The sequence below is a fragment of the Yersinia vastinensis genome, assembly GCF_902726565.1.
GTDB classification, from domain to species: domain Bacteria; phylum Pseudomonadota; class Gammaproteobacteria; order Enterobacterales; family Enterobacteriaceae; genus Yersinia; species Yersinia vastinensis.
This window is the reverse complement of record NZ_CACVAF010000004.1, coordinates 230687-288357: the sequence shown is the minus strand read 5'-3', so window position 1 is coordinate 288357 and position 57671 is coordinate 230687. Positions and strand designations below refer to the sequence as shown.

The following is a 57671-nucleotide window of genomic DNA, read 5'->3' as shown; positions in this document are numbered from 1 at the left end:
ACTCTGCATGCGATTGGCTCTATCATTATGCAGTTGATGGTGCCATTTATTGTCGGCCACTTATCTCGTCCATTGATTGCAAAATGGGTTGAACGTCATAAGAAATTGGTCAATATCACTGACCGGTCATCAATTCTTTTGGTGGTTTATGTTGCGTTTAGCGAAGCTGTAGTTCAGGGCATTTGGCATCAAATTGATGGCTGGTCACTGTTGGCGATATTGGTGTGTTCAATGGTATTACTCACCGTGGTGTTGGTCGTCAATACTTATGCTGCTCGTTGGCTAGGGTTTAATACTGCTGACGAAATTACCATTGTGTTCTGTGGCTCGAAGAAAAGCCTAGCGAATGGTATCCCAATGGCTAACGTATTGTTCCCCGCGTCTGTAGTGGGGGTTATGGTATTGCCGTTGATGATATTCCACCAAGTTCAATTGATGGTCTGTGCGGTATTGGCGCAGCGATATGCCAAACGAGTTGCGGGAGAGAACGCAGCTAAAGAGTTGGTTGCTGCACAATCAGTTTCAGGTGATCGTGGCGAAACGAAGTAATTAGATACCATCAAAATTAAAATGCCCGGACTTTACGCAAGTACGGGCATTTTTTTGTCACGTCGGAAGCAGTTTAGCCACGAACTTTATCGCGTAATGCCTGCTTTTCTTGTTCATTGATAAAGGCCATTGTCAGGCCATTTTCCTGAGCTTGGCGGATCTCTTGTTGAGTCAAGCCTGCCGCTGGTGCGGCAACATAATATTCATTGGCGATTTCAATCCCCTGTACGGCGGGGTCATCAGTATTAATTGAGGCTATCACTCCGTGACGCAGGAAAGTTGCTAAGGGGTGTGCTGCCAAAGAAGCGACCGTGCTGGTTTGGATATTAGAAGTCAGACAGGATTCTATCCCAATCTTATGTTCAGCCAAATAATCCATTAACTTAATATCTTCGACTGCCTTGACACCATGCCCGATACGCTCTGCTCCTAATTCGCGGATAGCTTGCCATATACTTTCAGGGCCGGCAGCTTCGCCTGCATGGATGGTAATATGTAAACCGGCATCGCGCGCCCGATTGAAGTGGCTGCGAAAGAGGCCACCGGGGAAACCCAACTCGTCACCAGCCAGATCCAACGCAGTGATACCATCACGGTGAGCCAGTAAACCATTGAGTTCTTCTAAGCAGGCTTGCTCACCAAAAGTACGGCTGAGAATGCCAATGAGGCGAATATCAATATCAAAATCGCGGCAACCGGACTTTATGCCGTCAATCACGGCCTCGACAACACCGGCAACAGGGAGTTGATGTTTCATCGCCATATAGAAGGGGGAAAAGCGCAACTCTGCATAATGTAAACCTGCTTTTACAGCGTCTTCGACGTTCTCATAAGCGACACGGCGGCAAGCATCCAGTGACCCCAAAACCGCCACACCCCAATCCAACTTTTGCAGGAAACTAACCAGATCCGGCTCATTTTTCGTGATTTGTACATGCGGACGGAGGGCATCTAATTCATTTGCAGGTAGCGATAAATTGAACTGCCGACCCAATTCTAAAATAGTTTGCGCACGGATATTACCGTCAAGGTGGCGATGGATGTCAGTCAGAGGAAGGCGGGAGTCGATCATATTGTGCACTCACTTAGATGATTGTTAGGTAAAGTGCAGAGTATTATAAAAACAAATCGATGAAAATATCCATATTGTTGCATAAAAAAGTGATTGGCATCATAAATGAATGATGAGTGAACGATATAGTCCACTCATCATCTCAATTCAGATCTGAATTATCCTTCAAGACTCAATCGCCACGAGTTTCTTGTCAGATCTGATTACCATTATGTAAGTGAGGATAAATGACAACCCGAGCGCCAGAGTCACCCCCATCAGGATATAGATAAAATAAGGACCAATATAGGCGGGTAGGCTAAAGATACTTGACAAAATATAGCCATAAAGTCGGACGCCGAAAAAGGCAATAAATGCAGAAGCAATGGAGCTGCTTATGGTGGTAGCAATAAAGGCCTTTTTGTATTTGGTGAGCACACCAAACAGTGCAGGCTCGGTTATCCCCAGCAACCCAGAAACGGCTGCAGACAACACCACGGTTCTTTCTTCCCGCGTTTTAACATGGAAATAGATAGCAAAAGTTGAGCCGGCAATTGCCATATTTGCCATAAACATCATCGGCATCAACATATCAAAACCTTTGTCGGTAAAGTTTTGCAATGCAATGGGCGTCATGGCGTGATGCATACCGGTAAGGATGGCTATCGGGCGGATAGCCCCAACAATAAAACCAGCAAATACGGATGAGATATCAAACAATCCCTGAATACAGAATGCGAGCAGTTTGCCTAAATAAATTCCCGCAGGGCCAATTAACGTTAGCGAAACGAGGGCGGTGATAAACAGGGTTAAGGTTGGGGTAAAGACGGTTTTCAATACGTCTGGCATAATTTTATCAACCCAGCGATGAATGTAACTTAGAGCCAGAATTGAGAAAATAACCGGTATCACGCTAGCGGAATAGTTAAATACCGACACCGGGACAACGTCCATAAAATAAATGACATTAACTGCTCCCGGTGTATGCGCTGCGAGTGCTTTGGCTGCATCAATCAGCGTGGGGTACATCAGACAGGCGGCAACTGCGGCAGCAAGATATTCGTTGGTTTTAAATATCTTGGCGGCAGAGACGGCAAGAAAGAATGGCAGAAAATAGAATACGCCACTGGCAATTAGGTCAATAATCATGACCGTATCGCTTTTGGCCGAGATGATTTTCAGTGCGATTAATCCCGCCAGTAAACCTTTAATCATCCCCGCACCGGCAATCGCTGGCACGATAGGGCCGAATACTCCAGAAACGGTATCCATAAAGAGTGATATTAGGCTTTTCCGTGCGTTCGGTGCGACTGAGGATTTATTTTCTTCAGGGGCTAGATTAGCAACAATATCTTGATACCAATCATTAACCTTAGGCCCGATAATAATTTGTACTTGATCGCTCTGGTTTTGTGCCCCTAATACACTGGGTAATGCTTTTATTTTTTCCCAATCGACTTGACTATCATCAATTAAATCAAAACGCAGGCGCGTCATACAGTGCCAGACTTTATTTATGTTTTTCTGCCCACCAACCAATTTTATTATTAATTGACATGCCTCAGTCCTGCCCATAAAACCCTCGCACCGGAATAATTATTTTTATTAACTGCGAAAGATAATAGTTTTACTCAATGTTAAAAACAAACCAATAAATCATGCCCTAGGTCACATTATTCGGTGTATTGAGCTTGATTAAGGGGGTTTTTAGTAAATTGGTATGGTTTTTTATGACAAATAGCTTGAATTACAGACCAAAAAAAACATTTAAATTTAAGGTTTACAACGCCCCGTGAAATAAGGTGAAATCAGCAAATACTTCATAAGAATTTATTTATTTTCGCATAGCTTGTAACCCGTTCGGATGAGTGGTTACTTGAGTGCTGTAAAGGAGCTTTGCATGCAACCCACATTAATCACAGGCATTGAATGTCAAATAACTCGCCCTGATCGCCATAATTTGGTGGTGGTTAAAATTGAAACTAATAAAGGGGTTGTTGGGTTGGGTTGTGCCACATTTCAGCAGCGTCCTTTGGCGGTTAAAGTGATGGTGGATGAATATCTGCGGCCATTATTACTGGGGCGTGATGCCAATAATATTGAAGATTTATGGCAGATGATGATGGTCAATGCTTATTGGCGCAATGGCCCGGTGATTAACAATGCTATCGCAGGCATTGATATGGCGCTGTGGGATATTAAAGGCAAGTTAGCTGACATGCCGCTGTATCAGCTTTTTGGTGGCAAATCGAAAGATGCTATTGCGGTGTATAGTCACGCCGCCAGCGATACGTTAGAAGGGCTTTACCATGAGGTGGATGAATTATTAGCGCAGGGATACCGGCATATTCGCTGTCAGTTGGGTTTCTATGGTGGAAATTCTGAGGATATACATACCACTCGTGAGCCAACGGCGGGGGCATATTATGACCAAGACCAATATATGGATAATACGCTGGCGATGTTTAAGGCTTTACGCGAAAAGTATGGTAATCAATTTCATATATTACATGACGTCCATGAGCGTCTATTCCCACAGCAAGCAGTACAATTTGCTAAACAGTTGGAAGCCTTCCGACCTTACTATATTGAAGACATTTTACCGCCAAATCAGAATGAGTGGCTGGAGCAAATACGCAATCAAACTGCAGTACCACTCGCGACGGGCGAGCTGTTTAATAACCCTGCAGAGTGGAAAGATCTGATTATTCACCGCCGGATCGATTTCCTGCGCTGCCATGTTTCGCAGATTGGTGGGATTACTCCGGCGCTGAAACTGGGCAGTTTCTGCCAAAGCTTCGGCGTCCGGCTTGCCTGGCATTGTCCTCCAGATATGACACCCATTGGTGCAGCGGTTAATACGCATCTGAATATTTACCTGCACAATGCGGCCATTCAGGAATTTGTTGCCTATCCGGCCAATACCACTCATGTTTTTCCCGGGGCTGTGGTTCCGGAGTCAGGGTATTTTTATCCAATAGAACAAGCAGGGATTGGTGTTGATTTTGATGCTAAATTAGCGACTGAATTCCCTGTTGTTTATCGACCTCATGAATGGACGCAAAGCCGGTTGCCAAATGGCACCATTCATACACCTTAAATGACCATGATATATTTTTAACTACGCCAAACTTAACTTTGTCGAAATTTCAGGTTGTCCTGATTGAAGGGAATAATATAGGTACAGGAATAGTCTATATCGACGATATCACTGAAGGTATATACACTGCCGTCCTGCAAAATCCCTCGATTAAGGATATGCATGGCGGCAATACCTTTCTTGCATCCGAGTAATTCTGCTTGCTCTTTATTGATGTTGATCGCCTGATAATGGGTTAATGAATGAGACAGGTGATAGCCTTTACTGAGAATATATTGCTGTATGGAGCTTTCGATGACCTTGGGGGTTAAATCAGGGAATGCTGACACCGGCATGCGGGAATTCTCAATTTGAACTCTGCGATTATCGATATAACGTAAGCGTGAAAATGCCCAAATAAAATCATCCACAGTAAGATTAAATATTTGTTGCTCTTCATTGTTTGGACGGCGTTTATGGAGGCTAATCAGGCGGAAGCTGATTTGGTTGAATTTTTTCTCTGTGATTGAGTTATACACTAATGGATTGCTGCCAACCCCGGGATTGATGAAGATCCCCGCACCTTGCACCATATGCACTGCACCAATCGCTGCCAGTTTTTCCAATGCCTTACGAATAGTAAAACGTGACACACCATACTCTTCAGCTAACTGGCGTTCTGGCGGTAATTTCTCCGGTAAATCTTCACCATATTGGTACATTTTGCTCAATAAGTCCTGAGCAATAAATTCTTTCTTTTTCATTTGCTGACCCACTGCATATAAACTGATTCAGTCCAAATTAGGTGATTCAGTAGTATATCTTTTATTTAAATTTTCAGCAGGGATGATTCAGAAAGGCGAATAAAACGCCACTCTGGGATTGAGTGGCGCGCAAGAATAGTCTTTGGGTTAAGTGCTGTTATTTCCCCTGTAAAAACTGGATACCGCTAATTAACTTATCCATACCCGACTCAACTTTACTGCGGGGGCAGCCGACATTGAGGCGTAGGAAGCCACGGCCTTCTTCGCCATAAGTGAATCCGGGCATAATGGCGACTTTTTCTTGCTCGATCAGAACATCTTGTAATTGATGATCGTCAATATTTAATGGTCGTAAATCTATCCATGCCAAATAGGTCGCTTGCGGCGGTTGCCAGTTCAATACTGGAAAGGCTTCATTTAACCGTTGAGCGACATAAGCCAGATTGGCTTGCAGATAACTGCGCAATTCATCCAACCAAGGTTCTGCCTGTTGGTAAGCGGCGATATGTGCGACGATCGCCAGCACCGCCGGAGAAGAGAGGCCGTCGCGACCCTTTAACATCTGGGTATAGATGTCTCGGGTCTCAGTGTCACTGATAAAACCGTAAGCCCCTGTTAGCGCCGGAATATTAAATGTCTTGGATCCCGAGGTCAGTAAAGCCCAAGGTGTTTGGCCAACCTGACTCCACGGTGTATGGACTTGATCATTCCATGTCATGTCCATATGAATCTCATCACTAATAACTTTGACCTGATGGCGTTCGCATAACTCTGCCATATGTGTCAATTCTTCAGGGGTCCAGACTTTTCCTGTGGGGTTATGCGGGCTACACAGCAGCAAGATTTTGGTCTGTGGGCGTGCCAGCAAGGCTTCTAGATGGGCCATATCACATTGCCACTGGTTATCGACTTTATGCAGTGGGCAGCTCAATAATTGACGTTGATTACCCAAGATCACTTTGTAGAAGGCGTCATAAGCGGGGGTATGGGTAACGACGAAATCGCTGGGCGCTGACCAGCAGCGAATCAGTTGGGCCACCATATAGATAACCGATGGGCCATAAACCGCCATCGAGGTATCGATATGGCAATGAAAACGTTGCTGATACCAGTGACGGACCGATCCCAGAAAATCTTCATGCTGCCAACGACTATATCCGAGTACGCCGTGTTCAATACGCTTATTCAATGCATGTAAAATAACCGGTGCGGTAGGGAAATCCATATCTGAGATAGTAAACGGCAACAAATCTGCGGCACCAAATCGGTCAGCAATATAGTCCCACTGGGTACACCAAGTGCCGTGGCGATCGACAGGGGTGGAGAAATCAAACATCAGCATCTCGCTTATCAAATAGACCCGTTGTCCCTGATGTCGCCCGGTTGTCAGCGGCAATATCAAGGACTTGGGTCTCGATTTTTAAGTAGGTCGTAGCCTAGCGGGTTATCGATTTAGGACGTGGCAAATTGTCCATTTCCTATCAGTGAGTCTAATTCATCTTTCACCGATTGCACTTGCGGACCAATAACAACTTGAAGGTTGTGGTCATTGAGTTGAATAACGCCAATTGCCCGATTGGCTTTCAGCGCGTCTTTATTGACCAGACTCATATCTTTAACCGACATCCGCAAGCGAGTGATACAGTTATCGAGTGAGACAATATTATCAGCGCCCCCAAGTGCCGTTAAGATAGCAGGGGAGTTGTAGCCGGATTTACCCGTCACAGTACCACTGACCGTTTTTTCTGCATTGCTACTGGCGACAGTTTCATTCTCACGTCCCGGTGTCTTGATATTGAAGTGTTGAATAGCAAAACGGAAGATCATGTAATAAGCAACAAACCAGATCCCCGCCACCACTGGCACCCAGTACCATTTGGTTGCGGTGCCATGCAGAATACCAAACACCACGAAATCAATAATATTGCCATCGGTATTGCCGATGGTGACTCCCAGCAATGCCATGACGGTAAAGCCCAGACCGGTCAGGATGGCATGAATCAAATACAGGAATGGCGCCACAAACAGGAACAAGAACTCAATGGGTTCTGTGGTACCGCCGATAACACAAGCAACAACACCTGAAATTAATAACCCTTTAATTTTATGACGGTTTTCTGGTTTAGCACAGTGATACATAGCCAGTGCTGCACCCGGTAACCCTCCTAGGAATGCCGGCATTTTACCTTGTGACAGGAAGCGAGTAGCGCTTTCAGAAAAACCAGTGGTCGTTGGGCAAGAGAGTTGTGCTTGGAAGATGGTTAAAGCACCGCTGACACTGTGGCCGCAAACATCCATGGTGCCACCTGCTTCAGTAAAGCGAATCAGTGCTACCAATATGTGGTGTAAGCCGAATGGCAGTAATAAACGCTCGCCACTGCCGAAGATCATCGGACCAAACATTCCAGCACCATTAATCAGACGGCCCAGTCCATTAATACCGGCAGCAAACCATGGCCAGATCAGTGGGATCAATAAACCGACTAACCCGAGAACCACTGTCGTCACGATAGGAACAAAGCGCGTACCGCCGAAGAACGCTAATGCATCCGGTAGGCGAATGGTATTGAAACGCTCATGAAGCAGGTAAACAATAATCCCGACAATCACAGCCCCCAAAATACCGGTATCGATGGACTGAATACCCAAAATATTTTGAATATTATGGGTTTTCAGCACCAATGGATCGGTTGTAGGCAACACACCGCTGGTGGTGAGGTAAAAGTTGGTTGCCAGATTTAAGACCGCAAAACCAACAAAACCGGAGAAAGCGGCAACACCTTTATTTTCACGCGCCATCCCCAACGGGATAGCAATGGCAAACATAACCGGTAAGAAGCTAAAGGCAAACGAACCAACTTTACTCATCCAGGTAAATAATAGTTGGAAGGCAGGATGACCAATGAACGGCAATAGCGTGATGACGTCTCTGCTGCTGAGTGAACTGCCGATACCCAGCATGATCCCGCAAAAGGAGAGCAGGGCGACCGGTAGCATGAAGGTTTTACCCAAACTCTGGAAAAACTCCCACAGCGTAATTTTTTGTTTTTTTACCGCTGACATAGTGACTCCTGTACTTAAAATACCTGATGTATAAAACAGTGATGTTGAAAAACCGTTGGCGACAATTTGTTAATGATAATGGCGACGATCCCGCCTCCCTGTCTGGAGGTTAAACAAGATAAAACGTTTAACCCAGATAATATGAGCGGCAAGTCACAATTACTGATCCTATTTTTGTATTAGAGTAAATCATCAGATTAAACGTTTAACTTGGCTTGTTTTGTAGGATGAATTGAGTGCTGTGGGTGTAACATTTATCCAGATATATTGGGCTTTGTGCTGAAGCACGAAGATTTACCAGACTAAGTTAACAATGCTTATCAGCGGTTATGACAATTAAAAAAACGACAATTACCGATGTGGCCAAATTTGCTGGCGTCTCAGTCGCGACTGTTTCGCTTGCTATCAGTGGCAAAGGACGTATTTCGCCGGCGACGGCTGACCGAGTTAATCAGGCCATTGAGCAGTTAGGTTACGTCCGTAACCGTCAGGCAGCACAACTGCGAGGTGGGGAATCAGGGGTGATTGGCTTGATCGTCCGTGATATTGGCGATCCTTTTTATGCTGAAATGACGGCGGGATTGAGTCAGGCAATTGAGGCAGAGGGCAAAGTGTTGTTTCTGACCCAGAGTGGTCGCGAGGGCAAAGGGTTGCTAAGGTGTTTTGATACACTCATTGATCAAGGGGTTGATGGTTTGGTGCTCGGTGGTGGTGCTAAACGGGAAATGGGGCTACAAGAAAAAGCCGCCAAGCATGATATTCCATTAATTTGCGCCGCTCGATCAAATGTCTTGGATGGTGTGGATGTGGTACGCCCAGACAATATGCAAGCCGCCAAAATGGCGACCGAGTTTCTCATTGACCGTGGTCATCGACAAATTGCCTATTTGGGGGGGCATTCTCATTCGTTAACCCGAGCAGAGCGGCTGGGGGGCTTTTGCGCCACATTAGTGCAATATGGGTTGCCATTTCGGTCGGAATGGGTGGTGGAGTGTGATAGTTATCAACAAGCGGCGGCCGATGCAGCAGAAGATTTGTTGCGCCATCACCCTAATGTCAGCGCCATTGTTTGTCATCAGGCATCCGTCGCGCTAGGGGCTTATTTTGGTATTTTGCGCACCGGTCGGACAATTGGCAGCGCCGGGGTTGATACTTATCTCGATCAACAAGTCGCTTTGATTGGCTTTGGCGATGTGCCGGAAGCTGAACTCACTGAGCCGCCTTTAACCTTTATCACCAGCTCTGCCAGAGAGATTGGCTACAGTGCAGGCCAGCGGTTACTTCAGCGTATCGCGGGCGTCGATCTGCAACTGCAAAACGTTATATTACCGCCAGTGTTGATCCGTAGGGGCTCGGCGTGATCTCAATGATCGATGGTGTCGATGGTGAATAGCAGATGAGAAGCAGCCAAAAAAAACGGAGCCATCAGGCCCCGTTTTGCATTTGACTTTAGGCGGTTACTGTTTAGGCGCAACGGGCACTGCCGGGACATCTTCAGGTTCTGCCCCGGTATCTTCTTCAGCGGGTTCGCCACCAAACATACCAAACAAACCGACAAATTCTTGCAGCGACATTTTCTGACCATTCAAATTCACTTGATTATCAGCATATTGGATCGTGCTGCTGATAACATCATCTTTGGTTGTTGTCAGTTTAAACATCTGGCCCATGGCAGCAATGCCTTGCACTTGCTGTTGTGCCAACTTCTGGGCTTCTTCCGGGCTGTACCCTTGCAGGCGGGCTGCTTGGGTTGTCATTTCGGTTGCCATCGGCATCGGGATAGTCAGTGCGGCATCCACTTTTTTCACCGACTGCGCTAACAATGGCTCATCACTTGCCTTAGCTTGTGCTGGGTCAGTCAACGCGATATTCAGAGTGAAGGTACTTTCCCCTTTGGCATTTTTCCAACTCAGTGGTGCAATGCTCATCGTTGGGTTGCCTTTCAGCAAACTTGGGATATTAGCAATCAACATATCTGCCATTTGCTGTTGATAAACATCAGGATCTAGATTTTCACCGGCCTGGAATGCCTTCATCACTTGTTGATTATAAGCATTGGTGAATTGCTTCAGACCTTGACCATCCAAATGATCGAATGTGAAGACCAGCTTGCCGGAACCAAAGTCATTATCCTGAATTTTTAAGGCGTCCAGTGTGTAAGTCAGCTTACCGTTTAAATCTTTATCGGTTTCGCCTAACTGGGTATTTAGGTTAAAGCCCGCCAGTGTTGCCGTTTCTTTGCCATCAATACTGAAACTCATTTGCTTGATGCCAAGCTGCTGATCACCAATGCTTAAATCGAATTTACCTACATTGCTGTCACTTTTCAGTGCCAGACCTTGCAGCGTAAATTGCTCCAATTGATCCCACTGATTTTTGCTAGTGAAAACGAGGCTGTCACTGGTCCCACTCATTTTCACATCGCGCATATCGCGGGAAACATCTGCATCAATTTGCGCACCAGAGAATTTCATGGTGGTGGTATTTTGCTGATAATCAATAGGAATGAAGGTAATCGCGGACGAGGTGTCGCCGCCGTATGAAATACGGGAATCCGCAGTAAACGGTGATTTGCCCTTAGTCACTTCAAACAGTTTCTTCAATGCTGGGGTATTGGCAAGTTCAGTATGAACCGATGCCATGCTTGGGATCAGATTGAATTTCTTTAACTGCGCGAGCGGGAATGGGCCGTGATCAATAGTTTCGATGAAAGCCACTTCATCACCGTCTTTTAACGCTTTTTCGCCCGCCACACTGCTATCTGCTTGTAACACATAACGAACCTGACTACGGAACAGACCACGCTGGTAATCGGTGTAAGCGAGTTTGACTCCAGCTTTTGGTAACAAGGTTCTGATCTGACCATTTGCATTGTTAACCAATTCGCCCATACGTTGTTCAATCAGTTTGCCGGTATACCACGAGGCTCCAGTCCATGCTGCGCCAAGTACGACAATGACGCTGACAGCCACTAACGATTTTTTCATTGTTCTGTTCATCCTTTTCTAATACACCAAATTCACTATGTTGAACGCGGTAACGAGTCACTTATTTAATAACACCAAAGAGAGCGCCTAAAAACAGCACTCCCCAAAATAATATAGGCTTAGATTAAACTTACACAAATATTATTGCGATGAATAACTATTTGGCCTACGACAACAGCGATCCTGAACTCAAAAATCGATTCTGGTGCGCAACATTTCTGTTGCGGCACCGAAATCTATCTATCAAGGCAACAAAATGCCAGCAATAGACAACAAAATGAATGACTTCGTTCAGTCTGCGTTATAGACACGTGCAATCGAACCCGTGCCTTGCACCGTGACAGGGGATTCATTGGCTGGAATAAAACAGGATTCACCCGGTAGTAACGTGATTTCCTGTTGTTGTTTTTTCAATACGGCCTGACCTTGAACACAAAATACAATCGCGGCACTGTGTTGTGCCAAAACTTGTGGCTCCGGCGTTAAGGTATGTAGGGAAAAAGCAAAATCCTCCACGGGGATCGGGAAAACTAACTCGTTACCTCGTTGTTGCGGCGTAGTAAGCAGAGTATTCGCAGGTTTAGGAATAAATTGCAGATTTGCCATTAGCTCAGGGATGTCGATAAATTTAGGTGTCAAGCCAGCGCGTAAGACATTATCTGAGTTCGCCATCACTTCCAACGCTACCCCGTCCAAATAGGCATGCGGTGTCTCGGCATATAAAAACATGGCTTCGCCAGGTTGCAGTGTCACCACGTTTAACAGCAGTGGGGAGAACAAACCACTATCATCTGGGTAGAAACGCGAAATGCTACGGATGGTATCCCAAGGCTCGCCCAATTGATTATTCAGTGCCGCTTTTAGGATGCCAAGGGCGCGCGTTTTGGGCTCACCCGCCATGCTCAACAAACTGGCAAACAGTGTCGCTAAATGTTCGGTATCTGGTTCACGTAGAAATGCTGCGATATCAGGGTGTGCGGATGCCAGTGGTTGTAGCAATGTTTCTATATCATCTAGTGTGCGGAAACCATTCATGGCCTGAAAAGGTGTCAGGGCATAAACCAGCTCGGGTTTATGGTTGGCATCCTTATAATTTCGTTCGGCGGCATCCAGCGGAATACCTGCCTGATTTTCTTTGGCAAAGCCAATTTCTGCAGCCGCTTTACTTGGATGAACTTGGATGGATAGGGGCTGGGCGGCACAAAGAACTTTGAACAGAAACGGTAACTCACCGAAACGTTTGTAGACATCGGGGCCTAAATTCGCATCGGGATTTTGTTCAATCACATCACGCAATGAATGCCATTGACCGCTTGCATCTGCAACTTCAGAACTGCTTTTTGGGTGTGCTCCCATCCACAATTCCGCCATAGGCTTCCCTTGCGGATTGGCTATGCCATAAAGCTCTGTAAGTGCATTGGTGCTGCCCCAAGCATAGTTTTGTACTGCATTTTTCATCTTTTGCATGGTTACTTTCTGCCGTTTGTCGTGGACTTAATGAGATTCGTGCACTCATCAGCGCAAACTCACTGCCTTGAAAAGGCAAGCGCCCTAATAAAATAGTCCCTTAGTAAACAATGGGGCCTGAGGGGTTGCAAGTGGTAATGCAATTAGCCAAGCTGGCAGTGAACACGAAATGATGGAAATACGAATCAATCGCATAAATGTCATGCTAAATATGCCATCATTATAGTGCCATGCTGCCAATGACGCAGACATGGCTTACCTCAATCTATTGTTCTAAGTGCTAAGGAGACAGTGATGGCAACCACCCGCAGTGAAAAAGACTCTATGGGGCCTATCGATGTGCCGGCAAAGCAATTATGGGGCGCGCAAACTCAGCGTTCACTAGAGCATTTCCGCATCTCGCAAGAAAAAATGCCGACTGCGCTGATTCATGCTCTGGCGCTGACTAAGAGGGCTGCAGCACAGGTTAATATGGATTTAGGATTGCTGCCTGCGGATCGGGCCAAAGCGATTATGCGAGCCGCTGATGAAGTATTGGATGACTGCCATCCTAACGAGTTTCCGCTGTCTATCTGGCAGACAGGGTCTGGCACTCAGACTAATATGAACATGAATGAGGTATTAGCAAACCGTGCCAGTGAACTGTTAGGCGGTGAGCGGGGCAATCATCGTTTGGTTCACCCCAATGATGATGTTAATAAAAGTCAAAGTTCAAATGATGTATTTCCAACAGCAATGCACGTTGCCGCTGTTATCGGGTTACGAGAAAATCTGCTGCCAGAACTAAAAATATTGCAGCAGACACTGACGGATAAAGCTGAAGCCTATCGCGATATTGTGAAAATTGGGCGGACGCATTTGCAAGACGCAACACCGCTGACGTTGGGGCAGGAGATTTCTGGTTGGGTCGCCATGCTATCCCATAGCGCGAAACATATTGAGGCAACAATTCCTCATCTCTGTGAGTTAGCTCTTGGCGGAACCGCTGTCGGGACTGGGTTGAATACACATCCTGAGTACGCAGTACGTGTGGCTAATGAAATTGCTGCATTAACTCATCAACCCTTTGTCACTGCGCCGAATAAATTTGAGTCATTAGCCACTTGTGATGCACTTGTTCATGGTCATGGGGCATTGAAAGGTTTAGCGGCATCACTGATGAAAATTGCTAATGATGTGCGTTGGCTATCCTCTGGCCCGCGTTGCGGTATTGGCGAGATTTCGATCCCTGAAAATGAACCTGGTAGCTCGATCATGCCGGGTAAAGTCAATCCGACACAATGCGAAGCTATGACCATGTTATGCGCTCAGGTTATGGGTAACGATGTGGCTGTTAATATTGGTGGGGCATCTGGCAACTTTGAATTGAACGTGTTCCGCCCGTTAGTCATTCATAACTTCCTACAATCAATTCGTTTACTAGCTGATGGTATGCGGGGCTTTAATGAACATTGTGCGGTAGGGATTGAGCCCAATCGTGACCGCATTACGCAACTGCTGAATGAGTCGTTGATGTTGGTCACTGCACTGAATACTCATATTGGTTATGACAAAGCAGCGGAGATAGCGAAGAAAGCTCATAAAGAGGGGCTGACATTGAAGGCCGCCGCGTTAAAGTTAGGCTATTTGACGAGCGAGCAGTTCGATGAATGGGTCAAGCCGGAAGACATGGTTGGTAGCATGAAGTAATTTTCTTACGCTCGTGAGATTGGCGCCGAGATTAATTCTCGGCGTTTATTTATCAGCTTCAACATATAAGTGCAATCGTGGAACTAACAGACGTAATGGTTTAGCGTCAGGTTTATATTTATGTTTAATATGGTTGGCATCATAGTCAGTCAACTCACCTAACTTAGGTAATTCCAACGCCGACTCAACCAGACAGAATGCTATTAATGGCATAGGGCAGGGGTGTTGTACTTGTTTCTGCTGCTCTTGATACCAGACTCGTGCTATGGGTTGTACTTTTACCGGCCGCTTGATCTTCAAGCGCGTATTCTCGGGCAGACGCTGCACATCATTAATTTCCAGACTGACTAATTCCATCCATTGTTCACGACTAAAAGGGGGAACTGCACGTCCAGCATTCAGGCTTTTATTTAACTGCACCAGTACTTCTTCGCGAGTGACATTCTTAATAATATGTTTATTGGCCCAACCAAAGCGCACCGAACTGGGGTTAATGAGCGGCGTAATAGTGCGATAAGTGTTTAGTGTTATTAGCCCATGTAAATGAGTGTGCACAAATTCAAAACGCTGCTCACTCGGCAGGCCTGATTCGACGGTAATGAGATGTTCTAATTCAGCTTTTAATTGATTAATTTTATATATGGTCTGTTGGCATTCACTTAATTGATCATCCGTAACAGAGAGACAGAGTACGCCGGGTAGACGGACGGCAGCTTTGCTACTGATATTCTGTCCTTGGTGATGAATAAACAGGCGTTGATAATGTTGCAGTGCTAAGTCTCTTGCCTTATTTCCTATCGTGGTGTCGACAGAGATTTTTTCAATAGGCTGATGTTCAGTGCCTTTTTCTATTTCGGGTAGAGAAAAAACGCGCGCTGCAAGCAAGGGTAATTCTGCAAGCTGCTGGTGGAGTTGCTGTAATTCTATCTCCAGAGAAGAGAATCGGTTATTTAGCCGGTCTATCAAATCATATTTATTCATCATTTTTTTTCATAAATCTTATTTTAGTTACAACATACAGTATTTATATCAATAAAAAAAGACATCTGAAAGCCTAACGTTGTCGTGAAATATTGGGAATATGCAAAAAGATAACAGTCATACAGGTGCTTAAGATAGCGGGTGTTAATACCCGCTAGGGTCATCAAGAAAGGTGAGACAAGACCATTTTAGTTGCCTCTGCCAACACATCGCGGCGCGGTTTCGCGTCTTTTTCTCGTTGCGTAAAATAAATGACTAAAATAATAGGGGCGCCTGTTGGTGGCCAGAGCACCGCAATATCATTAGTGGTGCCATAATCGCCACCACCAGTTTTATCACCAACAATCCAGTCAGCTGGCGCTCCAGCACGAATAGTTTCCCCTCCAGTGGTATTCCCTTTTAGCCATATGGCTAACTGCTCTCGTTGTGCGGCGGGCAGAGCATCTCCCAACACTAATTTATTCAGACTGGCGGCCATTGCTGCGGGAGTGGTTGTATCGCGAGGATCATTTGGCAGGGCCGTATTTAAATCAGGCTCGAGGCGATCCAATCTGAATGTGTGATCGCCGATACTACGGGCAAATTCATTCACCGCAGCTATTCCACCGAGTTCTTTGATTAATAAATTGGCGGCAGTGTTATCACTATATTGGATGGTTGCTGCACATAATTCTGAGACAGACATACCTTGAGCCAGATTTTTACGCGTGATGGGCGCATAGGACAATAAATCACTTTCATGATATTTGATGTGTTTATTGAGCAGATTAGGCTGAGATTGGCTTTGGCCCAATACAGCAGCAGCTAGCATAAATTTAAATGTGCTACAGAATGGGAAACGCTGAGTACCACGATACTGAATTTTCCGTCCATTGGCAGTATTAATCATCGCAATACCGAGAAGGCCATTTGATTTCCGTTCGAGTTCAGCCAACTGTTTGTCCAATGACTCGGGGGGCGTGGCCCAAGCAGGTAGGGCAAAATGAGTTAAGGGAAGGGTAATACCGGCTAATAATAGCGAACGCCGCAGCGGTGAGTGTTTCATTCCTGAATCTCGCAATTAAAGGAGGAAACGGCATTATAGATGTGATGACGGAAAAGCTGAAACCTGCTTTTTATGGCGTAGGGAAAATAATAAAAAAGACCAAATGGCAGGTTCACTGGCATTCAGCCTTTATATCTTTGAATAATGATAAATTAGGCCAAGGCTTTGGCTTTCAGTTGCTGGTACTCACTTTCAGTAATTGTGCCTTCGTCCAATAATTTTTTGGCGTCAGCAATCTGTTCAGCCGGTGATTTACCTGCAACATGGCGAATATACTCATTCGTGTCTGCGACCGACTTCTGGACCGATGCGCGATAACGCTGCGCCATGCCTTTTCCGCGAGTGATAAGATACACAAGGGAGGTAAGTAACGGTATAAACAGTAAAAATATAATCCATAAGGCTTTATAAAAACCACCTAGCTCATGGTCTCTGAAAAGGTCAGAAATAACCTGAAACAAGATCAGTAAGTAGGCAATAAAGAAGAAAATTGAAAATGTGGTTGCCAGAATATCCCAAAGCGTCAAAAAATGAGCTGTCATACGTTCTCCTGAAATCGAATAAATTAAGGAAGCATTTATCGTAAAAAAATTCCCTAAATACTTTACGCAGTCACTCGTGGTATTAAGTTTCCTATTAATAATAAGTACATAATTGAGAGAACGTCAAATTCTAGTTTGATGTCAAATAGATAATTAAAGTTTAAATTTTTGCCGCTTCGGGCAATTTGCGCAATCGTTGACCGACATACAAGGCCAGCAGTAACAAGATGGCGATAAACCCAACGACCCCAGTCCACCCTAAATTAAGCCAAAAAATACCGCCTAATGTTCCTGCAACACTCGAACCGGCATAATAACAAAATAAATATAGTGATGAGGCTTGCGCTTTCGCACGGCGGGCGCGTCGTCCAATCCAGCTACTGGCAACCGAGTGGGCGGCGAAAAAACCAGCAGTAAAGATCATCATACCAATTAAGATCGTAATGACGGGTGAGAACCCCGTCATTATCACCCCAATCAACATCATACCGATTGATGCCATTAATACTGGTCCACGACCATAGCGACTGGTTAACGCACCCGCTTTGGGTGAACTATAAGAACCTGTTAGATAAACAATCGATAATAAACCGACTACGGCTTGGCTGAGATAATACGGCGGTGACAGCAAACGATAACCAATGTAATTAAATAAAGTCACAAAGCTGCCCATGATCAAAAAACCTTCGGCAAACAGCAATGGCAAACCTGAATCGCGCCAGTGCAACTTGAAATTGATCACTAAAGTGCGAGGCCGTAATGATGTGGGCCTGAAATGTTTCGACGCGGGAAGAATGCGCCAAAACATACAAGCCGCAGCTAAGGCAAACAAGCCAATCACCGCCAGTGCGATACGCCACGAGAAGAAATCACTCAGAACCCCGGTGACCAAACGGCCACTCATACCACCAATGGAGTTACCGCTGATATACAACCCCATAGAAAGAGCCACAAAGCTTGGGTGAATTTCCTCACTGAGGTAGGTCATTGCCACGGCCGCCACGCCGCTGAGGGACAAGCCAATCAATGCCCGCATGAACAAAATGCCATGCCAACTCGTCATAAATGAACAAATTAACGTGCAGATAGCGGCCAACATCAATGCGACGACCATGACTGACTTTCGCCCAACGGCATCAGATAGAGGGCCAGTAAACATTAAGCCAAAAGCCAACATCCCGGTTGCGGTTGAAAGCGATAAACTGCTGCCCGCAGGTGAAATATTAAAATCCTGCGATAGCAGTGGCAAAATCGGTTGGACGCAATAGAGCAGGGCAAAAGTGGCAAGTCCGGCTGAAAAAAAAGCGAATGTGACGCGAATAAACTCTGGTGTACCGCGTTGAATATAAGGGCGTTTAGTTAAACGAGAGACTTTTGATTCAGCCACTAACGTAGTGGCATCATCATTTGCTGCAAGAGTCGGCCCTAAGGTATCCGTAGGGCGCAAAGAGGTGGTCACGGTATTTCCTTAATCAAAATCATAACGATCTGCTTCAATAGCAAGATCATAGAAATAGCTAAGTTTTTTGTCTAATATATTAATTATTAAAAATAAGACGTTTAAAGTATTAATGGGGTTGGATGAGCATAGAACTCAGGCACTTACGTTATTTCATTGCGGTAGCAGAAGAGTTGCACTTTGGAAGAGCTGCGGAGCGTTTGCGCATTTCACAACCCCCCCTAAGCCAACAGATTCAAATTCTGGAGGAGCAAATTGGCGCCCGGTTGTTCGCACGTAATAACCGTAACGTCAGTCTAACCCAAGCAGGCGAGCTGTTTTTGAAAGAGTCTTACCAAATTCTGGCTCAAGTGAATACCGCATCAGAAAAGGCCGCACGCCTACATCGTGGTGAATCCGGTGAATTGACCATCGGCTTTACGTCATCTGCTCCTTTTATCAGTACAGTGTCGAAAAATTTACGTGCTTTTCGCCAATTACATCCACAAGTGCATATTAAAATGCAGGAGGTTAACACCAAACAGCAAATTGAGCCGTTGTTGGATGGACGACTTGATCTTGGTGTAATGCGCAATACTCGCTTACCGGATGCTCTACAATACCGTTTGCTGCTGCGCGAACCTTTGGTTGCCGTTGTCCACAAAGAGCACCCGCTCGCTGCATTACCCAGCATCAAATACCACTCATTGGCCGAGCAGCCTTTTGTTTTTTTTGCTCGGGAAGTAGGCACGGCTTTATATGATGAAATTCTCACGTTGTTAGCGCGTGCCGGCATCACGCCTTATATTACTCAAGAGGTTGGGGAGGCGATGACAATTGTCGGCTTAGTCTCTTCAGGTCTAGGGGTTTCAATCTTGCCAGCATCATTTACTCGAGTAAAAGTGGATGGAGTGAAATATTTGCCTCTAGCCGAAGAAAGCGCCACCACCGAAGTATGGCTGGTTAACCATAAGCATCGGCCTGTGACCGCGCCGGCAGAAGCATTGATTCGCCTGATGGTTGCAGATCTCTCTGGCCTGACTTCGTATAAATAACCATCATCGCGTGCAAGAAAATCGGTGATTATGTGCAGTAAATCACATAACTAATCAAATAGTTGACGCCATATGCTAAAAGCCCCAACATAGCCGATAATCTTTATTTAGAAGCGCGAAAAATACTCGGTGGCAGAGAAGGAGCCGGTTTAGTGATAACGGATGGACAGCCTGGGCATATTGATCAAATCAAGCAGACCAATGCAGGGGCCGTTTATCGGCTGATTGATTTGTTCGGCCCGATATCCCGCATTGAACTGTCTAAGAGGGCGCAACTGGCCCCCGCCAGTATCACAAAAATTGTGCGTGAACTGGTTGAAGCTCATCTGGTCAAAGAGACTGAATATCAAGATGTGGGTAGCCGCGGGCGGCCAGCCATTGGTTTAGTCCTTGATACTGAAGCTTGGCACTATGTCTCTGGGCGTATTAGTCGCGGGTCTATTACTCTCGCGCTGCGTGATCTCAGCAGTAAATTAGTGGTCGAAGACCAAATTCCACTGCCTGATTGCCATCCGGAACCCCTCCTTAGCCGTATTCTTAGCGAAGTCGATCAATTCTTTATTCGTCATCAGGAAAAACTTGAGAGACTGACTGCAATCGCAATTACCATGCCAGGCATTATTGATGCGCCTGCCGGTGTTGTGCATAAAATGCCGTTTTATGACGTAGACGAAATGCTGCTTGGGCCAGCGCTTGAGCAACGAACGGGATTACCTGTTTACCTGCAACATGATATTTGTGCCTGGACGATGGCCGAAGCGCTGTATGGTGCCTCGCGTGGTTGCCAAAATGTTATTCAGGTGGTGATTGATCATAATGTCGGGGCCGGCGTTATTGCCGCTGGGCGAGTATTGCATGCGGGTAGCCGCAGTGTGGTTGAAATTGGCCATACCCAAGTCGATCCTTATGGTAAACGCTGTTATTGCGGTAATCATGGTTGCCTTGAAACTGTCGCCAGTATTGAAAATATGCTGGAAATTGCACAACAGCGATTAAATGGCTCGATGAGCTCGTTATTACACGGTTCGCCTTTAAATGTTGAGTCTTTATGTGATGCCGCTTTAGCTGGCGACCAATTAGCGAAAGATATTATTTTGGGTGTCGGTCACAGTGTTGGGCGAATTATTGCCATAATGGTCAATTTATTTAACCCAGAAAAAATTTTAGTGGGTTCACCACTAAATAAAGCAGCGTCTATTCTACATCCGGCAATCGCATCTTGTATTCGCCAACAAGCATTACCTGCTTACAGCGAAAATATCCTTGTTGAGCCGACAGCCTTCTTTAATCAAGGAACAATGCCGGGTGCTGCATTAGTAAAAGAAGCATTATATAACGGCTCATTACTGGTGAAATTACTGCAAGGATAAGGTACTCACTAATAATTAAGAGTTAATTATTAGTGAGTACCTGCAGTGTATTTCTCTACATTATTTGATGTCATCCGTTAAAAACCTTCCTCAGTTCGGTAAAACATTGCGCTAACGCAAGCTGTCAATTGCTAGCTTCGCCTAGACTTTTATCCATGTTGCCAATTTCGCTAATGTTATGCGAAAAGACGTGAGTCGAAGAGGCTAGATTGCGGAGTATTGTTATGTTAACGCGTGTATTTGTGACGGGGACCGACACTGCTGTTGGTAAAACCATAGTGTCACGGGCCTTACTTCAGGCCTTGAGTCAAAATGACAGAACAGCAGTAGGCTATAAGCCGGTCGCGACAGAAAGTAAAGAAACACCTGATGGATTGCGTAATCAGGATGCGTTGATTTTACAGAATTCATCTTCAATTGACGTTGATTATCAGGATGTTAACCCATATCCTCTGGCTAGCGATGTTATCCATGCATGCACGGATACATTGATTAATTACGACAGAATGACACAAGGGCTACAGCAATTATCTGATAAAGCAGATGCTGTTGTGGTCGAGGGTTGCGGTGGTTGGAAAGTCATGATGAATGACCAACGCTTTTATTCTGATTGGGTAATACAAGAACAATTACCGGTTATTTTAGTGGTAGGTATTAAATTAGGTTGTATCAATCATGCGTTATTAACAGCACAAGCCATCATCAATGATGGATTACCTTTATTAGGTTGGGTCGCTAATCGTATTAATCCGGGGCTGGCGCATTATGCTGAAACAATCGCGATGCTACGAGAACGTTTACCGGCACCACAGTTAGGACAATTGCCTTATCTGCAACATCCAGAACAAAAACCACTGGCACAATATTTAGATCTGACAGCAATAAATAGATAATATATTTATCGCCATAGCGTTACTGTTGGTTAAATTAATTATTTCCGTTAGCTTTGGCTATTATCAGCTTATTTTAGCGCGAATGATAGACAGAGATAGGGCGCAACCAGCGTGCTATTGTTGTCGAAATAACGCAGGCTAAAAGTAGCCCAGGGAGTAGGGTGTATTCGCCCGTCATTTCACAAACCATTAATGCGGCCATTATGGGAGCATGAGTGGTAGCGGCCAACAAAGTTGCCATACCGGTCAATGCCATAAGTACGGCGATGTTGTCGCCCAACACTGGCCACCAAGCTAACATCTGTCCACACAACATTCCCAACGCGGCCCCGACAAACAGTGTCGGGGTAAAAACCCCGCCCGGTGCGCCCGAACCACTGCTCGCTAACACCGCCATTAGTTTGCATATCAGTATGCCGCCAATAAGTAAAACACCGGGTGGCGTGGTCAAAAATGACTGTACGACACTGTAGCCATTTCCCCAAACCTCAGGAAAAATAAGAGAGAGTAGCCCAACAATAATTCCCCCAAGAGCAAGTTGTAATGGCGGGGATAAATTCAATGAACGAAATGCATGCCCACTGGCGCTCATGCCTCTAAGAAATAGTGGCCCACAAAAACCGGCTAATAATCCTAACAATCCCATGACTAAATATTGTATTGGCCAAGGGGATGGCAGCGCTTGCACTTGATAAAGCGTATCTTGACCACCGTGCAGCAGATTCGTGGTCAGTAGTGCACTGACCGCAGCGATAACCACCGGGCCAAGAGATGCCAACATTAAGGTGCCAAACAAAATTTCTGCAATAAACAGACTGCCTGCCAGAGGGGCATGATAAGCACTGGCCATCCCGGCTGCGGCACCGCAGGCTACCCAAAGTTTCCACTCTTTCGGTTTGGCGTAGCGCTGAGCAAAAACAGAGGCAAATAAAGCGGCCAAGAGCACCATCGCACCTTCTCGACCAATGGCGCTACCACTGGATACCACCAATAAAGAGGCCAGCGACTTAACCAAACTAGCAGAAACATCTAATCGGCCATCGCCTGTTTCAATGGCTTCCATATAATCGGTTGGGGCACTGGGCTTTCGATGTTGGTAACGTTGGTATGCCCACAGTAAGGAGCCGGCAGCTAAACCGCCCAATGCCGGAGTCAAAGCTCGCCGCCAGCCAGTAATAGAAGAGGCGGCAGCGACCAGACTTCCATCAGTTCGGGCGAATAATAACCACTCTAACCCCAACATGGCTTGATGGAATAACCACACGATCAGCGCAGACATCATGCCGAGCATAATGGCGATCAGCAGCCGGCGCAGCATGACTCGGTAGTAATACAGATGAGCGGGTCGTTTCATTTAACAAAACTGCCGGACATATTGAGGCAAACCCCATATTTTCATCATTGTTAAAACAAAAGGGCGCACCCCAAGGTACGCCCACGCCCGGATAAGGACGAAGAAATTACTCGCCGTCGGTTATGCGGGTATAAACAATTTTCTGAGTATCATTTTCGCAATGCCCTACAACTTGCCCACCGGCTTGTTGCACCTGATCATTGGGAACAATCTCCAATTCAAAACCAGATTCGGGCACGCCATTGCTAATGATTTTCTGCGTGATCTCTGCTTTTACACTTTCACAAGATGCTAAAGCAGCTAATGGCGCTAGAGAGAGTAGCAATGTGCTGATAATAAGCGTTTTTTTCATCATAAAATCCTTATGTGGATGAATAGCTTGCCTAACGTATTGATTCTTAAACTGTACCTAAAGGATAGCCCAGACTCACTTAACCTCAAGTAAATCTGGGTCATTGCCATCAATTACGGATTAATCTGGCGACCGGACAAACGATCCAAGCAACGTTGGGTATTGGGTTCCCAATAGGCGTTCAAGTTTTCGCTACGCTGACAGTTATCTTTCGCATCTTCAGCACGATCATATTTATCAAAATTCTTTTCTACTCGGTTATTCACTTTATTGCGTAGACGATGGGTATCATCCCATTGTTGCTGACTTTGGCGTGCCTGTTCTTTTGACATTGGGTCATTGTTCCCACCGACAGACACGCAGGTGCTGCCTTGAGTACACGTTGCCGATTGTGCCAATGCAGGTGTTTGCCAAGTGAGCGGCAATGCAAGCGCTGCTATGGGTAAAAAAGCACGGATCAAGCGTGGCAGGCTATTTATCTTCATCGTCTTAAGTCCTTTATGAGTCGGTGATGTTAAATCACATATAATTAATGACACGCTATCAGCGGATAGAAAAATTATATCATTGCTCATGGTCTATACACTAGCTAGCGACAATCTTGTTTAGGATCTGTAGAGTGACTAAATGTTACTTTTTATTGTTGTTTAGGCTGTAACTCATTGGCAGGACAACAAAGAGATCTGACCGTGTTAAAAACATCGTTGCTATTTTTTGTCACCGCATTAGCTGAGATTATTGGCTGTTTCTTGCCTTATTTATGGTTGCGCAAGGGCGGCACAATTTGGTTATTGTTACCCGCAGCGGCCAGTTTAGCGATATTTGTCTGGTTATTGACATTACATCCCGCAGCAAGTGGGCGCGTTTATGCCGCATATGGCGGGGTTTATGTTGCGACAGCATTAATTTGGTTGCGTGTTGTTGATGGCGTGAAACTTTCTGCATTCGATTGGATTGGTGCAGGAGTCGCGTTGACTGGCATGCTGATTATTGTCGCGGGGTGGCGAGTCAATTAAGGGCGGGGTGGTGATACCGCCGCCACTTTGTTCTTTGCCAAATTAACCTTCGCGGTGAATACTCAATCCAGCAAAGGACTGACTGACTGGCATCATTTCCAGTGAGTTGATATTAACGCGAGGAGGCAGGGTTGCTACCCAATAAACCGCTTCGGCAACATCTTCAGGTGTTAGCGGGTTAGCGCCACTGTAGGTCTTATCAACCTTTTCTTCATCACCTTTAAATCGAACAGCTGAAAATTCAGTGCCGCCCACCATACCTGGTTCGATGTCCGTCACGCGGATATGAGTTCCGTGTAAGTCGGCACGTAGTCCTAGGCTAAATTGTTTAACAAAGGCCTTGGTTGCACCGTAAACATTGCCGCCAGCGTAAGGCCAGTTGGCCGCAGTAGATCCAATGTTAATAACATGGCCGACATTTCGCGCCACCATTGCAGGCAATAAGGCGCGAGTCATATTCACCAAACCTTTGGTATTGGTGTCAATCATTGTATCCCAATCTTCAACATTGGCCTTGTGAGCCGGTTCCAGCCCCAATGCCAGACCTGCATTATTCACCAGCACATCAATGTTTCTCAGACCAGCAGGAAGATCCTCAATAACTTGTTGAATCGCAGCGCGATTTCTTACATCTAAACGTACCGTATGCAGCTTATCACCCAGTTCAGCTTTTAACTCATCCAGCCGTTCCTGACGACGGCCAGTCGCGATAACTTGATGACCTTCGTGAATAAATTTGCGAGCGATAGCCTCACCAAAACCGGAGGTCGCGCCAGTGACGAAAACGATCATATGCATTCCTTATTTTCCGTTGCCAACAATATAATTGATATGGATTAACACACTCATGGATTTGAAAGCCACCACGATAGCCCTATGTTGTCTTTCCGCGTCTGATAGGTTTCTTACGCACTTCGTCGCCTGCATCCCGGCTAAGCGCCAATGTATCTACTACCGATAGTAATGCGACCACACCAATAACCACAAACGCTATCTGGAAATTTTCCAGTGGGATCATTCCCGCCCGATAAGGATGGAACCACTCAGCAATCCGTAACGCCAATGCGCCAATCGCAATACCCAAGCCGATTGCTAGTTGTTGGGCCATATTGGACAGTGTGTTGGCACCGGCCATTTTGGGTGGTGGTACTTCAGAAAATGCTAATGTATTAAGTGCCGTAAATTGCATGGAACGCGTCAGTCCGCTAACAAAAAGTAGCATTATAATTAGCGTGTTAGGAGTGTCTGGTGTGATTAGTGCACAGGCAAAGATAGTGGCAGCATTTAGCAAGCCATTGACAAGCAGTGTCGGGCGGAAACGAAAGCGATACAGAATAGCTGAGGTAAAAGGTTTCATGGCAAGATTACCGGCAAAAACGGCTAACACCAGTAAACCAGCACTGAAGGCGCTTAATCCAAAACCAATCTGGAACAACAGAGGCAGTAAAAATGGCACTGCACCAATCGCCATGCGGAATAGACCACCACCCCAGACTGTGACGCTGTAACTTTTTATCTGCAAAGCCCACAAGTCAATTAATGGGAAAGCCTGGCGTTTTGCATGATAGACAGCACAAGCACCGAGCATCAGGCTACCTGCAATACAAAACAGAGGGACTAAACGCGAGAAACTTTGATGATTAAACAGCTCCAAACCGAACATCAAGCCGAAACAAGCTGAACCCGTTAATAAAAAGCCGAGAGTATCAAATGGAGTCTCTTTCTGAGGTGACTCCTGCGGAATAAGTCGCCAAGCCAACCACAATCCAATAATTCCCAGCGGGACATTTAAAATAAAAATCCAGTGCCAGGAGGCATAGGTAGTAATAAAACCACCTACTGGTGGCCCAAGAATAGGTGCCACCAGTCCCGGCCAGGTAATTGTGGCGATGGCTTTAATCAAATCTGCTTTAGCTGTATTACGCAAGACAATCAAGCGGCCAACAGGCACCATCATAGCGCCACCAAATCCTTGTAATATACGCGCGCCCGTAAACTCCATCAGATTGGTACTTAAAGCACAAAGCACTGATGCTAAAGTGAAGATCACCATAGCAGCCGCAAAGATATTACGGGCGCCAAAGCGATTAGCAATCCAACCACTGGCAGGAATAAAAACCGTCAGCGTGAGAATATAGGCTGAAATACCAATATTCATATCAATAGGATGCACGGCAAATGCTGAGGCCATCTGCGGCATGGCCGTAACGATGACCGTCCCATCAAGATTTTCCATGAAGAAAGCACCAGCGACTAATAGTGGCAGCGCCGAACTGCGTAGTGCTGAGTGGCTCATAATAAACACCTGAGCAAATGCTGATAATTGATTGATTTTAATATAAATAAATAGAGCCATCCAAACACTGGAATCATGTTTCAAATCCGGAATATTTTATGAGATATTTTGAGCATACCGGATTCAGGTAAGATTAAATAGTAGAGGAGGGTGACGGTGTCACAAATAATCGGGGAAATCGTTGAATATATTCAGACCCCCGGTGAGCATTCCGCGGGGGTCTGTAGAAAGGTTATTCAATAAGGACCACTGAAAATGATTACTTTTTCTTATACACATCGGCAGTGGCATGGATCTTATTATCAGTATTCGCTGATGTAATTACGTAATAATCGCCACCCAGTTCATCTGCTTTTTTTGATAACTCTTCTCGAGCATCCATTGGTGCCAATTCATTGGAAGTAACAATATTCCCAATTTTCTCATACTGACTAGGGTTTGCATTGAGATCTTCTTTAGTCAACAGTTCTGCTGATATTGCACCAGAAGAAAACGCACCCAGAACAGCTAACATTGTCATTGTTTTCAATAATTTCATAATATTCCTCTCATAAAGATAGCTAAGAACCATATGGAACCGTATTAAGTATTGTTCCTATAATTGGTTTTATCCAGTCGGCCTTATGTATTTCGGATTATTGCAGACTCTGAGTGGTCATTGTTAGATTGAATTGATGAGAGAAAGACATCGTTATGGTTAGTAGACCAACCAAGCTCAAATTAATGAACTTGTCATGATAAAGGTTAAAACTCGACATTCTGCCTATCTTTATCTTGGTGCGCATAATGTATATTATGTTAAATTTAATTGAAGCCCCGGGCCTGTCGCTTTCTACTCTCTTACTCAGTCATCATCAGATGAACAATGACATGTTCAGCCCACCATTACGACATAGCGTTCAGGCAGTCAGATCATGACTTTCAGTAAGCAAGTCGTAAATCTCCTCTGAAGATAACGGACCAGAAAGAAGCACGCTGACCCAGTGTTCTTTGTTCATATGATAAGCAGGTAAAATCCCCTCTTTTTGCCGTAATGACCCAATGAACTCAGGTCTAACTTTGACCTCCAGTACATCGATTTTATTCTCTGTCTTCAGTCCCAGTTTCGTGCCTGGTACGTTCATCACAATACCGAACCATTTTTTGCCGTCATGATGACGGAGCACGGCATAACTTGAAAACTTACTCCATAGGTATTCCGGATCTGAGTTGAAATGTTCCCGTGCATAATTGAAGAGTGTCTCTCTTTTCATCATTACTCCTGCATTCAAAAATTGTATGGGGGTAACGTACCATATCTCCCCTATTCTTCAGAGGATTGTAAATTTAATCGTGGCTTGCGCTACGTGAATTCTGCACTTCTTGCAGGGTCTTAGTGGGCGAGAATTCACGTAGATGCATCTACATTCGTCATTAAATTGTTTGAAGTTAGAGTTAATTAAGCGCCTAACAATGATAATTTAATTCTTTAGTCATCAACGAGATACCCGAATTCCGCCCTCAACACCTTTAGGGCTAAGTAACACTTGCCAAAGTTGGATGTTTCTCGCACGAAAAGCGCCGGCACAGGCGTTGAGATAATAAGTAAACATGCGATAAAAGCGGTCGTCATAGTTACTTTTAATCTCTGGCCAACTCTGCTGGAATGTATCGAACCAAGCCATCAGCGTGCGGTCATAATCAGCTCCAAAATTATGCCAATCTTCTAATACAAATAGCCCCTCACTCATGGAGGCAATTTGTGTTATCGATGGTAAACATCCATTGGGGAAAATATATTTGTTTATCCAAGGATCGACATTAAGGTCTGTTTGATTGGAGCCGATGGTGTGCAACAAGAATAAGCCCTCTGGTTTGAGGCTGCGAGATGCAACCTCAAAATAAGTGCGATAGTTCTTCGGGCCAACATGTTCAAACATCCCCACAGAAACAATGCGATCAAATTGCTCATTAAGATCACGATAATCTTGCAGCCGAATTTGTACATCTAATCCCTTACAGCGTTCCTGCGCCATTATCTGTTGTTCGACCGAAATCGTTATTCCCTTCACAGATACACCGTATTCTTTGGCTGCAAATGCAGATAGACCGCCCCAACCACAGCCTATATCGAGTAACGTCATGCCGGGTTTGAGCTGTAACTTTTCGCAAATCATCCGCAATTTAGCTTGTTGGGCCTGCTCTAAGGTTTCAGCTCGATCCCAATACGCGCAGGAATATTGCATATAGGGGTCGAGCATACGGCTAAATAAATCATTGCCTAAATCATAGTGTTCTTTACCTACGATCCAGGCACGCTTACGTGTTTGAAAGTTAAAGAGACGCGCGGAAGCGATGCGGATGATATCACTGAGGCGCTTAGGGAGTTGAGTATCAAGTTCGGCCGCTAAAATAGATTGGAAAAAAATATCTAAGCGATCGCATTCCCACCAACCATCCATATAGCTCTCACCTAATCCAAGAGAACCTTCTTGTAATACCCGCTGGAAAAACTTTGGATTGTTAACTCGAATATCCTGTGGTCGGTTTCCATTTATTGCGATCCTTGCCTGACTCAGCATTTCCGCCGTAATTCTGTACCAGTGATCTTGTTTTAATTCTGAATCAATGCAAGTCGAACTCATTATTCATCCTCTCTTTCATTCTCAACAACATAACTCATTCAGTTTACTCAATAATCCATAAGAGCATTTATAAGTACATATTTTGATGGAGATACACCAAAGTAAGACTTAAATGCTCTAGAGAAGGAGCTTTGACTTGGAAAACCTAGTGTCATGCTAATTTCTTTTAATGTTGTATTGCTATTTTTTAATTCCAAAACTTTATTAAGTGCATGGTATAAACGTTCACGTTTAATATATTTCGATACTGATATTTGATGATGGTAATCAAATTCCCTCAAGAAGTAAGAGCGTGAATAACCGGAAATAGAGACAACATCGGATGCTGCCACCCTCTTCCCATTTTCTATTTTATTTGATATCCATTCCCTTATTTCAGGAAATGTCGATAGCACGACTTTTTCTTTAAATTGTCTTTTCATTTTATTAACCATATTCCGATATACAAGAATAGCAATTAGACGAATTCTATATAGATAACACCCGCTGGGTTATTTATAGAGTTTTTGAATTATAGCGATACTCGCTTGGCGACATATTAAAGTATGTTTTAAATGTCTGGCAGAATGTACTTTGACTTGGGAATCCCATTCCTTCACTAATCTCACTGACTTTTAAATTAGTCCATATGAGTTTACTTGCTGAAATTCTTAACCTTTTCTCTCTAATGTATTGAGATAAACTGATTCCGATGACTATTTGAAATTCACGCAAGAAGTAAGAACGAGAATATCCCGTAATGACAATAACGTCGGTAGACTTTATTCCGCGGTGAATATTCTTTTCAATCCAACATAGGACATCTGGAAAGCTTTGAGTAATAAACTTATCTTTAGCCACAGAGTTACCTCGAGTAGTAACCATTGCTTGTTGGTGAAAGGAAGACATCATGATTTATTTTTGCTTCAAAAATCAGCGCTTCAGTCGGGCAGGCAAATTGGAATTGTGCATCTAATATAAAATTATTTTTTACTTCTTGAATCTTGTAGGAGATTTTGCATCGATGCATTTCAGTAGTGATTCTTCTTGCTTTTTGATCTAATTCACCTAAAAAATTAAAAAGAACTTCTTTATTGGTGAATTCTTTACAAAGCGAAATTGTCCTTTTCTGATGGTCGATAGTGTAGCTAATATCAACGATTACCCCTCTTTTTTCTATAACAGTATTCATATTAAAATCCTATATTAGTGGTTTCAATAGACTATATAATTATTATGAAAATAGATAAGACTACAAAAATAGCGCCCATACAAAACAGACTAAAAATAGCACTAAAGCGATAGCAGGAATTATTGTGGCTTGGCTAGACTTCTCCATGATTCTAATCCTTAATCACCATCCATTTATTTCGTTGTTTGATGGTAACGAGTTAATTTGCTGGGTATTAAATAATTATGAATAAATCGTACTGAGACATAACTAATGACTAATGTTGCTACTACAGCTTCTAACGTCGCGATTCTATGCAGCTGTTGAGCGTATTCAATTGCCTGTGGATATTGTCCTACCAGATTGGCCATTTTATAGAGTGCTGTCGCACCGATAGCCATCGGGAAAGTAAAAGCAGCATAACCGGGGCTAAAAGGCAGCCGCATTAGGCGGAAGAAAGCACAATAAATCACTAGTGTCATTAGCAAGGCAATCCCCAGCAATATGGCACAGAGCAATAAAGATGGCTCTTTAACCACAGTGAGATATCCGGCTAATGATAGACTGGCAGGTGCGGCCATGATGGCAATTGTTGGTTTTGCTGCATCGGGGACTTCATTACGAAACATGAAACGATAAATCATCATAGGCAACATCAGCAGATAACTTACCATACCAATAGCTAGCAAAATCAATGCAAAACTATGAAATGCGTCACTGGGGCACATCACATCTGCCACAATAATACCGACAGGCGGTATAAACCAGCTCGGTACCATATGGTGTAAGTTAGGCTCTTGTGCTCGATGATAAATGAAAAGCACCAGTGCAATTAAGTGCACAATAACCGCCCCCAACCAAAGCACTTCACCCGCTGTCGGGGAGAAATTACCCAGTGCTTTAGACACAACCATGGCGGCCATTGCAAAGGTTGGAACAATACTGCCCACTACGGGGTGTTTAATATCCTGATGTAGGGTATCGGGATGAAGAATAAAACGCATAATCATCACACACAGCAGACCTGCTGCAATCAAAGCTCCGACGTTTTGCCCTGCTCCTTCAAGGGGTAAAGCATTTTCTAAACACAAACCTAAGCTGGCAATCCCTAAAGCTAACCCCGCAACTGGCGTCGGCAATCCCCGAACTTTGTGATGCATATATCTCAACACGTTATTACCTCGATTTTTCATCTCTATCTACGGCAAAAATTATAGCGATAAGGTATCATTTAAAAAATCGAGTTATTAATTACAACAGGTTTAGAAAAACTAAACGATGAATATTACTTTTAAGCAGCTTTCCGTTTTTGTGTCTATCGTGCGCCATGGCAGTATGACACTTGCCGCGGATTCAATATTTATGACCAAAGGCGCTGTCTCCCAAACTCTAGCTGAATTAGAAAATCAGCTAGGTATTCGTCTATTTGATAGGCAACATGCGCGATTAATTATCAATCATGAAGGAAAAAAGCTGCTGCCTGTGGCGGATGAGCTATTAGCGCGTGTACAAGGCGTTGAGCAACTGTTTGATGAAAAATCACATGATATTCATCTTAATTTAGGCTGTACTAAAACTATTGGCAGCTATGTATTGCCAGATATGTTGACCAAGTTTGAGAACAAATATGGCTGGCTACCTCAATCGGTCATCGCAAATACACAAGAAATTGGTGGTATGTTGAATAGTTTCGAGATTGACGTTGCCCTATTGGAAGGGCCGACAACAGAACCCAATCTCATTTGTGAGCCTTGGATGGAAGATGAGATGGTGATTATTGTGAGTAAGAATCACCCACTGGCCAAAGAGAAAATAGTGTCTTATGAAACATTGAATCAGGAAAGCTGGATTCTACGTGAACGTGGTTCTAGCAGCCGGGCTTTTTTCGATAATCAACTTGCATTACATTTACATAATCCGCATGTATCCCTTTCGCTTAATGCCTTTGATGCCATTCTCTCCTGTGTAAGAAATAATTTAGGCATTACATTTATCTCGAACAGAATACTCGCACAACCATTCTATAAAGGGCATTTTGTTCAACTTGAAACCGAGCATCGTTTTTATCGTAAACTCACGCTTTGTTATCATAAAAGCAAGTTTATCTCACCGACGCTACGTTCTTGGATTGCCTTTAGCCAATTATGGGCCACTCGACTCTCCATTCCCTGAACCGAATGTGATTTATCGCTCATGCCGGAATATCTATCTCACCATCCGGCATAAATCAGCCCTTATTCATCTGGAACAATGGGAAGCCGTTGTTTAGTATGTAGGTATTCTGCTTACGCTATCAGTAAATCCGGTATTTATGAAAAAACTCATTAAACGGCTGGAGATCATTAAAAGCGCCATTGAGCTTGAAGATGACGAAATAATCCGACACCAACTTCCTTATCTTAAAAGTGAAACTCAGGATGCTGTACTTGTCTTTATTGCCATGTCCATTGAGCAAGGTAAATTTTCCGCCGCGCTAGAGGCTATTTCCGCGTGGTTGGGAAATAAACAAGCGGTAACCGAGTGGCAAGATCTGGAGTTGGCGGCCTGTAAATTAGAATTAAAAGCGCTAGAAGAGCAATTACGCGAGTTAATCGATAAACGTAATGAGCGTATTCAGTTACTGGATGATTTTAACGACCTCTACCTTGTTCGCCTAGGCCCATTAATGAAGCAAATTCTCCATTTGCGTAAGCAATTGGCGGAGAGCACGTTACGAAAAGCGGAAGCCGAAGCGCGCCGTCGGGAGCGCGATTATCGCCATTGCCAACAATACATCGCCCAGGCTATTGATGAACTTGCCTCGTTAAAACAACGTTGGTTAGACCTTTCCGCTATTTCCAGCGAAACCGTTGAAATACGAGAACAAATTCAGCAACAAACGGCGCTTGTGACAGCACTTCTGGCTGAGATTAAAGAGTTGGAAAATGGCTTTAACACGCGAAACACTGAGTCAACGCGCAAAGCCCGCGAAGAAGCAAAAGAGAAATATGAGAGCTATCAAGAGCAGCAAAATGATGCTGAACAGCGACACGATAATAACCAGAAACTCTCAGCTGATCAGCGCCAAGAATTGAAACGTTTGTGGCGGCAAGCCAGTCGGCTTTGTCACCCTGATTTAGTGGCGGATGAATTTAAAGAGAAAGCCCATCAGCTCATGGTACAACTCAACCAAGCTCGTCAACGAGGTGATTTCTCTGCCATTCATCAGTTGCTGGAGAACCTAAAGCAAGGGCTTGAGCCACTGATGTCCAGTGACCTTATTGATGATCTTGAGCGGCTGCGGCGTAAAATTAATGAAGTTCGACATCAAATTGATGCGATGCTGCGTGAATTGGCCGCATTGGAAAAAGAAGAGTCTTGGCGGCTTGCCACCTCCCTGCCCGATAAAGATGGCTGGTTCAAAGAACAAGAAAGCGTCCTTTCGAAAACGCTCAATATCCTAAAACGACAAGTCGCGGAAGTCTCAACGGTGCTGTATGAAGCATGATGTCAGTTTAAACGACATCATGCTTCCCACAATATAAAGACATTGGGTCAGCTAACTTTTTTGCGGTTATTGGCCCAGTAACTGTTTCACATCCAGCAGAATAAATTCGTTATCGTCGGCCTCATTGGGTTGACGGCTGGAGGAGAACGGAAAGTTATTATCATTACCGACAATAATATGAGTGCCATCGACGACATCAACATTTTCAATGGTGAAGAATGGGAATGTCAGCACACCGTTATTTAGGGGCTTACGCGCCAGATGTTGTGGATCTTGAATGTTCAGTAAATCAATATAAGCAACTTTATCGACCGGTTTCCCGACGTTATCCTCCGAAAATGCAATTTTGTATACGCGTTTGAACTTGGCCGTTTGGCTAAAGCAATTGTCTGTCGGTGCGCCAGCTACACAAGCTTTGTCCGCCGTACCCTCACCATTGTCGCGTTCGATAACTAGCCCATGCGTAGTGTCAATCATATTGAAATCGCCAATAGCATTCTGGTTATCCTCCAGGACATATTGCCAACTGCGCCCTGTCCATTTCTGCTGTTTTACATCAAACTCCAGCACACGCAGGTAGCGTTTACCGTCAATATTCTCAAACTTGTCGCCGTCCCACAGTGCCCCTTCCAGTATCGGGTATAACTTGCTGCCATCAGGCGATGCGGCCATTCCTTCAAACCCTTTTGAGCGTGCTACCTGGAAGTTCTGTTTAGCATCTGGGGCACCGGGTAATGTAAGTGTGGGATTGTCTGGTGACTTCACTACCTTACCGTCAACCTGTGTCTCGAAGACGGCCAGCACTTTACCATTCAAATCAGCCTTAATCAGGTACGGGCCGAATTCATCGCCAATCCATAGGGCATCATCGGCAAACTGGAAACTTTCGGGGTCGAAATCACTACCGGTCAGATAACGTTTTTCGGTGCTTTCGTTGACGATATGAAAAGGAACGTTTTTATCCGGGTCGTGTAAAAACAGGGTTTGCAACGGTGTGACACTGCCATTTTTGAAATCAATATTGTAGTGATTGAGGTACAACATAGCATCCGGCGAGTTGGCTTTACTGCCAAATCCGTTATCAGTTAGTACCCAATAAGTGCCGTCTGGCATGTGCTTTATGCCGGAATGTCCTTGTAGGGGTTGACCGCGAATGGGTAGCCCGATGCCAGTGAGGCGATCAGCTGATTTACCCGCCACTGAGCCTAACGTCGTGACTCGTTGACCTCGGGTGTATTTGCCACTTTCTTGTAAATCGTTGGGCGCATCTTGCGGTGCTGCGACAACGGATTTCACAGGTAAAACGGCATGCCCAGCAAGTGTAGCCGGCACTTCAACCGCTTGTGCTGCCCATAAAGAGGTACTGAACGTAATATGGCTTGCCAGTAGTGCCAACCTAAATGTGGTCATTTTCATGTTAAGTTCCCTAATTATTGTTATTGCCCAAAGGTTAAAAGCCACCTCACTATAGGGAGCCTGAATGACAGAAATATTATCCCCGTTATTCTCTATCAATAGGGAACGATTGGTGCATAATCACTCTGAGTATTATTAAGTTCGTATTCATTCTCAAATAAGGTAATCATGATGAAAGATAACGAATATCAGCCACCGAAAGTCTGGACGGAAAACAGTGCCAGCGGTGGTGTATGGTCCAAAATCAATCGTCCAACGGCCGGTGCTCGATATGAAGCAGAACTCCCTGTTGGCAAGCATCCTTTGCAACTCTATTCATTGGCGACACCGAATGGCCAGAAAGTGACTATTCTGTTGGAAGAGTTGCTGGCGTTAGGGGAAAAAGGGGCCGAATATGATGCCCATTTGATTCGTATCGGTGAAGGTGATCAATTCTCAAGTGGTTTTGTTGCCGTCAATCCCAATTCGAAGATCCCAGCCTTGATGGACCATTCAACTACCCCGCCCGTCAGGGTGTTTGAGTCAGGGGCCATTTTGCTTTATTTGGCGGATAAATTTGGTCATTTCTTACCAAAATCCCATGCTGGTAGAACGGAAGCGCTGAACTGGCTGTTCTGGTTACAGGGCGCAGCGCCTTATCTAGGGGGAGGATTTGGTCATTTCTATCACTATGCGCCAGTGAAGATTGAATACGCTATCGACCGTTTTACTATGGAAGCGAAGCGCCAGCTTGATTTGCTCAACACGCAGTTGGAAACACACGAATATATTGCTGGTGATGAGTATTCAATTGCCGATATCGCTATCTGGCCATGGTACGGCAATCTGGTTTTAGGCTTGCAATATGACGCTGGGGAGTTTCTGGATGTGAAGTCCTATACCCATCTAATTCGCTGGACTGAGGCCATTGCCAAGCGGCCTGCGGTACAACGTGGTCGTATTGTTAATCGCACTTGGGGCGCACCAGAAGAACAGTTACCGGAACGCCATGATGCATCAGATTTTGACCGTTTATAGTGTGTAAATAGATGAAGAGGATACGGATATCCTCTTCGGTACTTAGCCGTTTTCAAGCATTCTTTTCGTTCGATAGAAGAGTAACAGCAGCACAAAAGCAATCACCGTCAAAAAGATTACATAAGCCCCATAGGTTGGTAGCATTTGCGCCAGTGTTTGCCCCCGCAGAGCAAAGTCACGATAAAAGCGGTATTGCCACACGAGCGGGAAAGCATAGCTGAGGTAATAGGCCCAAAGCGGCAGGAAACCAACCGCCATGGTTGCACCGCCCATAATAAACCCCGGAGGAACAAGAAAAGTCATCAGGCTAGCCCCTTCTCCTGGGTGTTGCGTTGACCAGGAAAGAATCAATGCCAACCAACCGAAAGCCAGCCCCGTCATGAAGATAGTCGGAACATATGCAAAATAGTTACCGTCAAATCTCAGTTGGCCAAAAAGCACCAACAAAGCGCTAACAACCGTAATGCCGGTGGTGTAAAAGAAAGCATAAGGCACCATTCGACACATTAATGCCAAAGGCCCTCGGTTAAATATCGCCGTCTTCCAAGCTCCCGTGACTTTCAATCGCCCTACCACCATCAGTGTTGCCAGCCCATAGAACAATGAAGAGAAAAAATACACAAATGCGATGCTGGTTGAGTTAGTGGCGGTATTCGTCGGGTTAAAAAGATGTCGATTTTTAAGCTGCATTGGGCTTAGCGCCGCCTCAGTGCCCTCTCGTCCAAGCCCCAATGAAGAGATACGCAGCGCGCCAATCTCTGCGCCAAGTTCTGGAATGTATTCATTAAGATTTTGCAGTACCTCGGCATTTTGCGCTGAATTACTGTGGTCAGCAAAATAACCCAGACGCACGGTTTTATCGCCCGTTTTCAGGCTTTTTTCTAACCCTTTGGGAATATAAAGCACGCCAATATTGCGATCATGTGCCGTCAATATTTCAGGGTTTACTGGCGTCCGTAATATCTGAGTGACTTCAATATAGGAAGACGTATTTATCTTCTGAATTAATTCAGCCGAATACTGAGAAGCATCAAGATCGATGACGGCAATTTTACCTTCAAATACTGTTGAGTGAGAAAACACCAGTGAAAACAGCAATGCAATGACACCCGCAACCACGATAGCCACCTTGTGGTAAGGCATAACATGCCCGGACATCATTGCAGCCACCTCGTCGTACATGGATTTAACGATGTTTTGCATCATTCACCTCAAGCGTCATTCCGGTGAGCAACTGTGGCTTTTCTTCGGTGTAAATCCGTACCTGATAGGAAGTTAAATCCGCCTGACCACGTTCCCTAGTCATACGTAAATCGGCAAAAGAGGCCGCTGCGCTGGCAAAACGCACAATGCCGTTAACCTGAGTATCCAGTGCCGGCACCTTGGCTGTCACGATTGTGCCGGGCGAATATGCGCCAACACTGTTTTCATTGACATAAATATCAACGTATTGGCGATCGGTCTCCAACAGTACAGCAGGTGCGCCCGCGGGAACCATTTCTCCTGACTCATAAAGGAGCTTAAGCACTTTACCCGCCTCTGGTGCGGTCAGTGTCAGGCGCTGATGGTTAATTTCCAATTGCCTCAGCTCCGCCTGAGATTGATCCAACTGAGCTAAGAGTTGGTCCAGTACATTTTGCCGGTTCTTGATTGATTCACGCGAGTTGGCAATTGCCTGAAGTGTCATGCCCTGAGCACTGGCCTTATCTGCGAGATTTTTTATTTGTGCTGGTGTGGTGCCAATCATCGCTGACGCTAACTGACGCTCTGCCTGTACCACCGCCGAATGTGTCGTGGTTAACGCGCTGCTCGCTGTATCCAGCATGGATTGCGAAACACTGCCGGTGTTATGCAATTTTGCAATACGGTTAAAGTCGGTACGAGCAAGGTTTTCACTGGCACGAGCAGCACTTAAGGTGGCTTGGATTTCCTCTATTTTCCGCCAGGAAGAAACCTCCGTTAATTGAGTTTCATTGCTGGCAATTCGGATGGCCGATTCTTCCTGACGGATAAGCGCTTCTTGCGAGCGGATAACCGCTTTAAGACGATCAAGGGCGATATTGCTATCCCTATCATCCAGAACCATCAGGATATCGCCCTTTTTCACCCGCTGAGATTCTTGAACTTGCCGCGTGATGAGTTTTCCACCCACATTCTCAAAGGCGATGTTAACGTTGTCGGCTGTCAGCACCCCTGATTTTAGATTTTGTGCCACAGATACCGCATCATTCCTTGATCCGAAATAGATAAGACTTGAACCTAGGATGAGCAGGCCCAAAAAGGTCACTGCGGTTTTTAGTATCGGTTTTGATGCATTATTTTGTTCTGGTTTCAATTTATTTAGCCGACTAAGTATATGATTAAAAAAAGGCCATGGTAGGTAAGCCACGAATATTTATGGTTTTTTTCGCAGTAATTTTTGTAACATTGAAATCAGAGTTTCGCGTTCTTGGTCATCAAGGACCTCGGCAAAAGAGTGAATGGCATTAAAGTGACCCGGTAACGCTTCTTTAATGAGTCGACGGCCTGCGGGACTTAACGCAATTAAGCGGGAGCGGCCATCTGCCAGTGTTCTGGTCATGGTAATCAAAGGTTCAGGCGCGGTAAGCATGCGTTTGACCATCACGGAAACCGTTGCAGGCGCGACTCCAATTCTAGACGCCAACTCGCTGGCTGCGGTTTCACCTTCACCGTAGAGCGACATTAATAGAATGAATTTACCTTCTGAGATGTCATAGTCTTGGGCTAGGCGATCATAAATATTTGATCGAATTAAATCTGCGGTAGTAATGAGATTGAGAACTAAGTCCACACCCGAAACGTCGCTGCCAAGGTTCTCTTGGCGCTGAACACGGGCCAGAACTTCACGGGTGGGAAGATCCCTTGCTTTATAATTCATCGTATTTGCATCATTTTATTTAGCCGGCTAAATTATAGCTAGCCCAAGAAAAAATACAACACAGAAAGCACGGTGAATTGAGCCTGCAAGCTCAAGATGCTAACTCCCCACCGCCTACAAAGGGAGTTTTCCCGGCAATCTTCATCACTTCCGCCCCCAACGTGACAAAAGGTGCACGCCGGCTGGCATAGATTATCCCCCCTGCCTTCGCTCGCACGGCTTTGACAGTATCCGTGATCGGGTCAATGATTTCAGCCACCACATCTTCTTTTTCTACCCATTCACCGGGCTGGCGTAATAACAGCAACAGGCCACTGGCTGGAGCAGTGACAATTTCGCCTGCGGAAAACGGCAACATAACGACATCGCGCTGCGGGATATCCGGCTTATCGGCGGCAATGGCCCCGCGATACTGCAAATAGTGATAAATACGTTCAGCATCTGCACTGGCCAGTGCATGGCTGACATCTTGCTGCCCGCGCAATTCTACCGTCACCGCCATACAAGCTGGTGCGAGGTCTGGATATTGTGCTGTCAAACGATGCCACGGCAAACCACAAGCTTCATCAAAAGAGCCGCCGCCACTGTCTTGTGATAACAGCACAGTGTCGATATGCAAAAACCGGGCGAGTGTCTCGACTGGCTCACGCCAAGCGGGATCAGCATATAAATGTAGAATGGCGCTATCATCACAATGCAGATCCAGCACCAAATCAGCATCACAGGCTAACATCAGCAAATGTTGGCGCAATGCATCAACTTCACTGATTGCAGGTAAATCGTGTAGTATCTCGAGCATCGCGCCACGTATTTGTTGCAGCCTTTGAGAGGGGGTTTGGCTGACGGTATATTGCCCCAACCTCGGTTGAGTCAACTTGGCTAAATCGGGAAAATCACGATTAAAATTACGCCCACTGACCAAATCAAAACGGCCGATTCCGCTGTTAAGCAGCACTTGCGCCATCCCTACCGGGTTAGCGATGGGTACAATAATTATTTCGCTCTGAATTTCTGCTCGCCGTTCCGCCTGGCTTAGTAATCTTTTAAGATAATGTAATACCAGCATTCCGGGAAGTTCATCGGCATGCAGACCAGCCTGTAGGTAAATTTTTTCCCCCACCCCGGGCTGGCCAAAATGAAAACTGGTTAATTGACGCTGCCCACTTAGGGCATGTTCAGGTAACTTATAATGATTGATTTTCATTGGACGTCCTATCTGTGGAAAAGAAAGCCCGGCTTGACCGAATTGACAAAAAAATCCTTGAAATCCTGAGCCAGGATGGCCGTATCTCTTATCAGAAGCTGTCTGAACAGGTCAATCTGACTGCACGCCCCTGCCTGGAGCGAGTTCGATTATTGGAGCGCGCCGGTATTATTCGCGGTTACAGTGCCATTATTGAACTGCCAGAACCTGAACACGCCTTTGTTATTCAAGCGCAAATAGCCTTGGCCGACCACGGTCACTCTCAGGCAGCCTTTGAGCAAGAAGTGCGCAAAACACCTGAAGTGTTGGACTGCTGGCTGGTTGGCGGCAGCTTCGATTTTCTGGTTCGTATTGGTTGTCGCAACATGGAACACTACCGGCTACTGGCTGATACTTGGCTGACCAGCAAGAAATTCCGCGTCGATAAAATCGTCACCATCACCGAGCTACAAGCGATAAAACGCGCCTAAACTTGGCTTGCCCGTACCTTTAGTCGTGACGGGCAAATGCCAGCCAGCGCCGTTCCGCACATGAAAACAAGAAAATCAGCATAAAAGTACACAACAAATAAAGTGCTGCGGCCATCAAAAACGGAATAAACGGCGAGTAAGTGGCAGCATAGAAAGCTCGAGCGACGCCAGTGATATCTAACAGTGTGACCGTGCTGGCAAGGGAGGTCGCATGCAGCAGAAAGACCATTTCATTATTCAGCGCAGGAATACCACGGCGCAAGGTTGCGGGTAGGACTAATCGGCGAATGATTTGCCACTGCGTCATACCAAATGCTTCGCCAGCCACCCACTCCTGGCGCGGGAATGTCACCATCATGCCAGCCAATAGTTCGGCAACATAAGCACTGGTATTCAGCACCAAGGCGAGCACGGCGCAAAAGGTGGCATCGCGGAACAGCAACCAGAAGGGTTGGTCATCCTGCCACCCCAACTGCACAATATCAAACTGCGAAAGGCCGTAGTAAATCAGCATCAATTGCAGATAGAGCGGCGTGCTGCGAAAGAAATAGGTTATGCTGCGAATAAGCCACGCGAGAGGCCGTGGGCCAAATGCTTGCCCAATAGCCATGAAAAGTGCCAATAATAAACCGGGGAACACCGACAGTAAAAACAGTTTGGCCGTCATGGCAAGCCCGGTCACATCAGAGCCGTCGCTATAGAGAAATGTCGGCACGGCTTCCAGCACTGTTTGCAGATTCATCCGCGCGCCCTCGCCGTCGAGGTCGAGAGTGCATAGCGCCGTGATAGTAGGCTAAAACCCCAACTGGATAGTGCGGTAATGACCATATAAATCATCGCCACCAGAAAGTAGAACAAGAACGGTTTTTGGGTCGCGCGCCCTGCCTGTTCAGCCAGCCACACCATATCTTCTAGCCCAAGAATAGAGATCAATGCCGAGGCTTTCATCAAACCCAGCCAGTTATTGTTAATCCCGGGGATGGCAAAACTGAGCATTTGCGGCAGCATAATACGTCGAAATACTTGAGCAGGCCGCATCCCGTAGGCCACCGCGGCTTCTAACTGACCACGATCCACAGTCTGAAATGCCCCGCGAAAAGTTTCTGTGTAATAGGCACCAAACACAATGCCAATCGCCAGCACACCAGAGACAAAGGTATTAAACCGAACTGGCCCCAAACCTAATAACCCAAGGAACCCATTAACCAGCATTTCGCCGCCAAAAAATAGCAACAGCATAATCACCAGTTCAGGAATACCGCGCACCAATGTGGTGTACCCGGTTGATATCCATCGCAACCAACGCGGGCCAAACAGTTTGATAACCGCATTGATAAGCCCTAGCACCAGCGCGACTGCCAGTGATAGCAGCATAACGCACAGCGATAGCCCCGCTCCTTGTGCCAGTAACGGCAAATAGTCTGTTACCATTATCGGCCTCCCTATGCTGTAAAACGGCCACCGAGGGAAACAAGCCCCCGGTCAGCGAAAAAATTAGCTACCGTAGATATCGAAACTAAAATACTTTTTCTGTATAGCATCATAGGTGCCATCGGCGCGAATAGCCTTAATTGCCCCATTGAGTGCGTCGCGCAATGCCGGATTATCTTTGCCAACAGCAATGCCGACATCAGTAGAGATGGTTTCGTCTTGGATGACAGGGCCGGCAAAGGCAAATTTCTGTCCACGTGGCGTATCAATAAAGCTACTGGCGGCTTGAATATTATCTTGCAGTGAGGCATTGATGCGCCCAGACATCAAGTCTAAATAAACATTATCCTGATTCGCATAAGAGACGATTTTCACTCCCTGCCCACCCCAGTGCTTTTTGGCATAGGTCTCATGGATAGAACCTGTTTGCACCCCTACTGTTTTCCCTTTCAGGCCGGCAACATCCGGCGACAGTGGGCTGCCTTTACGTGCGACTAACTGCGCTGCACTACGGTAATAGCGGTCAGTGAAATCCACTTCTTTTTTGCGCTCATCTGTAATGCTGAGGGACGCAATAATGGCATCAAATTTACGCGCATTCAGGGCCGCAATCATGCTTTCAAACGGTTGTTTGACGAAAACACATTTGGCATGCAAATTTTCACACAAAGCATTTGCGATATCGATATCAAAACCGGTGATCTCCCCGTTGGGTGATAACACATCAAAAGGTGGATATCCCCCATCGACACCAAAACTGATGGTATCAATAGTCTGCGCCGCAACAGGAGCGGAAAGTATCAGGCCAGTCAGTAATGCAGCTAATGTCTTTTTCATAGTTAAGGATCCGGTATTGGCAAAATGCGGGAAATGACCCACAGTGAGGGGTGAAAAACCGTTAAAAACGAAGTGAGAGACAGGTTAACCCGCCATCCATCTTTTTAAATTCGCTGGTATCAAGTTGCACAATGGGCATTCCTAGCGTTTCAATTTGTGCCAATGTCATCGGATAACCGCGCGGTGTAATCAGCGTGTCATTGATCCATAAGGTATTCCCGGCATAAGACTCTGCCTCGGGAATAACAAGGGTATTAAAGCGGGTAAAGGCTGGATGCTGTTGGTAATCCTCGGTCAGTAATAGCGTGTTGCGACCGACGTAGTTCACAATAGATTTCAAATGCAGCCCCGCACTGACCTCAATGGTGGTCACTCGATAGCCATAGCGCTCGACTGCTGACGTAAACTCGCTGATTCCTGCTTCATCAGTACGAGACGTTAACCCGATGAAAAACTGTTTATCCACCAACAACACATCACCACCATCAAGGTGACCACGTGTACTCATGCGAAACACCGGGCGATCTGTGAACAATGGCTCAATGGTATCCACTTCCCCCTGACGGCTTGGCGCACCGGGGTGTGTTATCACTGCCAGTTCTGGCATGACGACTGCGGTATCTTCCACAAAGTGTGCATCGGGAAAGGCTGGCGCCGCAGGCAAAATAGTCACTTTCAAGCCGAGACGGAGCAACGTATCCACATAGGCCAAAAATTGGCTGCCTGTTACCGCAATATCAGGTGCGCCCAACGTGGATGTCGTCTGGCCGCGGCCACAGGTGTCAGCAGGAAGTCTGGCAATGGCTTGAGTAAAGTGCATAGGGACTCTCTTGATTGATGGAGCGAAAGTATTGATCTGATTATTAAACAGATGCTGCCACCAATCAGGTTGAATCAGTCCGGCGTCACTATACATTTACGCTGTATATGACAATAATGACAACCTATTCCGCTGTTAGATGAAAAGCATATAATCCCCACTTTCGCTATTTTCTTGCAAGGATTCCTCAGTGGCCCACCTTTTTACCAAAGGTTTATTATTGAGTTTGGCTCTCGGCCTAATGACCGTTTGTGACGATGTTGACACTCGGCCACAAATGGATATTGAAGGTAAAACTATGGGGACCTTCTATAGCGTTAAGATCAGTGGCGAAATACCCCAAAGTCAACAGCAGCTGCAACAAGAAATCGATGCGCTGCTAGAGCAAGCCAATAATGACATTTCGACATATCGCGATACCTCCGTGCTTTCCCGCTTTAACCAATATCGTGGCACTGAAGCACAACCTATTCCACGTGGTATGGCAGATATTATTTTGCAGGCGCTGCGCATTGGCCAAGATACTCATGGTGCGATGAATATCACTGTTGGTCCGTTGGTCAATTTATGGGGATTTGGTCCAGAGAAACAGCCAACTAAAATACCCACTCAATATCAGATAGATAACGCACTTAAGCAAGTGGGATTGCAGCATCTAAAACTGATCAGCGATAATCGCGGTGAATGGCTGCAAAAAGATCGCCCTGATTTATATGTCGACTTATCGACTCTGGGAGAAGGCTACGGTGTTGACCAATTGGTTAATCTGATGATGCGACACGGAATTACCAACTATTTGGTCTCGGTGGGGGGGGCCGTTTCCTCTCGTGGTGTTAATGGCCAAGGACGACCATGGCGAGTAGCGATTCAGAAACCGACAGATAAAGAAAATGCCGTGCAAGCGCTGGTCAATCTGCAAGGCTACAGCATCAGCACCTCTGCAGTTATCGAAACTACTTTGAGCAAAGCGGGCAACGTTATTCCCATGTTTTAGACCCCGCTACAGGCCGGCCAATCACCCATAAACTGGTATCTGCCACGGTGATTGCCACAACCGCGTTGGAAGCCGATGGTTGGGATACCGGACTGATGGTGTTGGGGCCAGAAAAAGCGCTGAAACTGGCACAAGAGAAAGGGTTGGCTGTGTATCTGGTGAGCAAAACTGACACCGGTTTCAGCGCGATAATGACGCCACAATTCAACGCCTTTTTGGCTCCCGATCAACATTAATCATAATTTGATATAATTAATGCAGGTAGTATCAGAGGTGTGAACGCTTTCGCCCCATCTTCCACGCGAATAACACACCTGCGAACCAAGGAATGTGAATGAAAAAGTTAATCATAATGATGATTGCACTACTGCTGATTGGTTGTGCAAATACCGGTCATGTGGGTGTGAGTGGCGGCTCAAGTGGCATATCCAGTATTAGTATTGGCACTGGTGTTCGCCGCTAGGCAGGAACTGTTCGCCCCTGCCCAATCTCTGTTTATACGTTTTTCAGATTGGTCACTTCATCAGAAAAACGCGCAGTAATGGCATCCCGCTCATAACCTTGCCGCTCAGTCAAAATAGTGTACAACTCTGGGCGGCGACCATAGATCCAACGACGCCCGGTACTCAGTGGGATTAACGAAAGGTCCAGCTCAGCGCTCACCAGCACGTTCGCAGCTTCTCCGGTCTCATTGATAATGCGACCATACGGATCCAGTATCATGGCATTTCCGGTACGGACCTCATCATCATCTGCCCCTATCCCATTACTGAACAGAATAAATAGGCCATTATCATGTGCTCGAGCAGGTAGCCAGCGCATTAACCACTCTCTGCCATTGACTCCACGAATAGCAGCACTCATTTCTTCTTTTCTTTCAATGCGTTGATCCCAGAGATCACGCGGAATGGGTTTCATACCGTATGGACTACGCGAATGTGTCCCGCCGGTCTGGTGCGGCGCTAATAATATGTCCGCCCCCAGTAAGGTTGTGGCGCGAACATTTTCCACCAGATTATTATCCCAACAAATAAGTATCCCAACCTTGACGCCCCATGGTGTATCAAAAACCGTGTAAGTATCACCACTACTGATCGCGGGATGTTCGAAAGCATGGAGCTTGCGGTGGGTATGAAAAGATCCATCCGGCATGCAGGCGACATAAGCATTGTAAAGTCGCCCATCATCTGACTGCTCTATCAGGCCGACGCCAATGAGCATTTGATGTTTCATCGCTAATGCGCGGACTAATGCTATGGATGGGCTACTTTCAATAGTCTCACTCAGCGCGGTGACTTGTGCTGCCGTCAATTTTGGCACGTGCCAATAGCCAGTAATGCACATCTCTGGAAAAGCCAATATCTTGATGTTTTGCAGCGCGGCCTGCTCGATAAATTTTTCAATAACCAACAGATTATATTGCTTGTTGTTGGCCTGATGCTGGAACTGCACTGTTGCTGCTGTTATCAATTGTGATTTTGTCACATGAACCTCCAAAGCGAGTTGCTGCTGATGTTTATCATTGGTATTACAGCAGCCGTATTGATAACTTTATAATGAATGATTTTCTATTATCGATTACCAATAGGAATGGAACTGTGAATATCAAATTGCTAAAGGCTTTTGTGATACTCGCCCGAAAAGGCAACTATGGTGAAGCGGCGCAGGCTCTTTGTATCACTCAACCGGCATTGACCAAGCAGATTAACGTATTGGAATCTCTGCTTAACCTGCCTCTTTTCTCTCGCGGGCGTCGAGGGGCACAGCTGACGCCGAGCGGGCAACAATTACTCTCGGAAGCAGAAAAAGTGGTCAACCAATCTGAGTCCTTTTTGCAATACGCTGCACGAGTGGCGAAAGGCGTTGAAGGGTTTATATCGGTAGGTTTTGGTTTATCAACTTTCTATACAGCACCGAACTACATCGCGGCATTCAGACAACAATACCCGGCTATCATGATGACATTGGAGGATATCCCCTCAACCCAGCAATATGCATTATTAAGTACGGGTGAACTGCATGTCGGTTTTGTTCGGATGCCCTACAAGACGCCGCTACATTTCCATCCTTTATTTGAAGACCATCTGGTGCTGATCGTGCCCCAAGATAAAGCACTCCCCTTTGATGTGTGGCTAAAAGAACTGCCGTTACTGCGTTTATATACCGAACGTGGACGTGGGTTAAATGCACAGATTGACCAATTTTTGCAATCAAATCAGATTGATGCTCCTTTGGTGCAAGAAGTGGAAGATATCCAGACCATACTCGCGTTGGTGATTGCCGGTATCGGTGTGGCGCTATTGCCACAGAGTGTCGTGCATATCGCGCCACCTACTATCAACATTATTTCACTGAGCGGCAATAACCTCAGTTGGCCTGTCGGCATCGCTTGGAATAATGCGATGCCGAATTTGGTGCGTGATAATTTTATTCAGATGATTATGGGTAAATAACTGACAAAACATCAATGAATGGGATGCAATGCCAGTTATTAGGTGATGAGATTAGCGGAATGGCGGCTCGTTAAAAGTGCGTAATTTGCGAGAATGCAGTTGATCACCTTCGGCACGCAGTAAATCTATCGCCCGAATGCCTATTTGCAGATGTTCAGAAATGGCACCTTCGTAGAAGTGATTGGCTTGACCCGGTAGCTTGATTTCACCGTGTAATGGTTTGTCGGAAACACACAGTAAGGTGCCATAAGGTACACGGAAACGATAACCTTGAGCGGCAATCGTAGCGCTTTCCATATCGACCGCCACAGCACGGCTTAAGCTAAATCGCAGTGCAGAAGCAGAAAAACGTAGCTCCCAGTTACGGTCATCCGAGGTCACCACGGTTCCCGTCCGCAACCGTTGTTTAACTTCAACTCCTGGCATACCACTCACAGCTTTGGTGGCATCATAGAGTGCTCGCTGCACTTCAGCGATACTTGGGATCGGAATATCCGGTGGCAACACCGCGTCAAGAACATGGTCATCACGTAAATAAGCATGCGCCAGCACATAGTCACCAATCGCCTGACTTTCACGCAAACCACCACAGTGCCCTATCATCAGCCAGGCATGAGGTCGCAACACCGCCAGATGGTCACAAATGGTTTTGGCGTTTGACGGTCCAACACCAATATTCACCAGCGTAATGCCATGACCGCTTTCAGCCACTAAATGATAAGCCGGCATTTGATGCTTTTTCCACGCCAGATCGGAGGTGGTCTTTTCAGGATCTGCATTTTCAGCCGTAATGTATGTGCCACCGGCGCAGGACAACGCTTGATAAGGGCTAGTCGGATCCAGAATTTGCTCACAAGCCCAACGGACAAACTCATCAACATAACGACTGTAATTGGTGAACAGAATATAGGGCTGAATATGTTCTGCCGGGGTGCCGGTATAGTGCTTGAGTCGAGCCAGTGAAAAATCGGTACGTAGCGCATCAAAATGCGATAGCGGGTAGTCTGCGGTAAGGGTATCAATGCCATCGGTGATACCATCGCCAATCATCGCTAAATCTGTGGTTGGGAAATGTTGAGCCAGCCCAGCGGTCATTGAACGATCGAGAATCAGGTCGGAACCGTCGATAACAAAGGGATACGGCATCTCTTGTTGTGACGCTGTCACTTCAAACACTGCACCATATTCATGTTCAAGTAATGTAAGTTGCTCAGTTAAATAGGCTTTGAACAAGGAAGGCCGCGTGATAGTGGTGCTGTATTGTCCCGTACGTGAGAAGCGCCCGTAAGCACGCGTGCGCTGAAGATCGCGAAACTGCCCATCCCAACTAACACTGATTTGTGGATATGAGAATAACCCTTTGGCCCGGTCACCCACATCAGGCAAAGAACCATCACGAATATAGGCGCTGATCGCATCACGCAATGCCGCAAGCGCCGACTCATATAACGTCTCCAATCTCTCTATTGCTTCAATGGCCGAGAGATGAGTTGTGGCTTGTGATTGATTCAAAATATCTCCTTTCAAAATGGGTTCCAGTGACATTGGTTAGAGCTTACTCAATAATGCTCATTCATCGCTACCTAATAAGTGAACACAAAAACGTCCTAAGGGATAATCGCGGTAAAAATTCATCAATTCCCCCTCACTATTTCCCAAACCAACGGCCTACAAACACTTTTTCTGTAAACAACGAGACATTTTGCCACTTATTCCGCCGTTTGATTCCCCTACCTCCCGCCTAAAGTATAGGTTGTCGCAGATAACACTTTATTTTCTGCCTTGAGTTTCATTACATAGGTCTCTTTTGCGTGGCAAAATCATTTTTACGCAGTGGTAGTTTGGACGATATTCTGGCGTTAGGCGAAAACGGGCAACCGATCTATGCTTCTGCACTTCAGATTAGAGAAGCATTGCGCCTTAAAAAACAGCAGGCTATCGCTGATTGTTTGGCTATTCCTCAGGTCAATGAACGAGGAGACCGTATTGACTGGTATGCGCCTAGTGAAGGTAAAGTCACCTCTTGGATAGCCGCCAGTACCACTGAGCGTAAAGCTGCGATTAAACACCTGTCAGCGTGCCTGACCAGTGTTAATGAACTATGCCAACGCGCACAACAGTCAGACAAAGCCGCCCAACGTTTATTTGGTGTGTTGCTGGCCAAAGCCATGCAGTTTCCCGACCAGAACCATGTTTATCTGGTGGCGGGCAAGCCAGTGATGACTTTCTGGGGGTTTGTCAGCCAGGATAAGAAAACGCGCACTGACCCACTTGACTGTTTACGTGAAACGGCAGAAATCAATGAGCCGGCTTTCGCGCCCCTGATTGCACCACCGCCAACAGCCACCGCCCCTGTCGCTCCCCCGATTATCACGGCGGTTGAGTTATCCCCTCAAACTGATGTGGTATCAACCATACCACCAACCCCAGAGGCAGAACTCGCGCCAACAGTTCTGCCAGCCAAAAAATCGGCTCGCTGGCTGCGATTAAGCTGGGGGTTACCTGTTCTGGCACTGATCATTGCATTAATTGTGCAATTCAGTGGAGGAATGCCAGAGAAGGCCATCGCTGAAGTTAAACCGGCGGTTATTGCAACCAAACCGGGGGTGGCTGAAGATAAAATAGCGCAAATTCAAGAAATTGAACCGAAACCTATCGCACCAGCAGTGACAATCACACAACCGGCTATTGAACCGCAGCTCCCTCTAGGTAATGCCACTATTGTCGCCCCTGCACCTGTTCCTAGCGAGCCTAGCGTTGCTCCGGTAATCACCGAAGCACAGAGCAAAGGGGCGCTGATATTACCTTCCGATGCCGTTAAAGTTGGCTCAACAGCATTCCTGAATGGCAATTGGCGCGTTAGCCCTGATATTAAAGCCGCCCATACGGGTAAAGCACCTAGTTTGAAATATCAAATCAAAAACGGGAAAGGCACAGCAAAAATAACCCACGGCGATAACGTCACTTGCCGCGCCAATATTACTACCGGGCTGATGAAGTCAGGTAATTTGGTGATTAACAGCCGCTATCGGGCGCAGTGCAGTGATGGGTCCAAATATAAAATGCCAGAGCTGGTTTGTAAGCAAGGTGTTACCGGTATTGCGGATTGCAAAGGCCGTTATGATGCGAATACGACCCTTCCCATGACGATGAAGCGTGAGACTAAATAATATTATGCTGGCAACAATCACTGACTATAAACAGAAAATCACGCTCATTCAAAATAGTGGTATTCAGTTTTTGGATTTCGCGTTAAAACCTGAGTTAAACACTGAACTGCCAAATAAGTTTGTGCGTAAAAGTGCCAATGGCCCCCTGCTACGCCTGAATTACAATGAGCATAATGGCAAATATTCCCTCATGGTGCCGGGAGCGGCTCCTGAGATTGTAAAACCCGAATTTAGCTTCCCGTTGGAACAATCACTGAAGCTGTTAAATAAAATTTGGCTACCCTTACCTTTCTTACGTTTTAATCCGCCACGCACCTTTATTAATGGGCCGGATAACTGGGCCAGAATGCAAATTTTAGTCTCGGATAGCCCTGATCAAGATGGTAATACGCTGCGGATAACTTTGGCCTTTGATACCAAGGTGTATCCTGAAGGCCATGCTAATGAATCTCTGGCCCCCAATGAAAATGACATCAAAACTGGGTTGAGTTTTGCCCTTGCCTACCAAAACGAAGAATTAGCCGAGTTCCTTGACTTAACGTGGGTAGATGGCTGGTTGCGTGAAGTTTTTATTCAGCAAGCGTCAGAGCAAGAAGAGCGCACGGCTCGACATATCAGTGCATCGCTGCGTGAATTTGAATATCAGGCTCATTATCTTAACCTGCTCGAATTACTGGGTAACCAAGTTTGTGTGCCGGAAATAAAAATGAATAGCAGCACACTGCAAGAACCCGCCGTTAATGTTGATCTTATTCTTGATGTGGGTAATTCTCATACCTGCGGTATTTTAGTAGAAGATCATGCCGATGAAAGTGATGGCCTGAAACAAACTTACGAATTGCAAATACGTGATTTGAGTGAGCCTCATTATCTGTATAACGAATTATTTGAGAGTCGGGTGGAATTCGCGCAAGCGAAATTTGGCAAACAGAATTTTTCGGTTGAGAGTGGCCGTGATGATGCTTTTATCTGGCCCGCAATAACTCGGGTTGGCACCGAAGCCAGCCGGATGGCGCTACACCGTTTGGGCACTGAAGGTTCTACTGGGATCTCCAGCCCACGTCGTTATCTTTGGGATGAGGAGGCCTACCCCCCTGGTTGGCGATTCAACGAAACACAGACAGAGCAAACGCATGAACCGCTGGCTGCCGCACAGCCATTGACCAGTCTAGTCAACGATGATGGACAACCACTGTATAGCATCCCCCTAGACGAACGATTACCGGTATTTTCACCACACTATAGCCGCAGTTCATTGATGACATTTATGTTATCTGAGCTACTTGCACAGGCGTTGATGCAGATAAACAGCGCGGCACAGCGGTTGAAAATGACACATGCCAATTCGCCACGACAATTACGCGCGATTATCCTGACGCTTCCCTCTGCGATGCCAAAACCAGAACGCGAGATTTTCCGCCGAAGAATGAACGAAGCCATTGCTTTGGTGTGGAAATCCATGGGCTGGCATCCAACAGATGATAACTTTGTGACTGAGCAAGACCACGCTAAAAGCCTCGTCCCCGTTCCGAATGTCCAGATGGAGTGGGATGAAGCTACTTGTGGCCAAATGGTATATCTGTATAACGAAACTCAAATGAATTTCGGTGGGCGAACGGCAGCTTTCTTTGCCAGTCAAGCGCGGCCCGATAAGCAGCTCGAAGCAGGAGAAAGCGCCGGGAAAACCTTACGTATTGCCTCAATAGATATTGGGGGCGGCACGACTGATCTGGCCATCACGCAATATTGGTTGGATGATGGCATTGGAAATAATGTCAAAATCAGCCCACGCCTGTTGTTCCGTGAAGGATTTAAAGTCGCCGGGGATGATATTTTACTGGATGTTATCCAGCTCTATATTTTACCTGCACTTCAAGCTCGGCTTAAAAAAGCCGCTGTCTCCAACGTTGATATTCTGATGGATAAATTGTTCGGCAATGATGGTCGAATGGACGGGCAATCAGCCTTGCGCCAGCAAACAACATTGCAGATATTTATGCCAGTCGGTCGAGCAATTCTAGAAGCTTATGAACAATTTGATCCGCTTGAGACCAATGCGGAGATCGACGCCAGTTTCGGGGAACTGTTATCCCAACCCCCAACGTCCAAAGTATTGGAATACATTAACAGTGAAGTTCAACGTGAGTTACCTGCCGATGCTGGTGAGTTTGATATTCTGCAAGTACCGTTGGTCTTAAAATTAAGCAAATTACACGGTGAGTTTTTATCCAATCGAATGAGTATTACGCAAAATCTGCGATCGCTATCTGAAGTGGTATCACTCTATAGCTGCGATGTACTCTTGCTGACTGGCCGCCCTTCGCGCTTCCCCGGTATTCAGGCTTTGTTCCGTCATCTGCAACCCTTGCCCAATAATCGTATCCTTTCACTGGATGGATACCATACCAATGATTGGTATCCGTTTAATAAACAGGGGCGTATTGATAATCCGAAATCCACCGCAGCAGTCGGTGCGATGCTGTGTTTATTGGCACTCGATTTACGGCTGGCGGGTTTTTACTTTAAAGCTGGCGATTTTCAACCTTACTCGACCATCCGCTATCTTGGCATGCTCGATAACAGCGACACCCTGACAGATGAGAATGTCTGTTATCGTGATATTGATCTTGATAGCCCAAGTTTTACGTTGCCATCAGAGGCCCGTGTCCAAGTGAGAGGCGCACTATGCCTAGGGTTCCGTCAACTTGACAATGATCGTTGGCCCGCCTCTCCGCTTTATACCTTATCAATTGTTGACCAAGAACTGGCGCGCAAAGTTGCCGGAGATAGTCAGTTGCACGTCAAATTAAAACTGGTCAAAGGTGATAAGCCTTTTATTGATAAAAATAGTGCTCCAGAGCGTTTTGAAATTGCTGACGCGATACTACACGATGGCAGCCGAGTTCCATTACATCATCTGCGTCTCAAATTAAATACCTTAGCTAGCAAGGGTTCAGCATCAACCCATTATTGGATTGATAGTGGGAGCGTATTTAGAAAATGAAATCATTGACCAACCAACAGCTCAATAATCAGCTTCAGCAACTGGCTCAAGGTATTGATCAGACTTTTGACTGGATTAACAATACGCGCCAACATGCCATGCGACTGGATATTGAAGCCGATCAATTAGCGATTAAACTGCATCGCCATCGCAATAAAGCACATAACTTGGCACAAGCAGTATTAAAGGCGATGAGTATCGGTTTTTTTGGCCAATCATCGGCGGGGAAACAACACCTCATTTCAGCATTAGTGGCTGATGAACATGGGCGACTAGAAATCACTCTTGCCGGGAAAGCCCTTGATTTCTGGCAACAAATTAAACCCGGATACCAAGCCTGCGGTCTGGTCACTCGCTTTAGCCATCAAACGAAGAACATGCCTGCAATGGCTCATTGCGAAAACCATCCGGTACAGCTTTCGCTGCTCAATGAAGCCGATATTGTTAAAATAGTGGCGAGCACCTTCCTGCTGGAGAACCAATCGCAAACTCGACGCCAAGAAATGCATGGAAATTCGCTGGATGAACAGCATATACGTGACCATTTACAGCAAATAATAATGCGCAAACAACCGGCGATCAGCCCCGGTATAACCCGAGATGATGTCATTGGGCTTTGGGATTATCTTTCTCGCCATGATGCCCCTCGCCAGAAAGCGCTGGAGGCACATTTTTGGCCACTGGCTGTAGAGATTGCCCCTTATTTAAGTATTGATGATCGCGCCTGTTTATTCTCTTTGTTGTGGGCAGAATCTCAACCGCTAACAGAGGCTTACCTTCATTTTGCTTATACATTGCAACATGTGGAAAATGCGACACAGTTGCTGGCTCCACTGAGTGTATTAGTGGATGATATGCTGCTGCCCGCCAATGGCATCATGAATGTGGCAACATTAGATGCCCTAAACACCCCCACAGATAGCCAAGTCCAAGTGCTGCCTTTAACCGATAACGTTACTGGTGATTTAGTGACATTGTCACTTGCTGAGTTAACTTTCTTATCGGTTGAGTTACAAATTCCTTTGTCTATAACCGCATCAGAAAAAGGATTTGAATCAGTCGACTTGTTGGACTTCCCTGATGTTGGCGACATCTTAGGCACCACAACACAGTCTGAACCCCCAACTTACCCACTGGCGCCTTGGCTATCACATGCCAAAAATATGTATTTGCTTGAGCGTTATACCGATAAACAACAAATAAACTTGCTGTTGGTCTGTAATGCTGCAAGCAAACGTGATGAAGTCAAAAGCGTGGGTAAGGCATTGGATTATTGGGTTAAGCAATCTCAAGGGGAAAATACACAAGTACGTTCACGTCGAAACCCGGGGCTTATCTGGGCTCTCACCCCCTTTGATCAGCGTATTGGCTCAGAGGGCGTTAAAAATTATGACGAAGCGGTGCAACGTTTTGTTGGCAACCCCGGCGACAGCTGGGGCACCATGTTGGCACTGGATCCTCGCGGAATTGAGCGAATGCAGGCTTACCTCGCACAAGAAATTCGTCGTGATATCAAAACCGAGCGTATTACCGAGCAGCTTTATGAATTACAGCGGGAGTTGATCGAGAACTTGTTGGCCGGTTGGTCTCAATCAGAGACCAGTGAATCACAACAAAAACAGCATATTGCAGAAATATTACTTAAAGCGCTGCAAACCCGTACCGGGCTACATGGCGAACTACTTGAGCGTTTGTTGCCCACTCGTGATGAACTGCGTGGTTTATATTTACAACAGAAAAAACGTACGACTGAACTGACGGCTCCCACAGCCAATACCGAGCCATTCAGTATTGGCATTGATATCGATTTGTTCAGCGATAAACCTATATCATTTGAACAATCATTAACTCCTGCGGGGCCTTCAGGCGGTGATTATGAAGCTGAGTATGCCGCGAATGTGCAGCGCTACTGGATCAATCATCTACGAAAACTGCCAGACAATGGATCACTGATCGCATTACTGGGCATCAATAAACCAACTCTCGAGCTACTGGTTGCCGAACTTATCACTGCCAGCATCCGGTTGGATATCGTCGGGCAACTCGTCAGCATGTTAGCCGACAATGAACAAGTCGGTTTGCATCGTGAAACCAAAGCTGATCGCCAAGTCTCCCGTGCGTTAACGGTTCTGGGGGACTTTGTTGCTTGGCTAGGATTCTTGCAAAAAAGTGAGGAGCAGCGCCCAGATAGTCGCATTAATCGAGGTTATAAGATTTTTACTCAACCTCCTAAATCGGTTTCTCCTTTAGGTGCATCGCAACGGTTAACAAAATTGACAACCATCCCAACCAACAATACTGCATTTTATATCTATGACTGGTTAGTTGGTTTGGGCGAAATGATTATTCACAATGAGGGTTACTCTGCCAGCAACGAAATCAGTGTGCAGCATCGTGAACAACTGACCGCTATAATAAAGCGAATAAAAGCGTAAAAATACGACTCACTCCCACGTGATTGTTGGGAGTGAGTCGTTATTAGGCATTAAACAGACATCCAGCCGTTAAACCGAGTGGAAGTATTTTTTTACCAAAGCATATAATATTGCAGCCGTTTCGATATCAATATAACCATTGTAATTCTCTGGTCGAAAATGCATTTGAAATGCTCGTACCAGATATTTATAACCGGCCTCACTGTTAGCAAATGAAATATCATAGCCATATATACTGAACCGGCTCAGAAGTTCAGCTCTTGTTGGTAATCCATAGGACACAAATTGCTGTGTATACTCCTCTTTAGTTTCATTATCATACCAAGCCCCAATTCCTTCTTCATATAGTTCTTGCCAAGGGAACATCGGGCCGGGATCACTTTTTCTTGTCGGTGCGATATCAGAATGTGCCACCACATTTACCGGAATAATATCGGGGTAACGTTGTAAAATATTACTAGCAAGTTGTTTGACTGCCGCTATTTGTTCTGCCGGATAAGGCGGGAAATGGAAGATACCTTCCTTTTCCGTTGCCAAGTTAACAATCTCAATCCCAATCGAGGTGTCATTAATATTAGTACGTCCTGCCCAGCTACTCTTCCCTGCATGCCATGCTCGCGCATTTTCATCGACCAGATTAAATATTTTTATGTTCTTAAACCCAGCGTGGATATAACTTTCATCCTTCATATCCGGAACCAGATAATGAGCGCTGACTTGATTCCCCGTTAAAGAGGTCACAGCACCCGAAAATTTCTCTGCGGTATAATGCATGACTAAGAATCTAACTCGAAAATTAAAACCTTTAACGGAGCGATAACTATTATAATCAATCTGATACATAGTGCTCTCCTTGTGGCATCAATATCATTTGATATATGTTAATTAATAAACCCTTGTTTTATTAATTCAGGTCTCATTGGTTATAAAATTATTTAAATCATTGCCTTACAAGGCCCTAAGCACAACGATACCCGGTGTGTTTTTTACATAGTCAATAAAAGGTGAGTCAACAACCTTCATATTCTTTTTTAATGAAGAAGCATTGCGGAGCATAGGTCCATTAGGTGTCATAATAAAAATACCAGTATGCGTTACATCCAACCCTTTAATATTGGTATAAATACCGATGTAATCGCCAGTCTTTAAATTATGTATAACGTTATTATCGATAAACTCGGCAGGAATATACGTCACATCGCGTTTCATTATACCCAACGTAGGGATAAACTCACCACCATCTCCTTTTTGATTCAGGTACTTAGTCAC

53 protein-coding genes and 1 pseudogene (2 of these 54 running past the window's edge) are annotated in these 57671 nt (G+C 45.7%); 18 read left to right on the top strand and 36 right to left on the bottom strand.

What is annotated here, in order from left to right; all coding sequences use genetic code 11:
• Positions 1 to 549, top strand: partial view of a bile acid:sodium symporter family protein gene (locus tag HUZ92_RS08160; RefSeq protein WP_050097713.1) — the 3' portion only. The gene continues 486 nt to the left of window position 1, outside the view; the window shows 549 of its 1035 coding nt (coding positions 487–1035); the start codon falls outside the window, past its left edge; its stop codon occupies positions 547 to 549.
• A 73-nt stretch (positions 550 to 622) separates the two neighbouring features.
• Here the strand turns inward: HUZ92_RS08160 and add are convergent, their stop codons facing one another.
• Complete coding sequence (add, locus tag HUZ92_RS08155) at positions 623 to 1621, bottom strand: adenosine deaminase (RefSeq protein ID WP_050097712.1); 999 nt, start codon at positions 1619 to 1621, stop codon at positions 623 to 625.
• A gap of 165 nt (positions 1622 to 1786) precedes the next feature.
• Complete coding sequence (locus HUZ92_RS08150) at positions 1787 to 3175, bottom strand: PTS transporter subunit EIIC (protein ID WP_050140625.1); 1389 nt, start codon at positions 3173 to 3175, stop codon at positions 1787 to 1789.
• Positions 3176 to 3500: 325 nt separating this feature from the next.
• Here HUZ92_RS08150 and HUZ92_RS08145 point away from each other — a divergent pair, with 325 nt between their 5' ends.
• Entirely contained in the window at positions 3501 to 4700 is a 1200-nt protein-coding gene (locus tag HUZ92_RS08145) for an enolase C-terminal domain-like protein (protein WP_050296150.1), read from the top strand.
• 32 nt (positions 4701 to 4732) lie between these two features.
• Here the strand turns inward: HUZ92_RS08145 and HUZ92_RS08140 are convergent, their stop codons facing one another.
• The 3 genes from HUZ92_RS08140 to malX all read right to left on the bottom strand — a co-directional run bounded on the left by HUZ92_RS08140 (position 4733) and on the right by malX (position 8506).
• A complete protein-coding gene (locus tag HUZ92_RS08140; protein WP_050097709.1) occupies positions 4733 to 5443 on the bottom strand; it encodes a GntR family transcriptional regulator in 711 nt (236 codons plus the stop codon).
• A gap of 157 nt (positions 5444 to 5600) precedes the next feature.
• Positions 5601 to 6779, bottom strand: coding sequence for a MalY/PatB family protein (locus tag HUZ92_RS08135; RefSeq protein ID WP_050097767.1), 1179 nt, complete (start codon positions 6777 to 6779; stop codon positions 5601 to 5603).
• Between the two features lie 116 nt (positions 6780 to 6895).
• Positions 6896 to 8506: a maltose/glucose-specific PTS transporter subunit IIBC gene (gene malX / locus HUZ92_RS08130; RefSeq protein ID WP_050097708.1), complete on the bottom strand. Its 1611-nt coding sequence runs from the start codon at positions 8504 to 8506 to the stop codon at positions 6896 to 6898.
• A 329-nt stretch (positions 8507 to 8835) separates the two neighbouring features.
• Between malX and HUZ92_RS08125 the strand changes: the two genes are divergently transcribed.
• Positions 8836 to 9867, top strand: a complete 1032-nt coding sequence (locus HUZ92_RS08125) for a Mal regulon transcriptional regulator MalI (RefSeq protein ID WP_145579961.1) — start codon at positions 8836 to 8838, stop codon at positions 9865 to 9867.
• A 96-nt stretch (positions 9868 to 9963) separates the two neighbouring features.
• On the opposite strand, the gene HUZ92_RS08120 is transcribed toward HUZ92_RS08125, so the two are convergent.
• Both HUZ92_RS08120 and manA read right to left on the bottom strand, forming a co-directional pair.
• Positions 9964 to 11493: a YdgA family protein gene (locus HUZ92_RS08120; protein WP_145579960.1), complete on the bottom strand. Its 1530-nt coding sequence runs from the start codon at positions 11491 to 11493 to the stop codon at positions 9964 to 9966.
• A gap of 291 nt (positions 11494 to 11784) precedes the next feature.
• Positions 11785 to 12960, bottom strand: coding sequence for a mannose-6-phosphate isomerase (gene manA / locus HUZ92_RS08115; RefSeq protein WP_050296153.1), 1176 nt, complete (start codon positions 12958 to 12960; stop codon positions 11785 to 11787).
• Positions 12961 to 13254: 294 nt separating this feature from the next.
• On the opposite strand from manA, the gene fumC reads away from it, so the two are divergent.
• On the top strand, positions 13255 to 14649 hold the full coding sequence (gene fumC / locus HUZ92_RS08110) for a class II fumarate hydratase (RefSeq protein WP_145579959.1): 1395 nt from the start codon (positions 13255 to 13257) through the stop codon (positions 14647 to 14649).
• A 45-nt stretch (positions 14650 to 14694) separates the two neighbouring features.
• On the opposite strand, the gene tus is transcribed toward fumC, so the two are convergent.
• The 4 genes from tus to HUZ92_RS08090 form a co-directional block, all read right to left on the bottom strand.
• Positions 14695 to 15630, bottom strand: coding sequence for a DNA replication terminus site-binding protein (gene tus, locus HUZ92_RS08105; protein WP_145579979.1), 936 nt, complete (start codon positions 15628 to 15630; stop codon positions 14695 to 14697).
• A gap of 163 nt (positions 15631 to 15793) precedes the next feature.
• Positions 15794 to 16675 (bottom strand): class A beta-lactamase, encoded by an 882-nt coding sequence (gene bla / locus HUZ92_RS08100; protein WP_128451549.1) that lies wholly within the window; start codon positions 16673 to 16675, stop codon positions 15794 to 15796.
• Positions 16676 to 16827: 152 nt separating this feature from the next.
• Entirely contained in the window at positions 16828 to 17217 is a 390-nt protein-coding gene (locus HUZ92_RS08095; protein ID WP_050097702.1) for an SHOCT domain-containing protein, read from the bottom strand.
• A gap of 160 nt (positions 17218 to 17377) precedes the next feature.
• Positions 17378 to 18676, bottom strand: coding sequence for an MFS transporter (locus HUZ92_RS08090; RefSeq protein ID WP_050097701.1), 1299 nt, complete (start codon positions 18674 to 18676; stop codon positions 17378 to 17380).
• A 122-nt stretch (positions 18677 to 18798) separates the two neighbouring features.
• On the opposite strand from HUZ92_RS08090, the gene HUZ92_RS08085 reads away from it, so the two are divergent.
• The 3 genes from HUZ92_RS08085 to bioD all read left to right on the top strand — a co-directional run bounded on the left by HUZ92_RS08085 (position 18799) and on the right by bioD (position 21973).
• A complete protein-coding gene (locus tag HUZ92_RS08085; RefSeq protein WP_050296158.1) occupies positions 18799 to 19710 on the top strand; it encodes a LysR family transcriptional regulator in 912 nt (303 codons plus the stop codon).
• Between the two features lie 152 nt (positions 19711 to 19862).
• Positions 19863 to 21080, top strand: a complete 1218-nt coding sequence (mlc, locus tag HUZ92_RS08080) for a sugar metabolism global transcriptional regulator Mlc (RefSeq protein WP_050097699.1) — start codon at positions 19863 to 19865, stop codon at positions 21078 to 21080.
• Positions 21081 to 21304: 224 nt separating this feature from the next.
• Positions 21305 to 21973: a dethiobiotin synthase gene (gene bioD, locus HUZ92_RS08075; protein WP_050097698.1), complete on the top strand. Its 669-nt coding sequence runs from the start codon at positions 21305 to 21307 to the stop codon at positions 21971 to 21973.
• 73 nt (positions 21974 to 22046) lie between these two features.
• Here bioD and clcB read toward each other — a convergent pair whose 3' ends face one another.
• From clcB to HUZ92_RS08060, 3 genes are all read right to left on the bottom strand, one after another.
• Positions 22047 to 23327: a voltage-gated ClC-type chloride channel ClcB gene (clcB, locus tag HUZ92_RS08070; RefSeq protein WP_050097697.1), complete on the bottom strand. Its 1281-nt coding sequence runs from the start codon at positions 23325 to 23327 to the stop codon at positions 22047 to 22049.
• Between the two features lie 106 nt (positions 23328 to 23433).
• Positions 23434 to 23679: a DUF1161 domain-containing protein gene (locus HUZ92_RS08065; RefSeq protein ID WP_145579978.1), complete on the bottom strand. Its 246-nt coding sequence runs from the start codon at positions 23677 to 23679 to the stop codon at positions 23434 to 23436.
• 113 nt (positions 23680 to 23792) lie between these two features.
• Entirely contained in the window at positions 23793 to 24164 is a 372-nt protein-coding gene (locus HUZ92_RS08060) for a DUF1283 family protein (RefSeq protein ID WP_050097695.1), read from the bottom strand.
• 204 nt (positions 24165 to 24368) lie between these two features.
• On the opposite strand from HUZ92_RS08060, the gene HUZ92_RS08055 reads away from it, so the two are divergent.
• Positions 24369 to 24695, top strand: a complete 327-nt coding sequence (locus HUZ92_RS08055) for a YnfA family protein (protein WP_050097694.1) — start codon at positions 24369 to 24371, stop codon at positions 24693 to 24695.
• Positions 24696 to 24737: 42 nt separating this feature from the next.
• Here HUZ92_RS08055 and ydfG read toward each other — a convergent pair whose 3' ends face one another.
• The 9 genes from ydfG to HUZ92_RS08010 all read right to left on the bottom strand — a co-directional run bounded on the left by ydfG (position 24738) and on the right by HUZ92_RS08010 (position 31937).
• Positions 24738 to 25487, bottom strand: coding sequence for a bifunctional NADP-dependent 3-hydroxy acid dehydrogenase/3-hydroxypropionate dehydrogenase YdfG (ydfG, locus tag HUZ92_RS08050; RefSeq protein WP_174846807.1), 750 nt, complete (start codon positions 25485 to 25487; stop codon positions 24738 to 24740).
• 82 nt (positions 25488 to 25569) lie between these two features.
• Positions 25570 to 26991, bottom strand: coding sequence for an MFS transporter (locus HUZ92_RS08045; RefSeq protein WP_050140634.1), 1422 nt, complete (start codon positions 26989 to 26991; stop codon positions 25570 to 25572).
• 259 nt (positions 26992 to 27250) lie between these two features.
• Positions 27251 to 27529: a DUF1471 family periplasmic protein YahO gene (yahO, locus tag HUZ92_RS08040; protein WP_050097691.1), complete on the bottom strand. Its 279-nt coding sequence runs from the start codon at positions 27527 to 27529 to the stop codon at positions 27251 to 27253.
• A 361-nt stretch (positions 27530 to 27890) separates the two neighbouring features.
• Positions 27891 to 28244, bottom strand: coding sequence for an MmcQ/YjbR family DNA-binding protein (locus HUZ92_RS08035; protein ID WP_145579957.1), 354 nt, complete (start codon positions 28242 to 28244; stop codon positions 27891 to 27893).
• Positions 28245 to 28466: 222 nt separating this feature from the next.
• Entirely contained in the window at positions 28467 to 29615 is a 1149-nt protein-coding gene (gene cfa / locus HUZ92_RS08030; RefSeq protein ID WP_050097689.1) for a cyclopropane fatty acyl phospholipid synthase, read from the bottom strand.
• 47 nt (positions 29616 to 29662) lie between these two features.
• On the bottom strand, positions 29663 to 30037 hold the full coding sequence (locus HUZ92_RS08025) for a helix-turn-helix transcriptional regulator (protein WP_050296160.1): 375 nt from the start codon (positions 30035 to 30037) through the stop codon (positions 29663 to 29665).
• A 73-nt stretch (positions 30038 to 30110) separates the two neighbouring features.
• The gene (locus HUZ92_RS08020; RefSeq protein WP_145579956.1) at positions 30111 to 30455 is read right to left on the bottom strand and encodes a helix-turn-helix transcriptional regulator; all 345 of its coding nucleotides are present in this window, start codon (positions 30453 to 30455) and stop codon (positions 30111 to 30113) included.
• A 4-nt stretch (positions 30456 to 30459) separates the two neighbouring features.
• On the bottom strand, positions 30460 to 30786 hold the full coding sequence (locus HUZ92_RS08015) for a DUF406 family protein (RefSeq protein ID WP_050097688.1): 327 nt from the start codon (positions 30784 to 30786) through the stop codon (positions 30460 to 30462).
• 173 nt (positions 30787 to 30959) lie between these two features.
• Positions 30960 to 31937 carry a TDT family transporter gene (locus HUZ92_RS08010; RefSeq protein ID WP_174846806.1) on the bottom strand — a complete coding sequence of 326 codons (978 nt, stop codon included), beginning with the start codon at positions 31935 to 31937 and terminating at the stop codon, positions 30960 to 30962.
• 106 nt (positions 31938 to 32043) lie between these two features.
• Here HUZ92_RS08010 and HUZ92_RS08005 point away from each other — a divergent pair, with 106 nt between their 5' ends.
• Positions 32044 to 32937, top strand: a complete 894-nt coding sequence (locus HUZ92_RS08005) for a LysR substrate-binding domain-containing protein (protein WP_050097686.1) — start codon at positions 32044 to 32046, stop codon at positions 32935 to 32937.
• A gap of 139 nt (positions 32938 to 33076) precedes the next feature.
• Entirely contained in the window at positions 33077 to 34252 is a 1176-nt protein-coding gene (locus HUZ92_RS08000; RefSeq protein WP_128451553.1) for a coiled-coil domain-containing protein, read from the top strand.
• Positions 34253 to 34318: 66 nt separating this feature from the next.
• Here HUZ92_RS08000 and HUZ92_RS07995 read toward each other — a convergent pair whose 3' ends face one another.
• The gene (locus HUZ92_RS07995; protein WP_050296163.1) at positions 34319 to 35668 is read right to left on the bottom strand and encodes an esterase-like activity of phytase family protein; all 1350 of its coding nucleotides are present in this window, start codon (positions 35666 to 35668) and stop codon (positions 34319 to 34321) included.
• 171 nt (positions 35669 to 35839) lie between these two features.
• Between HUZ92_RS07995 and yghU the strand changes: the two genes are divergently transcribed.
• Complete coding sequence (gene yghU / locus HUZ92_RS07990; RefSeq protein WP_050140636.1) at positions 35840 to 36685, top strand: glutathione-dependent disulfide-bond oxidoreductase; 846 nt, start codon at positions 35840 to 35842, stop codon at positions 36683 to 36685.
• A gap of 42 nt (positions 36686 to 36727) precedes the next feature.
• Here the strand turns inward: yghU and HUZ92_RS07985 are convergent, their stop codons facing one another.
• The 4 genes from HUZ92_RS07985 to HUZ92_RS07970 all read right to left on the bottom strand — a co-directional run bounded on the left by HUZ92_RS07985 (position 36728) and on the right by HUZ92_RS07970 (position 40788).
• On the bottom strand, positions 36728 to 37888 hold the full coding sequence (locus HUZ92_RS07985) for an ABC transporter permease (protein ID WP_050140637.1): 1161 nt from the start codon (positions 37886 to 37888) through the stop codon (positions 36728 to 36730).
• Positions 37872 to 38900, bottom strand: coding sequence for an HlyD family secretion protein (locus HUZ92_RS07980; RefSeq protein ID WP_050097681.1), 1029 nt, complete (start codon positions 38898 to 38900; stop codon positions 37872 to 37874). The genes HUZ92_RS07985 and HUZ92_RS07980 overlap by 17 nt, the downstream gene beginning before the upstream one ends.
• A gap of 180 nt (positions 38901 to 39080) precedes the next feature.
• Entirely contained in the window at positions 39081 to 39584 is a 504-nt protein-coding gene (locus HUZ92_RS07975; RefSeq protein WP_050097680.1) for a MarR family winged helix-turn-helix transcriptional regulator, read from the bottom strand.
• Positions 39585 to 39675: 91 nt separating this feature from the next.
• Positions 39676 to 40788 carry a succinylglutamate desuccinylase/aspartoacylase family protein gene (locus tag HUZ92_RS07970; RefSeq protein WP_050097679.1) on the bottom strand — a complete coding sequence of 371 codons (1113 nt, stop codon included), beginning with the start codon at positions 40786 to 40788 and terminating at the stop codon, positions 39676 to 39678.
• A 14-nt stretch (positions 40789 to 40802) separates the two neighbouring features.
• Between HUZ92_RS07970 and HUZ92_RS07965 the strand changes: the two genes are divergently transcribed.
• Positions 40803 to 41258: an Lrp/AsnC family transcriptional regulator gene (locus tag HUZ92_RS07965; protein WP_050097678.1), complete on the top strand. Its 456-nt coding sequence runs from the start codon at positions 40803 to 40805 to the stop codon at positions 41256 to 41258.
• 19 nt (positions 41259 to 41277) lie between these two features.
• On the opposite strand, the gene HUZ92_RS07960 is transcribed toward HUZ92_RS07965, so the two are convergent.
• The 4 genes from HUZ92_RS07960 to HUZ92_RS07945 all read right to left on the bottom strand — a co-directional run bounded on the left by HUZ92_RS07960 (position 41278) and on the right by HUZ92_RS07945 (position 44346).
• Positions 41278 to 42000: an ABC transporter permease gene (locus HUZ92_RS07960; protein ID WP_050097677.1), complete on the bottom strand. Its 723-nt coding sequence runs from the start codon at positions 41998 to 42000 to the stop codon at positions 41278 to 41280.
• Positions 41997 to 42689, bottom strand: coding sequence for an ABC transporter permease (locus HUZ92_RS07955; protein ID WP_050097676.1), 693 nt, complete (start codon positions 42687 to 42689; stop codon positions 41997 to 41999). The genes HUZ92_RS07960 and HUZ92_RS07955 overlap by 4 nt, the downstream gene beginning before the upstream one ends.
• 63 nt (positions 42690 to 42752) lie before the next feature.
• Positions 42753 to 43526, bottom strand: coding sequence for an ABC transporter substrate-binding protein (locus HUZ92_RS07950; RefSeq protein ID WP_050097675.1), 774 nt, complete (start codon positions 43524 to 43526; stop codon positions 42753 to 42755).
• 61 nt (positions 43527 to 43587) lie between these two features.
• Positions 43588 to 44346: a dimethylarginine dimethylaminohydrolase family protein gene (locus HUZ92_RS07945; RefSeq protein WP_050097765.1), complete on the bottom strand. Its 759-nt coding sequence runs from the start codon at positions 44344 to 44346 to the stop codon at positions 43588 to 43590.
• 241 nt (positions 44347 to 44587) lie between these two features.
• Between HUZ92_RS07945 and apbE the strand changes: the two are divergent.
• Both apbE and HUZ92_RS20960 read left to right on the top strand, forming a co-directional pair.
• Positions 44588 to 45576, top strand: a pseudogene (gene apbE / locus HUZ92_RS07940) (FAD:protein FMN transferase ApbE).
• A gap of 98 nt (positions 45577 to 45674) precedes the next feature.
• Positions 45675 to 45803 carry a hypothetical protein gene (locus HUZ92_RS20960; RefSeq protein ID WP_260653987.1) on the top strand — a complete coding sequence of 43 codons (129 nt, stop codon included), beginning with the start codon at positions 45675 to 45677 and terminating at the stop codon, positions 45801 to 45803.
• A gap of 32 nt (positions 45804 to 45835) precedes the next feature.
• On the opposite strand, the gene HUZ92_RS07935 is transcribed toward HUZ92_RS20960, so the two are convergent.
• Complete coding sequence (locus HUZ92_RS07935) at positions 45836 to 46825, bottom strand: nitrilase family protein (RefSeq protein ID WP_050140639.1); 990 nt, start codon at positions 46823 to 46825, stop codon at positions 45836 to 45838.
• Positions 46826 to 46938: 113 nt separating this feature from the next.
• On the opposite strand from HUZ92_RS07935, the gene HUZ92_RS07930 reads away from it, so the two are divergent.
• Positions 46939 to 47793, top strand: coding sequence for a LysR family transcriptional regulator (locus HUZ92_RS07930; protein WP_050097673.1), 855 nt, complete (start codon positions 46939 to 46941; stop codon positions 47791 to 47793).
• A 51-nt stretch (positions 47794 to 47844) separates the two neighbouring features.
• Here the strand turns inward: HUZ92_RS07930 and HUZ92_RS07925 are convergent, their stop codons facing one another.
• Entirely contained in the window at positions 47845 to 49305 is a 1461-nt protein-coding gene (locus HUZ92_RS07925) for an AMP nucleosidase (RefSeq protein WP_050097763.1), read from the bottom strand.
• 299 nt (positions 49306 to 49604) lie between these two features.
• On the opposite strand from HUZ92_RS07925, the gene HUZ92_RS07920 reads away from it, so the two are divergent.
• The 3 genes from HUZ92_RS07920 to HUZ92_RS07910 are packed head-to-tail and all read left to right on the top strand — an operon-like array spanning position 49605 to position 56402.
• Complete coding sequence (locus tag HUZ92_RS07920; RefSeq protein ID WP_174846805.1) at positions 49605 to 50963, top strand: SrfA family protein; 1359 nt, start codon at positions 49605 to 49607, stop codon at positions 50961 to 50963.
• Positions 50964 to 50967: 4 nt separating this feature from the next.
• A complete protein-coding gene (locus tag HUZ92_RS07915; RefSeq protein WP_128451563.1) occupies positions 50968 to 53967 on the top strand; it encodes a virulence factor SrfB in 3000 nt (999 codons plus the stop codon).
• Positions 53964 to 56402, top strand: a complete 2439-nt coding sequence (locus tag HUZ92_RS07910; RefSeq protein WP_145579955.1) for a putative virulence factor — start codon at positions 53964 to 53966, stop codon at positions 56400 to 56402. The genes HUZ92_RS07915 and HUZ92_RS07910 overlap by 4 nt, the downstream gene beginning before the upstream one ends.
• 69 nt (positions 56403 to 56471) lie before the next feature.
• On the opposite strand, the gene HUZ92_RS07905 is transcribed toward HUZ92_RS07910, so the two are convergent.
• Entirely contained in the window at positions 56472 to 57245 is a 774-nt protein-coding gene (locus HUZ92_RS07905) for an N-acetylmuramoyl-L-alanine amidase (protein WP_050097669.1), read from the bottom strand.
• A gap of 105 nt (positions 57246 to 57350) precedes the next feature.
• Positions 57351 to 57671: the end of a DUF1460 domain-containing protein gene (locus HUZ92_RS07900; protein WP_050097668.1), read on the bottom strand. Its footprint extends 468 nt past the window's final position; the window shows 321 of its 789 coding nt (coding positions 469–789); the start codon falls outside the window, past its right edge — the gene reads right to left on this strand; its stop codon occupies positions 57351 to 57353.

Coding starts and splice junctions, on each gene's coding strand:
- tus (WP_145579979.1), bottom strand. CDS start 15,630: ATGAATAAATATGATTTGATAGACCGGCTAAATAACCGATTCTCTTCT.
- bioD (WP_050097698.1), top strand. CDS start 21,305: ATGTTAACGCGTGTATTTGTGACGGGGACCGACACTGCTGTTGGTAAA.
- HUZ92_RS08120 (WP_145579960.1), bottom strand. CDS start 11,493: ATGAAAAAATCGTTAGTGGCTGTCAGCGTCATTGTCGTACTTGGCGCA.
- fumC (WP_145579959.1), top strand. CDS start 13,255: ATGGCAACCACCCGCAGTGAAAAAGACTCTATGGGGCCTATCGATGTG.
- HUZ92_RS08035 (WP_145579957.1), bottom strand. CDS start 28,244: ATGAAAAGAGAGACACTCTTCAATTATGCACGGGAACATTTCAACTCA.
- ydfG (WP_174846807.1), bottom strand. CDS start 25,487: ATGATCGTTTTCGTCACTGGCGCGACCTCCGGTTTTGGTGAGGCTATC.
- yghU (WP_050140636.1), top strand. CDS start 35,840: ATGAAAGATAACGAATATCAGCCACCGAAAGTCTGGACGGAAAACAGT.
- HUZ92_RS08065 (WP_145579978.1), bottom strand. CDS start 23,679: ATGAAAAAAACGCTTATTATCAGCACATTGCTACTCTCTCTAGCGCCA.
- HUZ92_RS07905 (WP_050097669.1), bottom strand. CDS start 57,245: ATGTATCAGATTGATTATAATAGTTATCGCTCCGTTAAAGGTTTTAAT.
- HUZ92_RS08025 (WP_050296160.1), bottom strand. CDS start 30,037: ATGAAAAGACAATTTAAAGAAAAAGTCGTGCTATCGACATTTCCTGAA.
- HUZ92_RS08140 (WP_050097709.1), bottom strand. CDS start 5,443: ATGAAAAAGAAAGAATTTATTGCTCAGGACTTATTGAGCAAAATGTAC.
- HUZ92_RS07955 (WP_050097676.1), bottom strand. CDS start 42,689: ATGGTAACAGACTATTTGCCGTTACTGGCACAAGGAGCGGGGCTATCG.
- HUZ92_RS07970 (WP_050097679.1), bottom strand. CDS start 40,788: ATGAAAATCAATCATTATAAGTTACCTGAACATGCCCTAAGTGGGCAG.
- HUZ92_RS08000 (WP_128451553.1), top strand. CDS start 33,077: ATGAAAAAACTCATTAAACGGCTGGAGATCATTAAAAGCGCCATTGAG.
- HUZ92_RS07945 (WP_050097765.1), bottom strand. CDS start 44,346: ATGCACTTTACTCAAGCCATTGCCAGACTTCCTGCTGACACCTGTGGC.
- HUZ92_RS08005 (WP_050097686.1), top strand. CDS start 32,044: ATGAATATTACTTTTAAGCAGCTTTCCGTTTTTGTGTCTATCGTGCGC.
- HUZ92_RS08095 (WP_050097702.1), bottom strand. CDS start 17,217: ATGACAGCTCATTTTTTGACGCTTTGGGATATTCTGGCAACCACATTT.
- HUZ92_RS08085 (WP_050296158.1), top strand. CDS start 18,799: ATGAGCATAGAACTCAGGCACTTACGTTATTTCATTGCGGTAGCAGAA.
- cfa (WP_050097689.1), bottom strand. CDS start 29,615: ATGAGTTCGACTTGCATTGATTCAGAATTAAAACAAGATCACTGGTAC.
- clcB (WP_050097697.1), bottom strand. CDS start 23,327: ATGAAACGACCCGCTCATCTGTATTACTACCGAGTCATGCTGCGCCGG.
- yahO (WP_050097691.1), bottom strand. CDS start 27,529: ATGAAATTATTGAAAACAATGACAATGTTAGCTGTTCTGGGTGCGTTT.
- HUZ92_RS07960 (WP_050097677.1), bottom strand. CDS start 42,000: ATGAATCTGCAAACAGTGCTGGAAGCCGTGCCGACATTTCTCTATAGC.
- HUZ92_RS08125 (WP_145579961.1), top strand. CDS start 8,836: ATGACAATTAAAAAAACGACAATTACCGATGTGGCCAAATTTGCTGGC.
- HUZ92_RS07910 (WP_145579955.1), top strand. CDS start 53,964: ATGAAATCATTGACCAACCAACAGCTCAATAATCAGCTTCAGCAACTG.
- HUZ92_RS20960 (WP_260653987.1), top strand. CDS start 45,675: ATGAAAAAGTTAATCATAATGATGATTGCACTACTGCTGATTGGTTGT.
- HUZ92_RS08135 (WP_050097767.1), bottom strand. CDS start 6,779: ATGTTTGATTTCTCCACCCCTGTCGATCGCCACGGCACTTGGTGTACC.
- HUZ92_RS08045 (WP_050140634.1), bottom strand. CDS start 26,991: ATGAGCCACTCAGCACTACGCAGTTCGGCGCTGCCACTATTAGTCGCT.
- bla (WP_128451549.1), bottom strand. CDS start 16,675: ATGAAACACTCACCGCTGCGGCGTTCGCTATTATTAGCCGGTATTACC.
- add (WP_050097712.1), bottom strand. CDS start 1,621: ATGATCGACTCCCGCCTTCCTCTGACTGACATCCATCGCCACCTTGAC.
- HUZ92_RS08145 (WP_050296150.1), top strand. CDS start 3,501: ATGCAACCCACATTAATCACAGGCATTGAATGTCAAATAACTCGCCCT.
- HUZ92_RS07995 (WP_050296163.1), bottom strand. CDS start 35,668: ATGAAAATGACCACATTTAGGTTGGCACTACTGGCAAGCCATATTACG.
- manA (WP_050296153.1), bottom strand. CDS start 12,960: ATGCAAAAGATGAAAAATGCAGTACAAAACTATGCTTGGGGCAGCACC.
- HUZ92_RS08060 (WP_050097695.1), bottom strand. CDS start 24,164: ATGAAGATAAATAGCCTGCCACGCTTGATCCGTGCTTTTTTACCCATA.
- HUZ92_RS07950 (WP_050097675.1), bottom strand. CDS start 43,526: ATGAAAAAGACATTAGCTGCATTACTGACTGGCCTGATACTTTCCGCT.
- HUZ92_RS08150 (WP_050140625.1), bottom strand. CDS start 3,175: ATGGGCAGGACTGAGGCATGTCAATTAATAATAAAATTGGTTGGTGGG.
- HUZ92_RS08015 (WP_050097688.1), bottom strand. CDS start 30,786: ATGAATACTGTTATAGAAAAAAGAGGGGTAATCGTTGATATTAGCTAC.
- malX (WP_050097708.1), bottom strand. CDS start 8,506: ATGTCAGCGGTAAAAAAACAAAAAATTACGCTGTGGGAGTTTTTCCAG.
- HUZ92_RS07915 (WP_128451563.1), top strand. CDS start 50,968: ATGCTGGCAACAATCACTGACTATAAACAGAAAATCACGCTCATTCAA.
- HUZ92_RS07975 (WP_050097680.1), bottom strand. CDS start 39,584: ATGAATTATAAAGCAAGGGATCTTCCCACCCGTGAAGTTCTGGCCCGT.
- HUZ92_RS07985 (WP_050140637.1), bottom strand. CDS start 37,888: ATGCAAAACATCGTTAAATCCATGTACGACGAGGTGGCTGCAATGATG.